The organism is Paenibacillus sp. MY03 (genome assembly GCF_002165585.1).
Classification (GTDB): Bacteria; Bacillota; Bacilli; order Paenibacillales; family Paenibacillaceae; genus Pristimantibacillus; species Pristimantibacillus agaridevorans.
This window is the reverse complement of the sequence record NZ_MXQD01000018.1, coordinates 115,344-173,014: the sequence shown is the minus strand read 5'-3', so window position 1 is coordinate 173,014 and position 57,671 is coordinate 115,344. Positions and strand designations below refer to the sequence as shown.

The following is a 57,671-nucleotide window of genomic DNA, read 5'->3' as shown; positions in this document are numbered from 1 at the left end:
TGATGCTTAAGATCGGCAAGGCAAGAAGAGGGGATGTCGTACATGTCCACTGGTTCCACCATGCCTATTGGCATAGGAATCCTGTCGTTTCCGCGCTAAAGTCGACCATCCTGATCCTTACCTTGACTTATATGCGCTTGCGGGGGATCAATCTCGTCTGGACGATCCATAATTTGTATCCCCATGACTCCGGACGCGGGGGGGCCGAGCGCTTGATGCGAAGGTTGATCTGCCGGTTCAGTACGGGCCTGATTGTAGCCTCGGAGTCGATTAAGCGTAAGGTCAAGGAGGAATTCGGCGTTCCGGAGCGCAAGCTCCATGTGGTAAAGCACGGTCATTATCTGGATGTCTACAAACCTCAAGGACTGCGAGTTCGAGAGCTGTACGGCATCGGCGACGACGACGACGTGTTCCTGTTTATGGGCGCCATTAAGCCTTATAAGGGCGTTGATGATTTGGTCGAAGCGTTCCGCATGGTCAGGACGGAACGAACGCATCTCATTATTGCCGGCAAAGCGGATGCGGAGCTGGAGCTTTATTTGCAGGGGCTTAGGCGGGAAGAGGGCGTTATTCTGATGCCCGGGTTCATCCCGAACGAAGAGGTAGCGGATTTGCTTAACGCCGCGGACGCCCTGGTTCTGCCATATAAAGAAATTACGACATCGGGTTCCGCGATTCTCGGTCTGACCTTTAAAAAGCTTGTCGTCATGCCGGATAACGAGTTTATCGATGATTATTTCCAGGAGCATATGGCTATTCGATACGATCCGAGCTTCGCAGGCGGTTTGGCAAGCGCTCTGGAAGAAGCAAGGATGCTGAAGAGGCAGCGCAAATCTCCCGATTACGAAGAAGCGCTTCGGGAGCTGGATTGGGATGTCATCGCACGCAAGACGGAGCTCGTGTACGCGGGGAGGGGATGAACGATGAAGGCAACGGTCGCGATCTGTACGCATAACAGATCCAAAGATACCAAGGAAGCGGTGGAGAGCGTCATGTCCAGCGGGACAGATCTTGACGATTATGAAGTGATCGTCGTGGACAATCGGTCGACCGACGATACGGCTGCTGTCATGAAAGCTCTGCAAGAACGATACGGCGAGAGGCTGAGGTATGTATTCGAAGGAGAGCTTGGACTATCGGTCGCGCGCAATCGGGCCATTCGGGAGGCTAAGGGAACATACATCCTCTTTCTGGATGACGACGCGTTGGCCATGCCGGGATGGATGGAGGCGATTGTGGACGTATTCGAGAGCGATGCCGCCATCGGCTGCGTCGGGGGGCGGATTGACCCCGTCTGGGAAAGCGCCGAACCCGATTGGATACCGGAGGAGCATCGTTCGGTATTCACCATTCTGGATTACGCTCCAACGATCACGGAGATGGAGGCTCCTTCGATTCCCTATGGCGCGAATGTCGCATTCCGGCGGGAGCTGTTTCTCGACATCGGCCATTTCCGGGAAGATCTCGGCAGAAGGGGCGGCAAGCTGTTATCCAGCGAGGAGAGCGAGCTTATTGGACGGCTGAGGCGGAGCCACAAAGTTTATTATACGCCGCATGGCGGCGTCCGGCATAAAATCTCGAAGGAACGCGCCACCAGGAAGTGGTTCCTTAAGCGCATGTTCTGGCAAGGCGTAAGCGATGCCGTCAGGCGAGAGGACAGGAGCGCATTCGCCGTTGCGAAACACATCGTCAGACTGCTGCAGGCCGTCGTTTCCATGCTGCCGGCCGTCTTCCGCCCCAAAGCGTTTATCAGGCAGCTGGTCCATATTTGTTACCGCAACGGATCGTTGATCGGCATCCTTCGCTACGGCGGCGGCAGGAGCTGACAATGACGATGTCGCAATTGGCCATTCGTAAAGTTTGGAAAGGAAGCGGGTTAGCCGGTACGATCTTTCGCACAAGCGCAACGAATCTTCTCGTGATGGCGCTTAGCACGCTGACATCAATCGCAACGGCTCGCATGTTCGGAGTCGTCGGCAAAGGAGAGTTTTCGGCCATCCTGTTATGGCCGACGCTGCTGGCGGGCATCGTGTCCTTCGGTCTCCCGACTTCGCTTATCTTCAACGTCAAGCGGCATCCCGGGAAGGAATCGCAGCTAATCCGAACGGGATTCCTGTTCCAGCTGCCCGTCGCGGCGGTGACGGGCGGCATCGCGTGGATCTTTATGCCGGCGTGGCTTGCCGGATATCCCGAGCCGGTGGTGGCTGCCGCCAGATGGTACGCCGCCGGCATGCTGCCCGTTCTGCTCGCCATCAACCTGCTTTCCGCGCTTGCCCAGAGCATGGGCCGTTTTCAAGTATATAACGGCGTGCGGTTATACGTGCCGCTCCTCAATCTCGCCGGACTTCTCGCTCTCTGGGCTGCGGGCAACCTGTCGTTGACCTCCGCGGCCGTCGTATTCCTAGTTACGACGGTAGCCGTTGCAGCGGCGGCAGCTTACAAGATCCGCGAAAATCTTGTGGTTGGCTGGCTGAGGGGACTGCGGGACCGAATGGCGGCCAAAGCGTTGCTGGGTTACGGCAGCAAGGTGTTTGGGGTGGAGCTGCTGGGAACCGTGTACGCCCAATTCGACAAGCTGGTTATTCTGTCGATGCTGTCGGCCAGAGAGCTTGGGCTCTACACTGTCGTTTACGCGTTGTCCCGCGTGTTCAACGTTGTGCAGACCGCAATTACAAGCGTCGTGTTCCCAAAGGTTACGGGGCAGGACAACGGGGTCATTATTTCAACCGTCGGACGCGCTTTCAGGCTGACCATGCTGCTGATGACGCTTGTTGCCGTGCCCTGCATGCTAATCGGCCGATCGCTGATGGGTATGTTGTTCGGAGAACCGTTTCTGGATGCAAGCACGGCCTTCTATATTTTATCCGCGGAGTGCATCGTTGGCGGCGGAGCATGGATATTGGCGTCCGCCTTTAATGCGATGGGCAGGCCGGGACTTGTGCTCATCCGGCAAATGATCGCGCTGGCCGTGACGGTCGGACTGTTTTTCGCGCTAGTCCCGACATTTGGGCTTAACGGGATTGCAGCCGCCTTGCTGATCGGCGCCTGGGTCAGGCTTGCGGTCACGCTCCTGTCGATGCGGCTCGTTTTTCGCGTCAAGCTTGGAGCTTTACTCTTCCAGCGGGAAGATTTCCGTTTTCTCACGGAAGCCATTACGGCAAAAATGAAACGCAAGGAGTGAATGAAGATCATGTTGACGGTTCATGCCACCCATCCCATGGACGAGCTCAAACGTCGGCTCAGACCGATCCTGAAAGTCATACCGCCGGGTTCTACGGTTCAATACGTGGATTACCCGGTCTACAACAACGGCGGCGATCTGCTCATCATGAAAGGGACGGAGGCTTTCTTTCGGGACTACGGCATTCGTGTTTACGCCCGATACAGCGTCCTGGATTTCCCTGATCGGCTGAGCATGCCGCCGGAACATATTATCGTTCTTCAAGGCGGCGGCAATTTCGGGGATTTGTACCCCGTCCATCAGCAGCTCCGCGAGAGGATCGTATCGGAGTATACAGGCAATCGAGTGGTGATCCTGCCTCAGACGGTTTACTACCGGAACGAGTCCGAGTTCGACCGTACGGCGGATATCTTTAATCGGCATCCCGATTTGCATCTCTTCGTCCGCGACCCGCAGTCCCATGATGCTGCGTCGAAGAAGTTCGTGCGCTGCTCCGTTCAGTTGGCGCCGGATATGGCGCATCAGCTATGGCCGATTGCCTCCAAGGCAGCACCAGCCAAGGAGCTTCTCCGGTTTCTGCGCACGGACATCGAGAAGGCGAGCGGGCAGGAGCAGCTGGAGTCCGCGCGCGATGGTGATTATCTGGACTGGAATTCGCTCTACAACCGCGTCGAACGGAAGTCGATCAGCATGATCGGAAGCGCGATGAGGCGGCGGAGCGGTATCCTGCCGATGGGCACGATATGGAACAAATACAGCGATTACCTGGTAGACAAGGCCATACGCAGGTTTAGCGAATACCGTTCCATCCAGACCTCCCGGCTTCACGGCCATATATTATCGTGCCTGATGGACAAGCCCAACACGCTGCTGGACAATTCTTACGGCAAAAATTCGGGTTATTTTCACACATGGACAAGCGCCGTGCAGACGGCTCGACTGCATGGACAAGCATGATCGAAATCAGCATAAGGGAGCGTGGCCAGAATGAAAATTTTATTATTGTCCGGAGGTTCCGGCAAACGGCTTTGGCCTTTGTCTAATGATTCCAGATCCAAACAATTTCTAAAGGTACTCCCAGGCGCTGACGGTATGTTGGAATCCATGGTGAAGCGGGTATGGGGGCAGATCGAACGCGCAGGCATGCGGGAACATGCTTATATCGCAACCAGCAAATCCCAGGTGGAGATGATTCAGAGTCAATTGGGCAGCGAGATCGAGCTGATTGTCGAACCCGAGCGAAGAGATACTTTCCCCGCCATCGCGCTAGCCGCAACGTATCTCTATTCGGTGCAAGGAGTCAGTATGGACGAGACGATCGTGGTCATGCCGGTCGATCCGTATGTGGAGGAGTCTTTCTTCGAAGTAAGCAAGGAGCTTGAGAAAGTGTTGAACGACTCCGGAGCCAATCTGGCGTTGATGGGCGTCAAACCAACCTATCCTTCCGAAAAATACGGCTATATCGTACCAGCCGGGCCTGGCCGAGAACCGGACGCCGGAGGCTATATCCATGTCGGCAGCTTCAAAGAAAAACCGACGGAATCGGAAGCGGCCGAGCTAATCGGCAGAGATGCGCTTTGGAACTGCGGAGTGTTCGCATTTAAGCTGGATTATCTCATTAATGTGCTCATTGCGTGCGGCTACCCCATCCAATACGACGAGATGCAGAAGCAATACGGCAAGCTGCCCAAGATCAGCTTCGATTACGAGATTGTGGAGCGTTCGAATCATATCGTCGCGCTCCCGTTCGACGGCGAGTGGAAGGATCTCGGCACATGGAACACGCTTACGGAGGAGATGAATGCTTCTATCATCGGAAAAGGCATTATTGCGGGCAATTCCAGCGGCACTCATGTCATTAACGAGTTGGACATTCCCATTACGCTGCTGGGTTTGTCCAACGTCGTGGTGGCCGCGAGCCCGGACGGCATTCTCGTATCGGATAAACCTTCAAGCCCGATGATCAAAGAGATTATGAAACATTCTACTCAACGGCCCATGTACGAAGAACGGAGATGGGGGCGCTACAGAGTGCTCGATTATTTAAAATATCCGGATGGCAGCGAGGTGCTGACCAAACGGCTCTGCATATCGCCGGACCATAATTTAAGCTACCAATATCATGAGCTTCGCAGCGAGGTGTGGACAGTTATCGCAGGCGAAGGCGATATGGCGATGAACGGGCAAGTATTTCAGGTACGCTCGGGCGATGTGCTGACGATCAAGCAGGGCTGCAGACACAGTCTTCGCGCGCGGACGGAAATGGAGATCATCGAAGTCCAGACGGGCAGCGAGCTGGTGGAGGAAGACATTGTCAGATTGGCGTATGACTGGGAAGAGATCGTTACCATTTGCGGAGCTCGCACTCCTCACTGAAAGGGGATATACGAATGAGAATCACGGTAGTCGGTACCGGATATGTAGGTCTCGTATCGGGCGTATGCTACGCGAAGCTGGGACATGACGTGATGTGCGTCGACAAGGATCCTGGCAAGATCCGGATTCTTAACGAGGGGGGCGTCCCCATTTACGAGCCTGGACTGAGGGAGCTGATAGCCGAGGTGCGTCAGGCGGGATCATTATCGTTCGGCACGGATTTGCCGAATGCCGTCCGTCGGTCGGAGTTGATTATTTTGGCCGTGGGCACGCCGCCTTTGCCAAACGGCGAAGCCAACCTGGCTTATATCGATCATGCGGCGTTGGAAGTAGCGGAGGCAATGAACGACCGCAAAATCATAGCGGTCAAAAGCACCGTACCCGTCGGCACGAATGAACGGCTGGCAGGTTTGATGCGATCCCGGTCGGCAGTTGCTTTCGACAGCATTTCCTTGCCCGAATTTCTGCGCGAAGGGTCCGCGATCCACGATACGCTTCATCCGGATCGTATCATCATTGGTGCGGATTCCGAGGAGGCGGCGAGCAAGATGCTCGAGTTGCACAAGCCGCTTACAGATCGAATCATCGTGACGGACATACGAAGCGCGGAGATGATCAAATATGCCTCCAATGCCTTTCTGGCAACTAAAATTTCGTTTATTAACGAAATTGCTAATATTTGCGAGAAGGTTGGAGCAGATGTTTCCCAGGTGGCGGAGGGGATGGGCTGCGACAGAAGGATCGGCCCCTCATTTCTGCAAGCGGGCATCGGCTACGGAGGTTCCTGCTTTCCGAAGGATACGAACGCTCTCATACAAATTGCCGGGCATGTGAATTACGAATTCAAGCTGCTTCGATCCGTCGTCGAGGTGAACCAGGATCAGCGATTCAGCGTCATTCGCAAGCTTAACGCGATCTTCGGCGGAGAGCTTGAAGGGTTGAACGTTGCGGTATGGGGTCTTGCGTTTAAGCCCAATACCGATGACGTAAGAGATACGCCGGCTCTAGAGATCATTGGGCGTCTTCTGGATGCGGGCGCGAAGGTGCGGGCCTATGATCCCGTCGCCTTGGACAACTTCCGAACGCTGCTGGGCAGAGAAGGCGTAACCTGGTGCGGAGACGCCATGGAAGCTGCGCAGGGGACGGACGCGTTATGTCTGCTTACCGATTGGCCCGAATTTGCCGGAGTCGACTTAAGCCGTCTTCAAGCCGCAATGGCCCGGCCCGTCCTAATTGATGGCCGCAACGTGTTTCAGGAGAAGGAATTGCTCGGCACCGGGTTCGTTTATTATTCGGTCGGCCGTCCGAGCTTAAACAAGGGCGTGAAGCAGCCTATGCCCGCGCTGCAATTTTAAATAATCATACACATGGAGAGGAGAACGGATGATGAGAATGAAAAAAAGTTTGACGGCTTCCATGCTTGCGGCAGCCTTGTTGGGTACGTCGTTAACCGGATTGCCGTCTGGCATGGGAGGGCTGTCTGGCGGCCCCGAGTACGCGAGCGCCGCAGGCGATTCGGGGGCAAAGCTCCCATCGCGAGTGTTTCTGGAGAGAATGAACGAGCTTCATAAGGCGCTCGCCGAAGGAGATCCCGTCGATGTGCAGGATGTCAGAAATCTGCGTGACGAGATAGCCGCTCTGGATGTGGATGCCAATCTCAAGCTGCTGGATCCCGTTTGGAACAAAATATCGACGAAGCTTCCGGATCACGTTGACGAACCGGAGCTAAAACGTACGCTGTTTCGCATTGTAAAATCTGTCGGTTCCTTCCGATACGACCCGGAAGCGTCTGATTTGGAGGAAATCCGCACGAATCCGGAATACCGGGCGGCCTTAAAGACGATTGCGGCGGCCGGAGGAAATCCTGATATTGTGATGGACGACTTCCTGGTCTTCCTGTTCGGTGACGGAGCGGGACGAAAGGGCGTAGAAGGAACGATCGCATCGGAGCTTGCGGTGATGTCATCCCTGGAGTTGCTCGGTTTGCTCGGAAGCAACGAAGGGATTACGAATGTACTGTTGCAAGCAACGGATAAGCTGCTTGCCAAGAAGGGTGACTATGCGTTTGTCGACATACTGAGTGGACTCGGCGTTACGGCAAAGGATATTAGATCGCTTGTGCTGAACTTCCAGGTCAAGCTTCAGAAAGACGTTCCGGCCATTCGCGCGATGACGGTTGCTTACCTCCGTACGGCTTCCGAGGCTGTAGCGGCAGTGAGCGAAGACGGGCGGGAGCATCGTTATTCGCTGCGTGTCGCAGGTGTAGCCGTACCGCAAATTGCGCTGGTATGGTCGAAAGTGTCCGGCGACTCCATTGTCACCGTCAGCTCTAAAGGCGTGGTGTCGATTCCGTCCAGTGCCCAAAAAGCTTCGGCTGTCATTCGGGCAAGTCTTCAGAATCCGTATGGCGGATCCCCGAAAGTGATATTCGAACAAGAGGTCACCTTGAAGGCAGTCGGCGATGGCGAGGAAGGCGAAGTGTTCCCGGTCGAAGCTTTCCTCGAGCGGATGAACAAGCTCAGGGATGCCCTGCTTGCGGGCGATCCCGCTGACGTAGACGCGGTTCGCAGCTTTAGGGATGAATGGACAAAGCTTTCTTTCTCAAAGGACGGCAAGCTGCTGGATCCGCTATGGAAACGGGTAAAACCGAATTTGCCGAAAACGGTTGACGAGGCGAAGCTGAAAAGGGATCTGTTCGATATTCTCGTGGCCGTCGGTTCGTTCCGTTACGATCCCAAAGCTTCCGATCTGGAGGAAATCCGCAGCAATCCAGAATTCCGCGCAGCCTTAAAGACTCTCGCGGCGGCGGGAGGCGTTTCGAACGTAACGATGGACGACTTCCTTATTCTGCTGTTCGGCGATGGGAAAGAACGCGGAGGTTTGGAGGGCGAAATGCTGGAGAGTGTGTCCAAAATGAAACCATCCGAGCTTGCCCTTCTGCTGCGCAATAAGAATAAGCTGAGCGCGCTTGTCGCGGACTCGCTTGCAGGAATAATGGAGGAAGAAGAGGAGTATCCGCTGGCCAAGGCTCTTGCCGATCTTGGCGTCCGACCTATCGATATGCGGCAAACGGCCAAGAGCTTCCAATCCAAATTCAAGCATGACGAGGAAGCGGCGCTGGCCATGGCGATTGCGTATATCCGCTCGGAGGCCGAGGTCGCCGTCAAGGTGACGGATTACGGCAGACAGCATCAGTATTCGTTGTCTTTCCAAGGCATCGAGCTTCCGGATCATGCATTGCAGTGGAGCAAGGTGTCGGGTGACAAAGAGGTGTCGGTGAGCTCAAACGGCAGAGTGACGATTCCGAAGGGGACGGCATCTGCGACGGCGCTCATTCAAGCCGCTGTTTCGAATCCGAGCGGCAAAGGAGGCAAGGTCGTATTCCAGCAGGAAGTGACGCTGGTCAATGAACAAGAGGAGGACCAGACGGCTCAGAAAATCGCAGCATTGCTTCAAGCGTTGGATGGAAAGCTGGCCAAGATCGAGGTAAGGCTTGCTTCTTCCAAGACCGATATTCAGAAAGTGAGCTTGTTGCTGGATACGGCACGCGAAGGCAATCATGCCGCAAGAGAACTTCTTAAACTGAACGCGGGTGCGCAGCAGAAGGAAGAAGCATTGGCTCAAATCAAGACCAAGGTCAATGCTACGATAACAAAAATCATAAAGTCGCTTCTAGAATTTTAGAAGCTGGATGACCGGCGAGCCGCTGCAAGCGGCTTCGCCGGAACGTCATTCTTTATGGATTTACGAAGGCGGTGAATGCATTCGATGTTAAAGAGGAACAGGTTCGGAAAAAGAATAAGACGAATACGTAAGCCCAATATTGCCGTTATGGCGCTTGCCACGCTGACGGTCATTTTATTGCTCGCTTGGGGCGCACTGTATTGGCAGGATCAATCGGGCGGCACGGCAGTCGCGCAAGGGAACAATGAAAATGATCTGCCCGTTATCATGTTGGACTTGGACGCAGGACAGGAGCTGCCGCAAGGAGGAGAACAAGGCGCAGTGCCGGAGGATCAGGAAGGAAAAGGAGGGAGCGGAGAGGCTGGAGGTCTGCTAGAGGAATTGAAGAATTCCCCGGGAGGACTTCTTGGCTTGGAGGAAGGCTGGCCGAACCTCCCAAGTTCCGAGCAAGAGGCAGAAGGCAACGATGACGATGTTACGCTGCCGACTACGGGAGCGGATCCGACCGCGAATGGCAGCGACGACGATGCGAAGCAAAATTCCGGCGGTACAACGGCGAAGCCGGCTGTAACACCCACTCCTGCTCCGCCAACCAAGCCGTCACAAAAACCTGGACTCGGACCGATTGTTACGGACAAGCCGAGTTCGACTCCCGCGTCTACGGAGAAACCGGCCGCCTCGCCAGTGCCGTCTCCTTCCACTGCACCTACGCCCGAAGAATCCGATAACGGGCTGGAACACCAATATGAGCTGGAATTGCTAGGTCTTCAGGCAGGCTGCATTATGGATGTGAAGTCGGTGCTTAAAGAGACGGAGACTCAAGTAGGGAACGTGGAAGCGACAGATCTAGTGGCGCTTCAGCGCATTGGAGCCGAAGCCGCCGCTAGTCTGGAAGCGGCAAGCGTTGTTTGCGAAACGCAATTTAACGAGGTTGCGGCAAGGGCTGGCCAAGACGGGGTGTCTGCCGAAAAAATAGGCGAGTGGGGGAAAACATACAATGAAGTTATGGAACAACTGCGGGCAGAAGCAGAGTTGAAGCTGCAGCAGATGCTCGGCATGTAAGTCAATCTTCCTCGGGGAGGGACCGATCGCGAAGAACCCGCTCCATCAAGCTGCGGATCAGCTCCAGATCGCCCTTCTCCAAGGGAACCCCGTCCCAATGGAGCTTGCCAATATTCAAATATTCCTTGGCATTGTGATTAATCTCGGCGGGTAGCTCCGCATAATCCGTAAGGCCTAACAAATAGTCGGCCGATGTGCGCAGTTTCCGGGATATCGTTTGGATGGACTCAATTGTGGGTTGTCTATAACCGGACTCGTATCCCGCATAGGTGCTTTTGGCGACACCTACATAATCCGCGACTTCCTGCATGGTCAATTTCCTTTTTTTCCTCAGCTGCTTCAGTCGTTGACCAAACATGGCATCTCCCCCTCAAGACTCATCTTTGATATCTTGTCCTTCTATTATGGTAGTATTCTCCTAGACAATGCAAACATAATTATAACATGATTTCCAATTGCATGTACAAGTAAACCCAATTATAATCCATAGCGGCGAATATTCCATGTAATGACCGGCTCAAGCTTATTGGCAAGCGCGAATAGAGGACCTTACGTTACTTTCGTTTCATGCCCAGGAAAGACAGCTCCCCGGTGTCATTGCGTTTGAAGATACATTCCCACTGGATCCAGTTATGATGAAACCGCTCCTCGGATATCGGGTATATGCGGTGAATTTCTCTGTCGTTCCATTGAAAGAACATACCGTCCTCATCCCGACTAACAACCGCTTTGCAGCCGAAACCCTCATAGACGCCGATATAAGCTGAGAATTGTTCCTGCGTCAGCGCGTAAGGCGCGGGGAATTCGGGAACGATTGTTTCCTTGCCGAAAACAAGCGAGGACAAGGCATCTGCAAGCTTCGTCGCCGGTACATAATCGTAATTCGTGAGCACGATAACGGTCGTTTCGTCATCCGGAAAGCGGTGCAGCTCGGAGCGGAAGCCGCGGTAAGCCCCTCCGTGGTAAATTCGTTTCCGGTCATGTTTTTCGTCAATAAACCAGCCGAGCCCGTAACCTGCGCCTTCCCTATAAAAGGCTTGTTCCAGTGTAGAACGCTTCACGAGTTTCGCAGAGTCGAAGGATTGCGCCCATGCGTACAAGTCGTCAATCGTAGAATACATGCCGCCCGCAGAGAAGACCGTCCCCATCTCAACGAATTCCGCGGGTATGGGACCATTGCCGGAAGCATGGTAAGCGGAGGAAAGACCTGGTATGAGGCTTCTGCCATCATTTACTCCGGTATTCCCGAGTCCAAGCGGCTGCAAGATACGGGTTGAGATAAATTGGCCGAACGTGATTCCGCTAGCGGCTTCGATAACGAGCCCAAGTAAATAGTAGCCCGAATTGTTGTAAGCAAACCGCTCCCCGGGCGCAAATTCCATAGGTTGGCTCAGCAACAGGCGCAGTGTCTCCTCCCTGGAAACGGGTCTTTTGTTAAGCCCTTCGTTGTATGCCGGAATACTTGTGAAATTGGGAAGTCCGGAGACGTGGTTTATAGCTTGACGAATCGTAATCGGAGGAGCGGCATGCATCTCCGGAACAAATCGACTCAGCAAGTCATCGAAATGTAGCCGTCCTTCTTCGGCTAGCATAGCCGTTGCGAGCGCGGTGAAAGATTTCGTTACGGACCATACGCCGAACTTCGTATCCGTCCGATTAGGTACGTCGTGCTCCAGGCTAGCGTGTCCATAGGCCTCGCGAAACAATATTTCACCTTTCCGCGCCACGAGGATCGTGCCGCTGAACGGCCATTTGGCCATGTAATGATCCATGTATTGTCGCAAAGCTTGTCCGGTTGCGGTTGTCATGTTTAAAATCCTCCTTCAAGAATACTTTTTCTTATCATACACGTTCTGGCATTCATTTGCTCGGACATGCTATACTGGTCTCGAATCAGGACAAAAAAGGAGAGACGACGATGCCGATTAATGTTTATTTGAACTTCAATGGCAACACGCGCGAAGCCATCGAATTTTACGCAGAGGTCTTTGGACAAGAAGTTCCCAAAATCATGACCTTCGGCGAAGTGCCGGCCGACCCGAACCATCCGCTTCCAGAAGAAGCGAAAAACATGGTCATGCATTCCCGGTTAGAAATACTGGGGAGTATTGTCATGTTTTCGGATGTATTTCCAGGCATGCCGTTTACGATGGGCAACAACTTCTCGCTTTCTGTCGTTACGGAGGATCGGGATGTGCTTCAATCCGCGTTCAATCGGCTGCAAGAAGGCGGCAACGTCATAATGGAGCTGCAAGAAACGTTTTGGGCTCCGCTTTATGGCAGCCTTACGGACAAGTTCGGCGTACAATGGCAGTTTAATCTCGGCATGAACGAATTTTAAAGTAAAAATAACTTTAAATGTTGAATCAGCAATAGAGCCGGACAAGTTTTCTTGTCCGGCTCTATTGTAATTGCAACGATTTATTTTTGGATTTCTTCCAAACGCTCGCCCAAACGATCCCAAGTTTCCTTGATGCCTTGCTCCATGCCCATGTCCAGAACAGCCTTCAGCGATTCCGCCGTATTATAAATATTAATATTAATCAGTTTCGTTTTGCCTTCATAACTTTCGAATAGAAGCGTCGCATCCGTAGCCGGCATCTCTTCGGATAGATTGCCGTCTTTGTCGGAGAAGTAATCGGTGTACACAATCTTCTCATTTTCCACGATTTCTTTATAAAGGCTTTTTCCCCACGATTCCATACCGTAGAAATCTCCTTGCTCCTTGTCCTGGCAAGTCATGCAATAATGCCAAGAGCCGCCTGGACGGAAATCGACCGTGCAATGAGTAATGGCCCAGCCGCGCGGGCCCCACCAGTGCTTCAGATGCTCGGCTTGCGAAAATGCCTGGAAAACCAGGGAGGGAGGGGCGTTGAATACGCGCTCCAAAGTTAATACGTTGCCTTCTGCTTTTACCATCATAGCTTGTGTCATTGATAATTCCTCCTAATCGTTAATGGTCCAACAAAGGACGGCGTAGCCGTTTCAACTCACTCTTGCAACTTCTTTAAGTATTCGTCTAGGTTGTCATAACGCTCGCTCCACAACTTGCGGTAGCGGCCCAGCCAATGATCCATCTGCTGGAGCGGGTCGAATCGCAGCCTGTAGTGGCGGCGGTTCGCATCGGGCTGAACTTCGACGAGTCCGGCCTCGAGCAATACGCGAAGATGTTTGGAAACCTGCGGTTGGCGAATCCGGAGCCGCTCCGCGATCTCTCCCACGGTCAGAGGCCCATAAGCAAGCAGCTCTACGATGCGCAACCGGTTCGGCTCAGCGAGCGCGCTTAAGGTTGCGATATCCATATGCCGCCATCCTTTCCGCTTGTCAGTGACCTGCCGTTGTTACAATTTGAATATACCAGATCGAGAATATTCTCGTCAAGGAATATTTAAAACGTTTTGACGATTTTCAATTCGTAGAGTATGATTTATGACATGTACAGTAAATTAGTAAATTACTAAAATAAAACCATTCGGTAAAGGAGAATACCATGATGCAGATTCCAACAACGTTAAAACATAAACCCGTCATTGTTTCGGAAAATTACGATCAGGTGGATGGCCGGTATGCCAGCAACTCGGACGCCAAAGGTTTGTCGTTAGGGCTGGCGCAATGGAATGACAGGGGAAAGGTCGATATATCCGCTAAAGTGTGGAGACATACGGGAGGAAAGTGGTCCAGACAATCCGAGGAGCTTCCTCTGCACCGCGTGCTTGATCTGGCCATTCTTGTTTGCACCGGCATGGTTCACTTCCGCGAAGCGTACCGGTACAAGGAGCTATACGATACGGATAACCCGGTAATCGATCGTGTGGGGTTGCAGGGAGATGCCATGACGGTCTCCGTTTGTACGGACAACGAGAGAATTAATGAGGATATCAAGCTGTTTAGCCAGGCGCTGAGCGACGATGGCGAATTGTATGGCGAGCGGCTGCGCGCGTTGTCCCGAATTTTAAAAGAGATGGGTTACTAAAAGCTGATCCGACACCATCGGGCAAGCAAAGTCGGAAGTCGATTCTCCTGGTCTGTTAATCTAAATGTGCGGGAGGGATGAGGATGAACGGATTGGGTCCTTGGAATGATGCGATCCAGTACTTGGAAGAGAGGCTCACGGATGAGATCGATATGAAGGAAGCGGCTAAACGGGCCAGGTGCTCCGAATACCACTTTATGCGTATGTTTTCTTTCTTGTCGGGAACGACGCTCGCGGAATATATCCGTCGGAGACGTCTAACGCTGGCTGCACAGGAGCTAAGCGCCGGGGCGACGCGAATTATCGATGTTGCCGTCAAGTACGGGTATCAATCTCCGGATGCGTTTACCAGAGCGTTCCAGCAGCTTCATGGCTTAAATCCTTCGGATGTAAGAGCCGGGAGCCCAACGCTTAAAGCGTTCCCGCGAATGTCGTTTCAACTGACCATTCAAGGAGGAGATGCCATGCAATACCGTTTGGTGGAGAAAGAAGCATTTCGTATCGCAGGGTTGCGCAAGCGAGTGCCAATTGTATTTAACGGGGTCAATCCGGAAATTGCCGAGATGTGGAAGCAGCTGACGCCGGAGTTGATCGGAACGATCAAAGGATTGTCGAATATGGAGCCGCGAGGCATCATCAGCGCTTCCGTCAACTTTGACGAAGGTCGCATGCAAGAACGGGGGGAGCTGGACCATTATATCGGAGCGGCAACAAAGGAGCCGGTGACGGGAGAGCTTGCCGTTCTAGAGGTTGGACCATCCCATTGGGCCGTATTCGAATCCGTGGGTCCTTTCCCGGAGACGTTGCAGAAAATCTGGGGACGAATTTATTCGGAATGGTTTCCGTCATCGGATTATGAGATCGCGCCAGGTCCCGAGTTGCTGTGGAATGAAGGGAAGGATACGTCGTCCGAGACTTACAGAAGCGAAATTTGGATACCCGTGAAGAAGAAGCAGCAGGACAGGCAGTTTCCAAGCGATTAAGTGAAACAGGTAAGGGCAGAACCCGCATTTCATGCCGGTTCTGCCCTTGTCATTGTATTTATTTAAATTATTATTTCGATTGCAGGATTTTCGTCCAGAGCTCGGCGTCTTCATAGCCGAGTCTCCAAGCGGCTACGCCGGCCAAATCGTATTTTTTGGCGATCGCGATGCGCTTTAAAACGGTATCATGCGTCTCCGCCCAAAATACATGCGTGTAGCCGTCTTTTGTGTACGTATATTTGTTTTGCCCGGACTTGGCATCGAAGACGCCGGTCGCTTTTGTCTCGGCAATCAGCTTCGGCAGCTCCTTCATAAAGATGGCGCGATTATCGACGAGCTTGCCGGTTCCGTCAACCCGCCATTCGCGAACGTAGAACGGAATGCCTAACATCAGCTTGCTTCTCGGCACGCCGTAATCGAGGAACTGCTTGACGCCATCTTCCACCCACTTGAGTCCTGCGACGGAGCCCGGCTCCGTGCTGCCCTTCCAGTGTTCGTCGTAGGCCATGATCATAATCATGTCGACGATGCCGGCAAGCGCGGCATGATCGTATGCCGTCAAGTGATTCCAGCTCGCGTCTCCGCGCGGGAGATCGATCGATACCTTCAAACTTTTGGCATGGGCGGCATCGGTCAGCTTTTTGACGAATGCCGTGTACAACGCGCGGTCGGCGCCTGCCACCTCTTCGAAATCGAGATTAACGCCGTATACGCCAAGCGCGGACAACCGATTGACGAGCGAAGCGATGAATTTGGATTGGGCCTCGCTGTTTTTTAGAAACTCGGATGTCAGCTTGCGGTTAAAGCCGTTGTGTACGAGAGGCGTCACCTTGATGCCGCGATCCTTGAGCGTCTTCACGACGGAAGCATCGGAAGCATCCGACATCGTTCCGTCCGCCGAGGCAAGCTCGAACCAGGTCGGAGAATCGTAGTCCAATCCTTGCGTGTTCGAAACATGGCTCATAATCGTCGAGACGGCGCTGCTGCCGTTCCAGCCGAGTACTTGAAGATTTTTGACGTTGCTCCACAGGACGCGTCCATCCAATGTCCGGATGGAGCTGTTCGCGTAATGTTTGGCGTAATAAATCGCCGAGCTCAGCTTATGGTAAGCGTTAATCTTCTTGTCTCCTTGATAGACCTCGAGATAAGGTTTGCTGGACCATAAAACGGAGCCGTCTCGGATCACTTCGGCGTTTGCCAGCCATGTACCGGCTTTGACAGCATCTCGGAGTCCCAAGTACGTCTTTACGAGTCGTCCGCTTTGCCTGAGCTCGTATGTAAGTTCGTTTGATTGGACGGTTTTGCCGGTAGCGGTATTTACGACCTTGCTGCCTGGATGTTTCTCTGCCGCAATGATTGCGTTCTTAAGGAAAGAATAACGTTTCTCCCCTGTTACTGCCTGATCGTCAACGACGATGTCGTAGGATGCAGGAGCAGCGCTCTGAGCTTCGACTTGCGCCGCAGTCAAGTTATCCCAAACCCACTTGCCGCTTTCAAGATCGATAATATGGGCGTTTCCCCATTTGGCGGCTTCTTTTTTGGCGTCCTCCAGTGTGCGGAAGTTCCAAGTCGGCAAAGTGTTATCTCCTTGATACAACCGATAGTTTGGATAGGAGTCGTACATCCAGCCTACGTTCTCCAGATCGCGTATGCTTGCGTTGCTCAGCGTCTTGGCATAGGCAAGCGCTTCGTTGTACGTCTGGAATTCCATCTTGGACGTGGAATTGCCGTTTTGGTACACCTTATAATGCGGGAAGTTGTCCCAGATCCATTTGCGATCCGAGATTTTCTCAACGTGACTGTAGCTGTAATGCTTCGCATAATAAAGCGCTTGCGCTTCCGTCGCGAATTCCTTGAGCGCCTTGTCATTCTGATAGACGCGGTACATGGTTGTCTTGCTTGCCGTCGCTGCATCGGCTGTCGGCACTGCGGGTGACAGGAATGTCGAGGCAGCCATCAGCGTTACTGCGAGCAGACTAAGTTTCTTCCACAGATTCTATCACTCTCCTCATTGCAATCTACTAGATTAGACGCAAGGGGGGAAGAGGAGTTGCACGGCAAATGGATTGAAAATTGTGGAAGAGCGAAATGCTCACATCGTGAAAGAGGAGGATCGTGACAGGAAGACGAGAAAAAACGGCCTCCGAGGAGGCCGTTTCCGGTTGCGACAGCTTATATGATTACGGATTAGCTGGCTATATCCGCGAAAAATTCGCCAGCCTCTTCGTCCAGTCCAAGCTGGATGTCGGAGCGGAATGCGCGAATATTGTATTGCGAATATACATATTGTTCAATAGCTTCAAGCAGGTTGGCTTCAATCAAATATTGGCTGCGGCCTTGTACCCACATCTCTGCCGTATAACCGTATTCCTCATCCCACGACAACTGCACTTCTACGTCGGTAGGCTGCAAGCCGCGACGCTGAGCAGTATGATAACAAACCGCGTTAATAATCTCGTTTGTCAAGATTCTCACGATTAGTAAGGTCTCCGCGGATCCGGGTCATTCTTTTTCTTGCTCTTAAGATAGACAAATGCGACGCGGATCAACATGATGATCGCGAAGATCGCGAGCAGATTGATCAACAATCCGAAGATTTCGCCGAAAGCACCCATGCTTCCGAACATTCCGCCGAACAGCATGCCGGCCAAACCGCCGATCATCAAACCTTTCATCAAGCCGCTGCCGCCGAACAATCCGCCCTTAGCGGCTGTGCCGGCCGTACCTGCAGCCGCACCGGTTTTTGCTCCCGGATTCGACTGCGTGGCGCTGTCTTTCTTGGGCTGTGTGATGCTTTGCTTAGGAGATTTGAATCCGCCTCCTCGTTTCGCATCGGCAACTTGTCCGAAACCGAACGCGAAGATCAAGGTTAAAGCAACCATAACGATAAATCCCTTTTTCATTTGTCTTTCTTTCCTTTCTGCATCGCATAGATTGATATCATCATGGAATACGGTTACGATGAACGAGGGTTTCAATTTTTTTTAATATTTTTGTACATTTCGAAGGGAGGTTCGCGAACGTGCGTCCTTATCCTGTATCTTATATTGCCTACTTGGTCCATTTTCATGCAACAAGGGATTATTTCGAATGCCATGAGCTGCTGGAAGAGTATTGGAAGGAACATCCGGGAGATGGCCTAGCCGACTTGTGGGTAGGACTTATCCAATTGGCAGTCGGCCAATATCACGAACGAAGAGGCAACTTCCGCGGAGCGGGCAGCTTGTACAGAAAGTCGCTTAGCAAGCTGGAGCGCGTCGATGTGGAAGCTGCCGGACTGGCACGGGCGGACTTGCTCCGTAAGCTTGAGGAACGTGCCGATGCTGCGGGAGCGGAGAACGCAGAGGGTTACCGCGATATCAACCTGGTTGTCCAAGATGAAAAATTGAAATCGTTATGCCTAGAGGAATGCGCGAGACTCGGCGTAATCTGGGGCACGGACAGTACCATGGTGGATGAAAGCATTATCCATAGGCATAAGCTTCGGGACCGAAGCGGCGTCATAGCCGCAAGGCGCGAAGCTCTTCGTGCACGGAAAGAGTGAGACTATGCGTCGCCGGCTTTGGCCACGAGCTCCAGCTCGCCCGTATCGGGATCGATAATGAGCCCGTGTACGAGAATGTCGGCAGGGAGCAACGGATGATTGCGGATAATGTTTACGCTGTTCACAACGCTGTCCCGCACATTATCGAAGCCTGTCAGCCAGCGCATCAGATTGACGCCGGAATTTTTCAGTATTTCGATCGTTGCTTCCGGTACGCCCCGTTCTATCATATGTTCGACGATGAGTTCCGGATTAAGGCCCGTCATCCCGCAGTTATGATGACCGACGACGAAAACCTCGTCCGCTTGAAGCTCGTATAACGCAACGAGTACGCTTCGCATGATGCTGCCGAAAGGCTGCGTGATGATTCCGCCGGCCGTCTTGATGATTTTGGCGTCGCCGTTTTTCAAGTTCATGGATTTGGGCAGCAGCTCCGTCAGCCGTGTATCCATGCAAGTCAAAATGACCATCCGCTTGTCGGGAAATTTGCTGGTCGCGTACTGCTCGTATTGCTTCGTCGTTACAAAGGCGGAATTAAAGTCCATAATATCGTCGATTCTGCTCAAAAATAATGCCCCCCAAAAATGGAATTAAGACTACATGACCCGGTCGATAAACCGGAGATGCGATGTATAGATTTGACTGTCGCCGCGAAGGCTGAAGCTGCCTTCGGTTTCATTGTAATCGACTCTGAGATTGTCCTCGTAAAACACCTCTTGCCACGGCTCGTAATAGAACGTGAAAGGGTCTCCCGAAGCTTGACGATCGTTGCCGGTCGGCTCGCCAATCAGGCGCAAGGTGGGAACGCCGCTCATTCCGCAGCCGCGGTCCGTATCGTGCAGCAGCTTTAGCTTGGCGGAACCGTCCGCAAGATAGGGCTCCAGCTTTCTAGCAGCGGAAGCCGAGAATGTAATAAACATAATGATATTGCTCCTTCCGTCGGTTCTGGATGTTGCGGTCACCGGTCTTGCAGGTTTAAGATGATTATAAGGAGATCAAACTCCAATGACAAGACTAAGGAAGGCGGTTATCTGCGATGAGCGATCAACAAAAGGATACACTTGGCAAGTTCAGAGAAACCCTACATAAGATTTCCAGCTACAACGAAGCGCTTGGCGTACTCTACTGGGATCTGCGCACAGGCGCGCCGCGCAAAGGAATGGATACCCGGTCCGAGGCCATCGGCGCACTGTCCGGCGACATGTTTAAACTGTCGACATCGCCCGAGCTCGGCGAATGGTTGTCCCGGCTGGAGGAAGACGACGTATACGGGTCGTTGTCCGAAATTGACCGCAAGCTCGTCGATGAGACGCGCAAGGAATACGATCGCAGCGTCAAGATTCCGCCCAAGCTCTACGAGGAGTACGTCGTGTTGGCTTCGCAGTCGGAGTCGAAGTGGGAGGAAGCGAAGGCAGAAAATGATTATGCCGGCTTCCAGCCTTATTTGGAGAAAGTTATTCAATATACGAATCAATTCATCGATTTATGGGGGGCCAAGGAGACCCGCTATGATACATTGCTCGATCAATACGAGCCGGGGATGACGGTCAAAGAGCTGGATGGCGTATTCGGCGGCTTGCGTTCCGAGCTGGTCTCTTTATCGGCAAAAATAGCGGCGTCGCCCCATCAGCCGGATACATCGTTCCTTAGGCAGAAGTACGATAAGGCGGCGCAGAAGGATTTCAGTCTCTACATTCTGAAGCAAATGGGCTACGACTTCGACGCAGGCCGACTGGATGAAAGCGCACATCCCTTTGCTACCGGCCTAAACCCCGGAGATGTTCGCATAACGACCCGTTATCTGGAGGATGACGTCACTAGCGCTCTGTTCGGGACGATCCACGAGGGCGGACATGCGCTCTACGAGCAGAACATTAGCCGTTCTCTCGTCGGAACGCCCTTGTGCACAGGTACATCTATGGGCATCCACGAGTCGCAATCCCGCTTCTGGGAAAATGTCATCGGTCGGAGCCGCCCGTTTTGGAATCGGTACTTCGGCGAGCTCCAGGCAAGATTTCCCGGTCAGCTCGACGTATCCGTCGATGGATTTTACCGGGGCAACAATACCGTAGCTCCATCCCTGATCCGGATTGAGGCCGATGAGCTGACTTACAATCTTCATATCATCATTCGTTACGAGATGGAGAAGCTGATTTTTAATGATGGCGCGAAGGCGGCGGAACTGCCGGAGCTCTGGAACGCGAAGTACAAGGAATATCTCGGCGTAGAGCCTGCCTCTTACGCGGATGGAGTCATGCAGGACGTCCATTGGTCCGGCGGCGCGTTCGGATACTTTCCTTCTTATTCGCTTGGCAACATGTATGCGGCCCAATTCGCGGTTGCGATGGAGCGCGAGATGCCGGAAATGTGGACCAAAGTTGGGGCTGGAGAGTTGCATCCCATCAAAGACTGGCTTACGGAGAGAATCTATCAATACGGCAAGCTTCGCACGCCATCGGAGCTGATTAAAAACGTGACCGGCGAACCGCTAAATCCGCAATATCTCGTCCAATACTTGACGAAAAAATATACCGATATTTACAAGCTGTAAAGCTTGGCGTCCGAAGAACTAAAAAGGCCGACTCACAAACAGGTGAAAAAACATCGTCAAAAAAACGAAATGGCAGCGCCAGGAGTTTACTCTCGGAGCCGCCATTTTTTTTGGTCAAATGCACGGTTTTAGGCAGCGAGCCTAGAGCCTTTTCTTGCGTTAATCACCGTCTGGGCGGGAAACGCATAGGCTGGTGTACATCACATTATGCCTATAGGCGGGAGGAATGTAGCATGAAGAAAGGAAGGCTCGCATCCGTGTTTCTCGTTGCGGTGCTCGTGGCGGCAACGGCGCTGGCGGGCTGCGGGAAGGAATCGGAGGGCAAGAAGCTGGTCCGCATCGGAGAAGTTACGCGCTCATTGTTTTATGCGCCGCAATATGTGGCAATCGAAAAAGGTTTTTTTGCCGAAGAAGGGCTTGAGATCGAATTGACCACGACGCCGGGCGGCGACAAAACGATGACTGCCCTGCTTTCGGGCGTCATTGATGTCGCGCTGGTGGGATCGGAAACCTCAATCTACGTCTATCAGCAAGGCGCAGATGATCCCGTTATTAACTTCGCTCAGCTCACACAGACGGACGGTACGTTTCTCGTAGGCCGGGAAAAAGTTGAAAACTTTGATTGGAGCGTACTAAAGGGCACAACTTTCCTTGGGCAAAGAAAAGGCGGGATGCCTCAGATGGCCGGCGAATTCGCAATGAAAAAGCATGGCATCGATCCCCATGCGGACATGGAGATGATCCAGAACGTCGATTTTGCAAACATCGCGCCTGCCTTCGCCTCGGGAACGGGTGACTATGTCCAGCTGTTCGAACCTACCGCATCGATCTTTGAGAAGGAGGGACAGGGTTACGTCGTTGCTTCCTTCGGCACGGAGAGCGGCGAATTGCCTTATACGGTCTTTATGGCGAAAAACAGCTTTATCGACAAAAACAAAGCCCATGTGCAGGCTTTCACCAACGCTGTCTATAAGGCGCAGCAGTGGGTACAGGACAACGACGCGGCAACAATTGCCGAGACGGTGAAACCGTACTTCGAGAACGTAGAGCTGGATATTTTGACCAGTTCGATCGAACGTTACAAGGTACAGGGCTCCTTCTCCGTCGATCCCATTGTGGATGAAGCGGAGTGGAACAACTTGCTGGACGTAATTACGTCGGCCGGGGAGCTGCAGCAACGAACGGAGCATGGGACGCTAGTCAATACCAGCTTTGCCGAAACTGCTGTTGCCGGAGGAAAGTAAGGGATCTGTCCGGATTCTAAAGCGAAGGAGGCGAAGACCATGAACGAGCCTGTTATGTCGCTGAAAGATGTGTCACATGTGTATGTCAACGATAAAGGCGCTTCGCTCGCATTGGAAAATATCCATCTGGACATCGCCCCGGGTGAATTTGTCAGTCTTGTCGGTCCTAGCGGCTGCGGGAAAACGACGCTGCTGAGCCTGTTGGCGGGATTGTTCCCGCCTACTCTCGGCAGCGTAACGGTAGGCGGAAGGTCCGTCCAAGGACCGTCCCCCGCTGTGGGTTACATGCTTCAACAAGATTTCCTGTTCCCATGGCGGACGATACGGGATAATGCGGCAATCGGACTCGAGATCGCCGGAAGGCGAAACGAAAAGACGATGGCAGCCGTGGACCACTGGCTGGGCGAGCTTGGACTGGAAGGCAACGGAGGGCGGTATCCCCATGAACTGTCCGGCGGCATGCGCCAACGGGTTGCTCTTGCCCGCACGCTGGTTACCGAGCCCGACGTGCTTCTGCTTGACGAACCGTTTTCGGCTCTTGATCTCCATATCAAGCTGCAGCTCGAAGACCTTGTGCAGCATACGCTGGCCAGGCTGGGCAAGACGGCCGTATTGGTGACGCATGACTTGGCGGAGGCTGCGGCGATGAGCGATCGCGTCATCGTGCTCGGCAAGGGGCCCGGCCATATCCGGAGGGAAGTGAGCATCTCGGAACCGATACGGCAGGCTCCGCCGACAGAAGCACGCAGAATGGCGCAGTTCCAAAGCGTCTTCGATCAATTATGGGCGGAGTTCAATGACGGGGACGGCAAGGGAGGCGATCAGCATGGATAATCGCAGCCCGGGTGCGGAGAAAGGGTCGCAATCTGACAGCGTAATAAGCGAGAGCTATCCCTCTCGTGACACCGAATCGCGTGAAGTAGCTGCATTATCGGGCGTGCAGGAAGAGCGGCAAGCTCTGATGGACGGTCTGTACGGCCGCTATAAGGCGAAGACGCGGCAAATAAGGGGTCTGGCTGCATTGACGCAGCTTGCCATCTTGGTGTTGTCTCTTGGTTTGTGGGAGATAGCGGGCCGGAGCAAGTGGATCGATCCCCTGTTATTTAGCTATCCGTCCAAAATTATGGAGCTGATCTACTCGCTGGCGAGCGACGGCAGTCTCTGGCCCCATGTCGGAGCGACAGTAGGAGAGTCGATTGCAGGTTTCCTGCTCGGAACACTGTTCGGAACGGCGTTAGCCGCTTTGCTCTGGTGGTTCCCGTTTGTATCCCGCGTACTGGATCCTTATCTTGTCGTCCTGAACAGTATGCCTAAGGTCGCCTTGGGTCCGATCTTTATCGTTGCATTAGGTCCAGGTCTCCTGTCAATAGTCGCTATTACATTAATGGTGACGGTCATCATAACGACGATTAACATCTATAACCGGTTCCGTGAGATAGACAGCGGATATATTAAAGTAGTCCGATTGTTCGGCGCATCGCGGGCTCAGCTGTTCCGCATGGTTATTTTGCCGGGATCCTTCCCGGTTATGATCGCAACGTTGAAGGTAAACGTGGGGCTTGCATGGATTGGCGTTATTGTCGGCGAATTTCTTGTGGCCAAGATCGGACTAGGCTATCAGATTATTTACGGATTCCAGGTGTTTAACTTTACGCTCGTTTTATCGAGCCTGGTTGTCATCGGCTTAGTCGCGACGATCATGTACCAGTTGGTGGCCGCGCTCGAGCGGAGGTTGACTGAGGGCTGGCGGGAACGGTAGGATGGTGATGGAGCATGACCATACTTACCGGATTCGAGGGACCTCACATGGGCATACGCGTTGTCAAAACTGCCGTCGCGGCAATCGCGGCTATCTATACAGCTTATTATTTGGGATTGCAGCCTCCATTGTCGGCTGGCATTCTCGCCATACTCGGCGTCGAAGTGACGCGGAAGAAAGGGCTGCGGAGCGCTTTCAACCGTTTTCTGGCTTCGGTGCTGGGTCTTTTTTTCGCTTCGCTCATCTTCACGGTGCTGGGCTTCCATTACTGGGTGCTCGCGATTTTTATCTTGACGACATTTCCCGTGCTTGCGCGCGTACAATTGAAGGAAGGCGTGCTGACAAGCTCTGTTATCGTATTTCACCTCTTTGATCACAAAGGGGTCGACGTCCATATTATCGGCAATGAAATTATGCTGCTGCTTGCAGGTCTGGGCTGGGCGACGTTTATTAATCTCATCTATATGCCCAAAGAAGAAGAAGAGCTGTACGCGAAGCGCGCCGAGGTAGAAGGGAACTTTAGCGCCATTTTTCGGGAAATGTCGCTCACCTTAAGAAACCCATCCCATATATGGGATGGCAGTCAACTGTTGACTGCACAGCGCGCCATCGAAGCTGGCGAAGCGTTGGCGGTGCGCCATCGGGAGAATCGTCTGATGATTGCCAACGCGCCGTATTGGTCGACTTACTTCGAGATGCGCAGGCAGCAGCTCGATACGATACAGCAGATGCTGGTGGAGCTGGCGCTAATCTATGAGAAGTGGCCTCAGGGAGAGCAGATTGCAGAGCTTCTGGAAGGACTCAGCGAGTATGTAAAGGCGGAGGTGTACCTCGGCAAGTCGGAGCAGCGCGTATTCGAATTAACGGTCTCGTTCCGTCAGATGGAGCTCCCGCGAACGCGCGAGGAGTTCGAGATCCGCGCCGCTCTGCTGAAGCTGCTGCATGAGGTGGATCGTTACTTGATTATCGCGAAGCGGCTGAAGAAAAAAAAGGCGGAGGCGGAAGAGTCGAAGCTGGAGACGGTATAAGCTGCGCGGTGCGGTGTGCGGCGCTGCGCGGTTTTGCGTGGCGCAGAGTGAGAGAAGTACAAAAGCCGAGACGTTGAAGTTCGGCCTGGATACAGTTGGCTGCGGGCCGCTTAAAGGCCAGGCGGCTTATTTTGTTATGGCACCGACGTGCTATTTTAGTATAGAGGGCTGGGTTGGCAGGGGTCTATGCGAGTGATTGAAACATAACAGTACGGTTCAATGCTGCTTCTTAGGCTTGCCGCATTATCGGCTCTTAAGCTGCTGATTCTTAAATCTTTGATTATCAATCTATGTACGTGTGATTATATAAGTCCATGCATGCGAGCGCCGGCCGTTCAAATGACTTTGTCAAAGCAGCCAAGCATAATTGCATGGCTCCCGGAATATATTTGAACCAAACAAAAGGTTGAAGGTCGGCTAATCTCGTTTCCTGCGGGGATTGGCGCCTGGCGGGAGACAGACAAAATAAATTCGTCTGTTAAGACTCGTTTAATCAACAAACGCCTATGAACTGCATACACTTTAATTGAATGATTGTATGGAGGAGGTTAATTGAATGACTATTGCAGATAAACAGCTTCAGTGCAGAGAAATCATTACAAAAGCTGTCTGCGGCAAAGGTCGTAAGTTTTCCACTGTAACCCATACCGTTACACCGCCTCACCATCCGACCAGCATTCTGGGAGCATGGATCATAAACCATCAGTATGAAGCGGTTCGTTCGGGCGACGGTATTGAGGTCATCGGTACTTACGATATCAACATTTGGTATTCGTATAACAAAAACTCGCAAACTGACGTAGCCAAGGAATCCGTACAATTCGTCGAAAACGTGCCTCTTTCTTATGTAGACCCTAAACACAGGGTCGCGACGGAGGAAGTATCGGCGGAGGTGCTGCAAGAGCCTAATTGCATCGAAGCGAATATTTCGTCTAACGGCTCCAGCGTTACCGTTCGCGTGGAACGCGAATTCGCGGTGGAGATGATTGCCGAGACGAAAGTATGCGTAGCGGTTGTACCTGGCGGCTGCAGCGACGATGACGACAAGGATCTGGACTTTAGCCTCGGAGACGATGATGGCGACTTCGAGGATCTGGATCCCGATTTACTGGACGACGAGCTTTAAGGTTTAATCCGCTTCCGACGCGGATAAGGCATTATATGCCGGATATTCGGCAAATTCGAGGGCGAGAGCCCTCGTATTTTTTTTGGGCGGGTCTGGAATGAGGCGGAGTCGGGCAAGGAAGGGCAGTTTGAAAAGGGCGGTGCGAGAATGGCGGATACTTGGATATGGGAAGAAGGGGATGCATTCCCGCGCTTGCACGATCCTGTCAAGCGTTCAATCCATCAGAATAAATGGTTGCCAGCAATGGAGAAGTCGGCAGAAGGGTTGGAGGCTGGTAAAAAGAAAACGACAAAAGGACAGGCTGCTTCGAACACGGGCCCTCGGCCAGGAGACGCCGTAATCTTGATGTCAAGGGGATTATCAGACGAACAATCGGAAGTCGGAGGAGCCTGGCTGCTGAACGACGGAGCGGGATCAATGAAACGGCTGGACGATGAAGAACGGAATCGGCGGCTAAGCCGTGCGGGCTTAAGCGTGGCGTTTGCGTTGCCGGACGAACGAATCTATCGCGTTGAGCTGTTTCATTTGACGGCGATTGGCATCGTTCGGCTGAACGCCCGCGGCGAGGAACAAGCTGGCAGCAGGCTTAAGCCGCCGGAAGACGACGGGCTGCTTGCTCCGTTACGCTGGCCCGCAGAGTCGCCGCTGCGCGCGGTCGTTCGCGCTGCGACGCGTGCGCTGTATGCACTACGCCTCGACATAGGCGAGGCGGAAATCGCTCTTGGCTCGAACGGCAGGCTTGCCGTTCGAGCGGTGTATCCGCTGCTGCGCGACAAGCGCCGGCAAGCGGAAGCTTTGACGCGGTTCGCCGCATGGCACGCGGCGAACGCGAGCACTCCGGATCGGCGCATCCTGCTTGGCGCCGATCCGGAGTATGTGCTGTTGATGCCGAGCGGCAAGGTTGCGCAGGCATCGCGGTATTTTGGCTTCGGCGCCGGGGGCGCAGCAGGCGCCGACGCCATGCTCGTGGGGCGACGGCTGCTGTACCCCGTCGCCGAACTGCGGCCCGCGCCGGCTGAGAGCCCGGCCGCGCTTGCCGCGAATGTGCGGCGCCTGCTCGCGCGCGCCGCTGTCAAGGTCGGCGACCCCGGGCTGCGCTGGGTCGCGGGGGCCATGCCCGTGCCGGGGCTCGCGCTCGGCGGGCACATCCATATTAGCGGAGCGGCGTTGACCAGCCGCTTGCTCCGCTTGCTCGACAGCTGCGCGGCGTACCCGCTCGCGCTGGTGGAGGACCCTGCCGGGCGCGGCCGGCGTCCCCGATACGGCGTACTCGGGGACTTCCGGTTGCAGCCGCATGGCGGGTTCGAATATCGCACGCTGCCGAGCTGGCTCGTATCGCCGGCAGCGGCCAAAGCCGCCTTCGCGCTTGCGCTGTTATGCGCTCGCGAGGCGTTGGCGTTGCCCCGCGTGCCCGCATCCGGCGAGCGCTACGCGGAGGCGTATTACGCCGGCGACCGCAGCGAACTGGCGGTTTGCCTCGACGAGGTCGCGAACATAATCGCCGCGACGGACAGTTACGCCGGACTGGCTCGTTTTATCGAGCCGTTGTTCGACGCTGCGCGCCGCGGCCGGACATGGGACGAAAGCACCGATATCCGCGAGAAGTGGCGCGTCCCGTTGCATTAAGTGACATTCACCTCCGTAACTGTACCGTCCCGTAAACTCCGAATGTATCTGCAGGGCATCTCAAAGTCTCTACATTTATATTTGTTCCAATGGAATTCACCCCCAGATCACCGTACCACTAACCTAATGTGTATGAAAAAGCGATTACAATGGTTCGCAGCCCCCAAACACCGCCGACTAATTCCTCGGGTTATAGCACTCCACAGCTCACATTGGTATAATAGAGTTCTGGTGTTTAACCATTGGTAAGAAAATGAGCCGCAGAAACGCGGCGCGTTTATCTCATACATAGCAGGGGGCGAAGACGGTGTCCGGTTATACGCCGATGATACAGCAATATTTGTCGGTCAAGGAGGAAGCGAAGGACGCGTTCCTTTTTTTCCGTCTGGGCGATTTCTACGAGATGTTTTTCGACGACGCCATCAATGCATCGCGGGAGCTCGAGATTACATTAACAGGCCGGGAGGGCGGAGGCGCGGCGAAAATTCCCATGTGCGGCGTGCCCTACCATTCCGCGGATAACTATATTAACCGGCTTATCGAAAAAGGGTATAAAGTGGCCATCTGCGAACAAGTGGAAGACCCGGCGGCCGCCAAAGGCGTCGTGCGCCGCGAGATCGTCAGGATCGTGACGCCCGGCACGGTAATGGAGTCCAAACAGCTCGACGGCTCCACCAACAACTTCATAGCCGCGGTTGCGAATGCTGGAGGGGTAATTGGCCTTGCGGCGTGCGACTTGTCTACGGGCGAGCTTTACGTCACATCCTTCCCGGCCAATCTGGAAGCGCTCGTGGACGAGCTTAACGTGTACGTTCCGGCAGAGGTCGTAGGAGACGGCAACCTTCTCAAACAATTGGACGGCTCTCCAGCCTGGAGCAGAAAAGTGCCGCTTACCGATCGGGATCCCATCGGCGTGGATCGGCTAAACGAGCAATTCGGCGAAGCAGAGGTCGCTGCTTTGTCGAGCTCAACGGCTCGAATGGCGGCGCTTGGCATAATGACGGGGTATTTGGGCGAGACGCAGAAGCGTTCTTTATCCCACGTCAGACATATCCGCTCTTACGAGCCGAATCAATATATGATTTTGGACCATTTTACCCGCCGCAATCTGGAGCTGACAGAGACGGTGCGCGACCGAAGCAAACGAGGCTCGTTGCTCTGGCTGCTCGACCGTACCGGCACGTCGATGGGAGCCCGATTGCTTCGCAGGTGGATCGACAAGCCGCTGCTGAGCAGCTCGGCGATCGGAAAGCGGCTCGACGCGGTGGAGACGCTGTATCGCAATCTCATTTTGCGAGAGGACATCCGCTCCGAGCTGCAGCCGATCTACGACCTTGAACGGCTTGTAGGCCGGGTCGCTTACGGCAATGCAGGCGGACGCGATCTTATCGCGCTTAAGTCTTCCCTGCGCCGAATACCGAATTTGACTTCGCTCTGCCTGGCTTCCGGTTCGCCGGTGCTGGAGGAGCTAGTCGCGGGAGCGGATGATTGCGCGGATCTCGCCGATATGATCGAGACGGTGCTGGTGGACGAGCCGCCCGTATCCATTCGCGAAGGCGGACTTATTCGGGCGGGTTACGATGATTATTTGGACAGCTTGCGCGAAGCGAGCACAAATGGCAAACGTTGGCTGGCCGAGCTGGAGCGTCAAGAACGCGAGGCAACAGGCATCAAGTCGCTCAAGATTGGCTACAACAAGGTGTTCGGCTACTACTTGGAAGTATCCAAAGCCAATCTGACTTCGCTGCCGGAAGGCCGCTACGAGCGCAAGCAGACGCTTGCGAATGCCGAACGGTTTGTGACGCCGGAGCTAAAGGAGAAGGAACGTCTGATCCTCGAGGCCGAGGATAAAATGGTCGATCTCGAATATGCTCGCTTTATCGAGCTCAGGGATCATCTGGCGCTTCATCTGCATCGGCTTCAACGGGCTGCCGAGATGATTGCCGAGCTGGATGTGTACCAGTCCCTGGCGACAGTAAGCGCGGAGCGTAGATACACTCGTCCGATCGTATCGGAAGGTTACGATCTGGACATCGTGGACGGTCGCCATCCCGTAGTGGAGGCGATGATGGATGGCACTCCGTTCATCAGCAATGATACGCATTTGCGCTGTGACGAGGATTGGATCATGCTGATTACGGGACCCAACATGGCGGGCAAAAGCACCTACATGCGCCAGGCTGCCCTTATTTGCATTATGGCGCAGATCGGCTGCTTCGTCCCCGCCAAAGCTGCCGGAATTCCGCTGATCGACCGCATCTTTACGCGGATCGGCGCCGCGGACGACCTGATCGGCGGCCAGAGCACCTTTATGGTAGAGATGAAAGATATTCAAGTCATGACGGAAAAAGCTACTGCGAGCAGTCTGGTCATTATCGACGAGTTGGGCCGCGGTACTTCTACGGCAGAGGGAATGGCAATCGCTCAAGCCGTTATCGAATACGTTCATCATCATATCGGCAGCAAGGCGCTTGTATCTACGCACTTCCACGAGCTGGCTCATCTGGAGGAGTCTTTGCCCTCGCTTGGCAATGCGCGGATGGCCGTCGAGGAGAGCGGCGACGATGTTACCTTCCTTCGCAAACTCATTGCAGGAGCGGCAAGCACGAGTTATGGCATTTATTGCGCCCAACTGGCGGGACTGCCCCAGTCTATTATCGGACGAGCCTATGAATTGCTCGCCGATACGGATGATAGTTCCGAACGTACAACAGGTGGAGGAACATCGGCTGCCAGAGCGGGATCCGACATCGGCCAAACGAGGCAATCGCGATCCGCGCATCCGGCCCCAAACACGGCAATGGATAACGTGCGATCGGATGTGCGCGGGCAGGCTGCACACGGATACCGGGAGTCGGCTGCCGCAGTGGAATCCTCGTTGCTGCATGAGTCGGGTACGGGAGTCATGACCGAAAGCGCCTCAAAGGTTGAAGCGATCTCTCATGCAGAGAAGGCGCAAGGCTCTGTCATCCAGTTGTCTATGTTCGAAGAAGCGACGCCTGCGCTTGATACCGGCAAACGCAAAGCTTCTCCGAAGGCGGAGCAGCTTGCCGACGAGCTGCGCAAGCTGGATCTGTTTAATATGACGCCGATGCAGGCGATGCAATGGCTTAACGATATGAAGGGCAAGCTGAGAGATTAACGGACAAGCTAAGTTTGGAAGACGAGTAGAAGAGGGGAGGGATTGAGCATGGCCAGAATCAAAGTGCTTGACGAGCAGCTGGCGAACCAGATAGCGGCAGGGGAAGTGGTAGAGCGTCCTTCTTCCGTCGTCAAAGAGTTGGTTGAAAACGCGGTAGATGCCGGGGCAACGGTCATCGATGTTACGATTGAAGAAGGCGGCTTGTCGCTGGTTCGAGTGAGCGACAACGGAAGCGGCATTGAAGGAGATGATTTGCCTGCCGCTTTCCAGCGCCATGCTACGAGCAAAATATATACGGGAAGCGACCTGTTCCGCATTGCCAGTCTCGGATTCCGCGGAGAAGCGCTGCCCAGTATCGCGGCCGTCTCCAGGATGACTTGCGTCTCCGCGACAGATGGATCGGGACTGGCAAGGCGCCTTGTTATCGAAGGCGGAACGACGACGGCATTCGAGGCCGCAAATGCGCCTCAAGGCACCGATATGTCGGTCCGGGATTTATTTTACAATACGCCTGCCAGGCTGAAATATATGAAGTCGATCCAGACGGAGCTGGGACATATCTCCGATTATGTAAACCGCATCGCGTTGGGACATCCTGGCATCGCCATAACGCTCAAGCATAACGGCAGCGTGTTGCTGCGCACGCTCGGAACCGGCGACCGGCTGCAGGTGATCGCCGCTGTTTACGGAACCAGCACGGCCAAGGCGATGCTCCCGGTGACAGCGTCGGATGCCGATTATGAGCTGAGCGGCTACATCTCCAAGCCAGAGTTGACGCGCGCCAACCGCGGAAGCATCACAGTGATCGTTAACGGGAGATATATTCGAAGCCATGCGGTCAATCAATCGTTGATCCAGGCTTATCATACGCTGCTGCCGATTAACAGATTCCCGCTCGTCGTTGTCGAGCTTGGCATGCATCCCGGTCTGCTGGATGTCAACGTTCACCCTTCGAAGATGGAGGTTCGCTTCAGCAAGGAAGCCGAGCTGCGCTCGTTAATCGAACGCTCCGTCAAGACTGTACTGGACGGTCTGCGGCATATTCCCGGACCTGACTCTATAAGCAAACGCGAACGTACGGGTCCGCTATATGTTCAGGATACGATCTCCTTCCATATTGGAGACCGGTTGGAGGAGGGCGATCCTGCTAAAGCTCCGCTGCCAGAGCCTCCTGCCGAAAGGCCTGCCCGCAATAGCGGGAATTTGTCCGCGGAAGATGTCAGCAACAAGCTATCGGGAACTTCTCAGATGCTGTCATCGACTGAATCTCAAGACGGGCAACAATCGACATCATCTTTAACTGGTATTGATTCGCCGTCGAATGGCTCCCAAGAGGACCGACCATCGACATCATCTACGTTAACTGTTAATGAATCGCCTTCAATGGGCCGTTCGGAAGAGAAATCCGGCAGTTCAAAGGGGCGGAGCGAATGGTCACCCGAGCAGAGAACCTGGGGCGGCTCCGGCCGCTCTGCCTATTCGCAAGCAGGTTCTGACGGTCGAGGTCAGAAGGAGCGCAGTTGGAACGATCGCGAGTCGGCGTATGTGCCCAGAGACGCTGCGGAGAGGCTCTACGCGAGGCCGGATAGTGCCATGGAGACTTTCGCTGTACGCGAAGGGCGACATGGCGGCGCCACTGCCCAAAAGTCAGCCGATGTTGAGGAGGAAATCGATGCGGAGGCGTCCGTATCAAGCGAAATGCAAGCATCAACGGCAACGGTAAGCTCGCTTCTTTCAGCAGCAAAAGAATCGTTAACAGAAGCTTCCTCTCTGAGAGAAGCTGCTGCAGCTGTCGAATCCCCTTCCGAAAGGGAGTCCGGGTCGACAGAGACATCAAACGATGATAACCGCCGATCCCAAGGCGCGCTGAATTTCCCGGAGCTGCACTGGATCGGGCAGCATCATGGCACGTATATTGTGGCGCAGGCGGATGACGGATTGTATCTCATCGATCAGCATGCCGCCCATGAACGTATAAACTATGAATATTATCTTCATAAATTTGGGAATCCTGTAGCTGCAAGCCAAGGTCTTATCGTGCCGCTAACGCTGGAATTCACGGCTGGCGAAGCGACTCAACTTAGGGAATGTATCGGCTTGTTCGCCGACGCTGGCGTGGAGATCGAGCCGTTCGGCTCCCAGACATTTCTTGTCCGCGCGTATCCGGAATGGTTCCCGGCCGGCGAAGAGCAGTCGCTGCTTGAAGAAATGGCGGATCTTCTGATCGAGGAACGTAAGTCGATCAACATTACGAAGCTGCGCGAGAAGGCGGCCATTATGTGCTCTTGCAAGGCGTCCATCAAAGCGAACGATCGGTTATCTCGCGAAGAAGGCGATGCCCTGCTGGCGAGACTGTCGCGATGCGAGCAGCCCTATACTTGTCCCCATGGCAGGCCCATTATCGTTCATCTCTCCACCTATCAGCTTGAGAAAATGTTCAAGAGGGTGATGTCATGATCGTCACAACAGCGCCGATGCCGTCCGAACGGGTGTTGGCGCAGGCGAGACGACTCGCGGACGAGCTCTCTGCCGCATACGTGCAGCGGCGCAGCTCCTCCGTGCGCAAACTGCTGGAGCGCAGCGGAGATGGCCGCGCAATCGTCGTCACGGATCGAGAGATCCGATTTTATGACGGCGATGAGGCGCCGCCCCTGTTTTTCCATCCCAGCATGGCCTTCATCCGGGTGAAGCGACTGCGCAAGGGAGAAAGCGACCCGCTGCTCGACCTTTCCGGATGTCGCCCCGGAGACACCGTTATTGACTGCACCGCGGGCATGGCGGCCGATTCGCTGGTGTTCTCCTACGCGGTCGGGACTGCCGGCACTGTCGTCGCGATGGAGAGCGAGCCGATTCTGTGCGCGTTGGTGCGAGAAGGATTGTCTGCGTACGAGTCCGGACTGGAAGACGTCAATGATGCCATGAGACGAATCAAGATGATATGCCGGGAGCATGGCCAATATTTGGCGGAACAGCCCGACAACAGCGCGGATATCGTCTACTTCGATCCCATGTTCAGGCAGCCTATCCTGGAATCGTCCGCGATCGGGGCTTTCCGTTCAATCGCCAACATGGACGCGCTGACGACCGAAGTTGTCGAGCAAGCGAAACGCGTGGCCCGGCGCACGGTTATTATGAAGGAGCATCAAGGCAGCGGCGAATACGAGCGTCTCGGATTCGAGAAGAGGCATATCAATACATCGAAAATCGCATATGGAGTGATTCACGTTGACTGAAAAGCAAGAGAACGCGACGGATCGCAAACGTCAGCCGCTGCTCGTGCTGATCGGTCCCACGGCGGTTGGCAAGACGGCGCTTAGCCTAACGCTGGTGCAGCAATGGAACGCGGAAATTATATCCGGCGATTCCATGCAGGTCTATAGAGGGATGGATATCGGGACTGCCAAGCTCCCGCTGGCTGAGCGAGGGGGTATCCCGCATCATTTGATCGATATTTGCGATCCGGAGGAACCTTATTCGGCAGCCGATTTTCAAGCTGGCGCTCGAGCTGCCATCGAACACATCTCGTCACGGGGAAAGCTGCCTTTTATCGTCGGAGGAACAGGACTATATATAGAGTCGTTATGCTACAATTACCAATTCGCGGATAACGGCTCCGACGAAGCGTTCCGCGCGGAGCAAGAAGCTTATGCGACGGAATATGGTTTCGACGCCCTGCACGCCAAGCTTAAGGAGATCGATCCCGAAGCTGCGGAACGACTCCATCCCAACGACTTGAGGCGCGTGATACGGGCGCTGGAGGTCCATCATTTGACGGGACAGACGTTCTCGGAGCAGCAAGCGGGACAGAAAAAAGAGTCCCCCTACGAACTTTGTATTATAGGGCTGTCGATGGATCGTGCGACGCTCTACCGGCGGATCGAAGCTCGGATCGACGAAATGCTGGAACAGGGTCTCGTGGATGAAGTTAAGGACATCCTCGGCAGAGAGCTGCCTCCCCACGCGGTGCCGATGCAAGCGCTTGGCTACAAGGAAATCGCCGATTATTTGCAGGGCAATTGCTCCTATGAAGCGGCAGTTGAACGGCTGAAACGCGATACGCGAAGGTTCGCGAAACGGCAATTATCGTGGTTCCGGCATATGAAGGATATTCACTGGTTTGACGCAGGGGAAAATTTTCACAACAATTTGAGTGCAATTCATGCTATAATAGCAGGAAAGTTTCAAGATCATCTTGAATATCATACTAATCAATCTTTTTAGACGGGGGTAACGTCCAATGAACAAATCGATCAATATTCAAGATACGTTCCTGAACCAGTTGCGCAAAGACAATATTCCGGTTACGGTATTCCTGATGAATGGATTCCAAATTCGCGGCGTGATCAAAGCATTTGATAACTTTACCATTATTATCGACAGCGAGGGAAGGCAGCAAATGGTGTACAAGCATGCCATTTCGACGTTCGTTCCGCAACGTAACGTATCGCTCATGCAGCAGGACAACTCCCAGTCCGAGGTCTAGTTCACAGGATCGCATGAAACTTTCTTATAGAAGCGCACGTTAAACTAGATAGCGGCAAGCAAGGGCAACCCGCTCGCATGGGTTGCCCTTGGCGTTTCAAATAGGCCGCAACGTGTCCATTTTATTAATGCGAGTTCAGAGAAAAAGGGAGTGCAGGAGGGAATCATCATGGCTGAACCTAGGAAAACGAAAAGAAAAAGCGGGTCTAATGGAAAAAAACGCAAGGGCATTTCGGGACGGGCTTGGTTCTACGGTCTGTTCTTCACGGTTGTCATCGGCATAGTTTGCGGAGTTATCGGTTATCTGTTAATCATTCTAAATGGCGAACGGCTGCTGGAGGAACACGGCAGCAAGCTGGAGTTCGGCGAGGCGTCGATCATCTACGATGCCAAGGGCGAAGAGATTTCCAGACTGTACGACGTCATGGACCACCGGGAAGTCGCGGAGTTCGCGGAAATTCCGGAGTATATGCTTCACGCGATCGTCGCAACGGAGGACCAGCGGTTCTACGAGCACGCCGGACTGGACTTCTGGGCGATCGGCCGCGCGGTCGTCAAGGACGTAATTGCCAGAAGCGCGGTCGAAGGCGGCAGTACGATTACGCAGCAGCTCGCGAAAAACGTGTTTCTGTCGGCTGACAAGACGTTTTTCCGAAAAGCAACGGAAGCATCGATTGCTGTTGCGCTGGAGCAACAGATGACGAAGGATGAAATTCTCACCATGTACCTGAACCGAATTTATTTCGGCAAAGGGATTCACGGCATTAAGGCTGCGGCCGATTATTATTTTGATGTGGAGCTGAAGGATCTGCAGTTGTGGCAGGCGGCTACGCTAGCGGCTATGCCGAAGGCGCCTAACCGTTACAACCCTATCAATAATCCTGAGGATTCCAAAAATCGCCGCGCAGTCGTGCTGCAATTGATGTACGAACAGGATTATATCACCAAGGAAGAGATGGATGCGGCCAAGGCAGTCGAATACGAGGCGCCTGCGAGCCAGGAGCAATTCAAGTCCGGCAACTATCATGCTTTCGTCGATTTCGTCATCGAAGAAGCGATTGAGCTGACGAAGATGACCGAGGAGGAACTGCGAGTCAGCGGCCTGAAAATTTATACGACGTTGAATCAGCAAGCCCAACAATCGTTGGATACGCAAATTGCGAATGATGAGAACTTCGAGAAGAGCGTCGACGATCAGATCGTTCAAGCGTCCGTCATCATCATGGACCATCGCAACGGGGAAATCCAGGCGTTGTCCGGCGGACGCGACTATGTTAAGAAAGGCTGGAACCGGGTGACCAAGTACAGGCAGCCGGGTTCTGCGATCAAGCCGATCGTGTCGTACGGACCGGCCTTGGAGACCGGGAAGTACTTCCCATGGACGGAGCTTGCCAATGACAAGAAGTGTTTCTCCAACTATTGCCCGACCGACCGCTGGGGCGCGACCAAGGTGTCGATGAAGCAGGCGGTGAAGGATTCCCGGAACCTTGCAGCCGTTTGGATGCTTAATGAGATTGGCGTGAAACGCGGCGCGGAGTTCGCCAAGAAGCTGGGGCTCGAGCTGGAGCCGGACGACATGAACCTCGCGCTTGCGCTCGGCGGCCTGACGAAGGGCGCTTCGCCCCTTCAGATGGCAACGGCCTACAGCGTTATGGCGAACGGCGGCAAATCCGTCGATCCGCATACGATAACAAGCATCGAAGGGAAAAATTACAGCTTTGCATACAAAGCTCCAGAATCCAAGCAACTGATGTCGCCCGAAACGGCCTGGTATTTGACCGATATGATGCTCTCCGTCGTGCAGAAAGGCGGCACGGGCAGCAAAGCGGCGATCGACAGGCCCGTAGCGGGCAAGACGGGCACGACGCAGCACGGCATCAAAGGCTTCTCCGGCGACGGCATCAAGGACGCCTGGTTCGTCGGCTACACGCCGGAGTGGACAGCGGCGGTATGGATGGGATACGATAAAACAGACTTGCAACATTACCTGAAGACGGGCGGCTCCCAATCCGCGGCGTTGTTCGCCAAGATCATGAAGCCGGCCATGCAGGGCGTCAAGCAAGGAAGTTTCCGGCAGCCCGAGGAAACGCAGGAAGACAAAGCGCCGGAGAAGGTGGCCAACTTCAAGGCCGTCTACAATCCGGACGAGGTCCGAGTCGATCTGAGCTGGGATGCCAGCGCGGAGCCGGATATTATCTATGAGATTTACCGCAAGGAATTAAACGAAAGTGATTTTTCGGTTTTTGATTCCCGCGAGACGACAAGCGTGACCGACATGAGCATTTTCCCGGGGATGACTTACGATTATTATGTCGTCGCCCACGATACGAAGAGCAAGCTGTCTAGTAGTCCGAGTCAGAGGATTACGATCCAGGTGCCCGAGGTGGATCTCGGATTGCCGGAGGTGCCGATGGATCCTGAACCGACCGCGACGCCGGATCCCGGCGCAACTACGCCGCCGCCGGACGGCGGGGATAACGGCGGCAACGATGGCGGGGGCAGCACGACGGAACCGACTGCTCCGATCGGTACGGAGCAGCCTGGAGACGGAGGCGAGCCGACACCAACTCCGACTCCGATTACGACGGGTAACAATGAAGGCGGAGAGGCAGCAGGACAGCCAACTTCGGAGGGAGCGTAAGTTCCCCTCCGCCACGGAATAGGTGGTAGATGAATCATGCAATTCGCGGGTCTGGGCAGAGCGATGTTGCTGTGGCTATTCCTATTGCTCCTGTTAGCGGGATGCGGATCAAACAACGCTTCGCAGCTGTCCGCGCAGGGACAGGATGGAAATGCCAAAGTTATGAGCTGGAGCAAGATGCCGGAGATGTCGATTGATCTGGACTACGATTACAAGGCGCTTATCGAGACATCAGAGGGGAGCTTCGAAATTCTTCTGTATGCGGACAAAGCGCCTGTAACGGTGAACAACTTCGTCTTTTTAGCGAACGAAGGGTTCTATGAAGGTTTGAAATTTCATTCCATTATCGAATCGTTTATGATTCAGACGGGCGATCCCCTTGGCAACGGCACCGGTACCGCTGGATATCTCATTCCGGATGAGCTGGATATTCAATCCACTTATAAGGAAGGCGTTGTCGCCATGTTCAATTCCGGCACTCCGAATTCCGGCAGCAGCCAGTTCTTTATTTGTACGGGACCTGACGCCTCGAATCTTAACAGGCAGCCGAATTATACGATCTTCGGAGAAGTATCGTCGGGGATGGATGTCGTACAAGCCATCTCGAGAACGCCTGTGAAAAACGGTCAACCGGTAGAGGATGTAACGATCGTACGCATTACCATACAAGAGAGCTGAAGGACAAGCAGTTTCGACGGAATTATTTCGTTGAAGCTGCTTTTCTGCTAACAGAGCTTGGTTTATTTTCCCCATGCGCTGGAGATGGACGTTAAGTTATGGTAATCTTTTTTTATAGGAGTGTTCCTTGTGAACACGTGGGCCGTCCCATTGGAGCGGCGGACGTCATTCCTAAATGAACGGAAAGGTACGTTCCGTATGAAGAGAAAATTTTCCGATCGCGCGAACTGGCGCCGCATATTGCGAAGAAGTTATTCTTGCCTGGCGCTTGATGGAGACGAGTTTAGAGGGCTCGTAACCTTCTACCGGATCCATGAGCTTAGGGAGCCTCTCTGGAAAGAATATGACGGACGAAGGCTCTGCCTGGCAGACCGTGGTTATTTATGGATGCAGCACTTTCCCAAGGGCGAGCACTTTGTCGTAACGACAATGTTTGATGACAAGGGCCGAGTCGTGCAATGGTATATCGACGTGTGCAAGACGCAAGGTTTGACTGATCAGCAAGTGCCGTGGTTCGACGATCTGTATCTGGATGTTGTCGTGCTGCCAAGCGGCGAAGTGTATTTGATGGACGAAGACGAACTGGAGGACGCCCTCAGGCAAGGCGCCGTCTCCAACAAGGATGCCGCGCTTGCGCGCAAGACGGCAGGAAGGCTGCTGTCAAGCATTCGCAATGGCAGATTCCGTTATTTCACGCTTAGTCTCAAGCATCGCAAGAGCCTCATGGAACGAACAGGGGAGCTCAGCGAGTCATGAAGAGCAGTGTCAAGCATCGGAGGAGCAGCACGCGCCGCCGCCGTAAGTCTTCCAGGCGGCCGTGGCTGCTTTTCTTTCGTCTATTCGTATTTGTATTGTTCGCGGGCATTGCCTGGTGCTTATACGCGGCATGGTATCTTAATCATACGATTCCCGAGCTAGAAGAGGGGACGCGCGCTGATGCGGGCATCGTGCTTGGCGCAGCCCTGTGGAATGATGTTCCCAGTCCGGCGCTCAAAGAACGGCTGGATTATGCCTACCAGCTGTACGAAGATGGAGTTGTTGAGGTATTGATTCTGTCCGGCGGTTATGGCGGCGTATCCTCGAAGCTGTCAGAGGCGGAGGGCATGCGCAACTACTTGACGTCGAAGGGAATGGCGGAGGACAAGCTGATCTTAGAGATGGAGGCTGGCAATACCTACGAGAATCTCGTATTCGGCAAGCGAATCGGCGAGGAAGCGGGCTATAGCGATTTTGTCGTCATTACGCATGACTATCATGCGCCTAGAGCGAAGGAAATGGCAGAGTTTGCCGGCTTCGAGCCGGCGCTTGTAACAGGCGTCAAATCTCGCGTTCTGAACCAGTTCTATAATGATTCCCGAGAGGTGCTCGCCTATACGAAATGGAAGCTGGATTCCTTGCTGATGCGCATCGGTTTCTTGTCCCGATAACTCGTTGCTGCGAATCTGCTAATATGCTGTCCTGAGAGAGAATAAGATTGTAATGCGGCAGGTTACTGTTACGCTACAGCTTCTGTACAAAGGACAGGTGATGCGTCAGATGAACGGACACGTCATATCGGGACCAGGCAGCGGATCCTCCAGACCTTCCCGTCAAATCAACGTGGTGCTCAGAAGCCATGAGGCAGCGGGAGCGGCTTCTGCGCATGCGCTGGAACCCGAACCGCTTCCAAGCGTCAAACCGTTGCCGGCAGTCGATCACTTCGCGGAAATTCAGAAAGAACTTGAACCTATGATCGGCATGGAAAACGTAAAAAATCTGGTATACGAAATTTATGCGTTGTTATACATTAGCCGGATGCGCACGGAAGCGGGATTGTTCGGCGGTTCGCAAGTATATCATATGATCTTTAAAGGCAATCCCGGGACGGGCAAAACAACGATTGCCCGGATTATCGCCAAGCTGTTCCAGAAGATGGGCGTGCTTGCGAAAGGACATCTCATCGAGGTAGAGAGAGCCGATCTTGTCGGCGAGTATATCGGACACACCGCGCAAAAAACAAGGGATCTAGTTCGCAAGGCGCTTGGCGGCGTATTGTTTATCGACGAGGCTTACAGTCTCGCCCGAGGCGGGGAGAAGGACTTCGGCAAAGAAGCGATCGATACGCTTGTAAAAGCGATGGAAGATCATCGAAGCGGGTTCATTCTCATTCTGGCCGGTTACCCGCTTGAGACGGAGCAATTCCTGATGACGAATCCGGGTCTGCCTTCCAGGTTCCCGATCCAGATCGAATTCCCGGACTATTCTGTGGATCAGTTGCTGCAGATTGGCGAGCTGATGGTAAAGGAGCGCGATTACGTCATGTTGCCTCAAACCGTATTCAAGCTCCGACAGCATTTGATGCAAGAGAAGCAAAACGATCTATTCTCCTTCAGCAATGCCCGGTTCGTGCGCAATGCCATCGAGAAGGCGATCCGGCATCAGGCTGTCCGCCTGATCGGACAATACTCCAATTCCATCCCGGCGAAGGGCGAATTAATGACCATTCGTCCAGAGGATCTAAAGCTTTGATTTAAGCAATACTGCACGACGAAAGGGAGACAAACAGAGTGATGAACGAGCAACTAGAGAGAGAACTGATTTGGGAACAACTGATTGCGCTGGCTGATCGTGCAGAGGACGAAGCGGCAGAAGCATTCCGGCGTACGGCACGGATAGCGGAGCGCAATCAGTGGAAGGTTATTGAAGCGTTCAAGCGACAAGGAGTCAGCGATTTCCACTTTGCAGGCTCGACTGGCTATGGCTACAACGACCGTGGGCGAGAGGTGCTTGATCTCGTCTACGCCGATGTTATGGGGGCTGAAGCCGCGCTTGTTCGTCCCCACTTCGCATCCGGCACCCATACGATCAGCTGCGCGTTGTTCGGTGTGCTTCGTCCCGGCGACGGGCTTCTGTATGTAACGGGGAAGCCTTACGATACGCTTCACAAAGTAATCGGCAAAGCCGGCGACGGTACGGGCTCGCTTGCAGATTTCGGTATCGGTTACGGTGAGGTTGCGCTGCTGGAGGATGGCAGCCTGGATTGGGATGGCATCGAAGCGTCGATTACAGAGCGGACGAAGGTCATTGGCGTGCAGCGATCCAGAGGTTACGCTTGGCGTGCCTCCTTTACGGTTGCGGAGATTGGAGAAATCGTGACGAGGGTAAAGGCCATTAGAGAGGATCTTATTGTCTTCGTGGATAATTGCTACGGCGAATTCACGGAACTGCAAGAACCAACGGAGGCAGGCGCCGATCTCATCGCAGGTTCCCTGATCAAAAATCCGGGAGGCGGCATTGCGGAAACAGGGGGATATATTGCCGGCAAACGAGAACTCGTGGAAGCAGCCTCATACCGGCTGACCGCTCCAGGAATCGGGGGAGACGTAGGAGCCATGTTAGGGACGCTGCGCTCCTTGTTCCAAGGACTGTTTCTCTCCCCTCATATGGTGGGACAAGCCGTTCAAGGCAGTATCCTGGCCGCTGCGTTGTTCGAAAAGTTGGGGTTCGAGACGAAGCCGGCCTGGAACGAAGTTAGAACGGATCTCATTCAGGCTGTCCGGTTCGGAAGCGCCGAGCCGCTTATCGCTTTCGTCCAGGGCATTCAGCAAGCGGCGGCAGTAGACGCTCATGTTGTGCCGGAGCCGTGGGACATGCCTGGTTATGACAATCCCGTCATTATGGCTGCAGGTACCTTTATGCAAGGGGGCAGTCTGGAACTGTCGGCGGATGCGCCTATTCGAGAGCCTTATATTGCCTATATGCAAGGCGGGCTGACTTATGGACATGCCAAATACGGCGTTCTGACCGCGCTGGAGAAGCTGGTTAAAAGCGGATTGATTGTGATCAAACCTTACATAACTTGACACATTTGTGGCTCGACGATACAATGAAGCTATAAATGAGCGACTGGAAGGTTGATGCGAATTGGCAGATGAATTACGCAGAAACATGGCCCTATTCCCGATCGGCATCGTCATGAAGCTGACCGATTTGACGGCGCGACAAATCCGTTATTACGAACAGCACGAATTGATCGTGCCTGCCAGGACCGCTGGCAATCAACGGTTGTTCTCGTTTAATGACGTCGAACGACTGCTAGAGATCAAATCTTTGATAGAGAAAGGCGTAAACATCGCTGGCATCAAACAGGTTATGAATCCTGTATCCAAGGAGTCGGACGATGCTACCTTGGTAAGCGAACAATCCGAAGTGAAGCGCAGGGAGCTGTCCGATCAGCAGCTACACCGACTGCTTAAGCAGCAGCTGTTGGAAAAGAGACCGGGCAGAACGTCCATGATCGAAGGACAATTATCCCGTTTCCTTAATAAACGGTAATTTGGAGAACGACACAAAGGAGATGATTCTGTGAGTTTTACAAAAGAGGACATCAAACGTATTGCCCAGGAGCAAAACGTTCGTTTTATTCGTTTGCAATTTACCGATCTGCTAGGCACGATTAAAAACGTCGAAATTCCGGTCAGCCAGCTGGATAAGGCGCTTGATAACAAAATGATGTTTGACGGTTCTTCCATCGAAGGTTACGTTCGGATAGAAGAATCCGACATGTACTTATATCCTGATCTCGATACATGGGTCGTATTCCCTTGGGTAACGCAGGATCGCGTAGCGAGACTGATCTGCGATATCTATATGCCTGACGGCACTCCTTTCGCAGGCGATCCGCGCGGCATCCTCAAGCGCGCGCTCAAGGAAGCCGAAGTGCTCGGTTATACGGCTATGAATGTTGGTCCGGAGCCGGAGTTCTTCCTGTTCAAGACGGATGAGCGCGGCGAACCGACGACGGAGCTTAACGACCACGGCGGTTATTTCGACTTGGCCCCTATGGATCTCGGCGAGAACTGCCGCCGCGAGATCGTACTTACGCTGGAGGAGATGGGCTTCGAGATCGAGGCTTCCCATCACGAAGTCGCTCCGGGACAACATGAAATCGACTTCAAATATGCAGACGCCATTAAGGCGGCGGACCAGATCCAAACGTTCAAGCTTGTCGTTAAGACGATTGCACGGGTACATGGTTTGCATGCATCCTTTATGCCTAAGCCTTTGTTCGGCGTTAACGGATCCGGTATGCACTGTCACATGTCCCTGTTCCAGGGCAATACGAACATGTTCTATAATGAGAAGGACAAACTTGGTCTCAGCGACACGGCACGTTATTACATGGCGGGAATACTCAAGCACGCTCGCGCTATGGCTGCCATCACGAATCCGACGGTCAACTCTTACAAACGTCTGGTGCCTGGTTATGAAGCTCCTTGCTACGTTGCGTGGTCGGCCAGCAACCGCTCGCCGATGATCCGAATCCCGGCTTCCCGTGGCTTGTCTACGCGCGTAGAGGTTCGTAATCCGGATCCTGCCGCTAACCCGTATTTGGCACTTGCCGTAATGCTTAAGGCTGGGCTCGACGGTATTCAAAACCAATTGCCGTTGCCGGCTCCGACGGACCGCAATATCTATATCATGACAGAAGAAGAGCGCATTGATTCCGGAATTCCAAGCCTTCCATCGAATCTTAAGGAAGCGCTCGAAGAGATGCTTAGAAGCGGCGTCATCACCGAAGCGCTCGGCGACCACGCTCTCGCTCACTTCTACGAGTTAAAGGAAATCGAATGGGATATGTATCGCACCCAAGTGCATCAATGGGAACGCGATCAATATCTGACGTTGTACTAAGCTAAAGAATGGCGTAGTGGTGCGGGTTTTCGGGTATTATGATTCGGGGGCATTTGCATATGACAAAGGTTTAGTCGGGCGTTGCCCCCGAAACACCCCCCGACTTTGAAAAGCCGCCCCCAAAAACGTTAGCTGTATAAAAACAATAGCTTAAAGAGAATTTCGGAAGCATATCAGGGTGATGCTGATTTTGCAAACTATAGTTCTGTGGTGCATCAATCAATTGCTTCAATAACTGGACAAACTACACGCGGAAACGTGTTTAGTTTTCTGTATGATGTGAATGACTATATGTCAAATTAATTAGATTTTAATAAGATGTAACACCGCGAGCTCTCGATATATTCGGGAGCTTATTTTTTTTTTTTTTTTTCGAGAGAAAACAAAAAGAACAGCCTTTGAATTAGCATTGGTCTGTTCTTTTTGTATTTTTGATATTTCTTATTATAAATCGACCCTTGAGGATGCGACAGTGTTTCATCGCATGGCACGTGTAGTGCCTTCTTAGGGAAGCAATGGATCACGCTTCACTTCGAACCTCTGGGCCGAATAAAGTAATTAGTTTTCAGCCCGGAACAGGATCAGTATGATGACCCAGCGACCAATTTTGATCGACATCCGGTTCCCTCCTCTCGGGCGGTATTGGACAATGATACGATATGAGTGTCAATTCAACAAGAGTCCGAAAGAGCGAAAATCATATGTCCATAATTGTAGTATTCTGGTAGAATAGTCCCATAATGTAGTAATGGGGGGCTGACATTGGAAAGTGCTTTTAGTGATAGTACAGGTATGTTTTCTGCTGGTGCTGGAATAATCGTAAAGATGTTGTTCTTGTACATAATTTTACCCGAGATTGTCGTCATTATTGTAATAGGAGGCATCCTGAGAATTCGAGGGAAGTTGTTCGGATTTCTATGTACGGGCGAGGCTTATTGGGATTCTATTTATTTGCGACGTATGGTCTTCCACAAATGACTGAGGAAGTCACACAATTAGTAAAATAGGTGATCTGAAAGAAGTTGAAAAGGATATTAGTAGCATATAGCGTAAATATAATCTATCGGGGGAAATTTCTTGAGACATCAATCCAGTATTAAAATCACTATACTCATTGGACTCGTTATATTGTTGAGCGCTTGCTCCTTAAGATATGAATATACTAGAGTTAGTGCAACCATTATTCATAAGGAGTTCGAAGATGGTTATTACGAAACTGTAAACACAACAGACTACCAAGGTAATCCTACGACTAAGCAAGAATATGTTCCCGCTGAGTGGGATATCACAGTTGATTACAATGGTATTCAAGCGGAATTCGAGTTTACTGATATAGAATATTGGAATAATCATCAGATTGGTCAGACTATGAAAGTCTATCTGCGCTCAGGCTATGATGAAGACGACAAGTTAGTAACTCAATCATTGGAACTATTTAAAGATTAAAAATCCATGAAAAGAGTATTTGATAACGAGATAAAGTTTTATATTATACATTTATCAGTAGTAAACCAACAGTTTAATAAGAATACAATAATATCATAAAGAGCTCTCGGGATTCTGAGGGCTTATTTTATTGGGAAGGGAGTTGAAAATTTGGCGGAAATCAAAAAGAAACTTTAGAAATTGGCCGACCTCGATAATCCGGTTGAAGAGATCAAGGAATGCGTCATTGCCATTTCCATTATGCATGGGGAACGGCAGATCGACATTCTCAAAGCGGTTGAGTTATGGCTAGGAGAAACCATAACCAATTACGAAAAACAGCAGGAGCAGCCACAACAAGAAACAGAACCAAAAATTGAGCTGGCAGTGTAACAAGGTTCCGAGTCAGGAATCTTGTTTTTTATTTGCTCAGGAAAATTTTTCTTAGCTAGGCGGGGCCTATTTTAATGGGGAGGTAATCGATTGATGGATACACTTATCAAGCCAGGAGTCGCTATTGGCGGTGCAATCGCATCATTTATGTTTAGGGGATTGGCACTCTCGCCATTGTGGCCGTCGCGCATATGCTTGATACGATTATTGGAGACGCTCATCTTATCAGGGATGCAGCGATCTATTTTTATCTGGCAGGGGAGCTTTTGAGTCTGGTTGAAAACGCTGGACGTCTTGGTATCCCAATCCCTCCGGCTATAAGTAAAGCGGTCGAGGTGCTACGTGGCAGATCTGGAGGTGTCAGCAATGATCGCTCATAAGCGTATACGTATCGTGAACAATAAGCTGGAGGAGGGTCCGCTGACATATACACTCAGCGGCGCCCACAGCAAGGGACAAGGCTGGACAGATATTCGGGTGGCTGATGTGCCGGAGGCGGCCATCCTGCGCACGGAGCTTGTTACAGGCACTGGCAAAACCGTGAATCAGATCCTCGCCGAACTGGTCAAACAGCACGGAGGCAACTGGATCTGCTTTAACGCTTCATATTTCAATCCCTCTTCCGGTGCTCTGCTCGGCTTAACACACCGCAATGGTAAGACATCTATCCGCCACGCACCGCCGAGGTAACACCTTCTGACGTGACCGGGACTAACCCGCGCATGATTGCCGGGATCAAGGCAGACGGAACACGTGGGCTTATCCTTGTCGACGGGCGCGGTACCTACGACAAAGGATTGACGAGCAAAGAGGCGGGCATCATGGCCCTGCATTATGGCTATCCGGCGTCCGTCAACTTGGACGGCGGATGGTCGGCGACGCGGGGCAACTAACAACAGGCAACTGCTCGATGCGCTGGAGATCGACAAGATAGTAAAAAAACGGCAGTACCACGTTGCGGATATGTCCCAGGACTACAACGAGCGCGTAGTGCATCACGCCATTTCTATTCAATTTGACCCGGACAAGCTGCTGCCGACGTACATTGTTGATCATATTCCGACCAGCACACCTAATAACCGCCGACCCGGCCACAAGCTTGCGCCGACCACAATCACGATCCACAACACGGCCAACCCGACCAGTACGGCACGGAATGAGCGATCCTGGCTGACGAATCCCGCCAATACTGCGACGGCGTCGTACCATATCGTACTGGACGACAAAGAGACGGTGGAGACCCTGCCACATAACGAGTCGGCATGGCATGCTGGAGACGGCAGGGGGCTGCAAGCGGGAACAGGACGTCGATCGGGATCGAGATTTGTGAGAGTGGCAACTTCGCCCGAAAACTTGAACGCGCCGTTGAGCTAATGGCTAGGATGCTTAAAGAGCGAGGTTGGGGCGTCGAGCGTCTGCGCCGTCATTATGACTGGAGCGGCAAGATTTGTCCGCGCCTTATGTATGACAGCGGCAGTTGGGCGGGATGGATTGACCTTAAGGCACGAGTCGCGGCGGTGCTTAATCCACCTGCATCAGCTCCTGTAAGCGATCAGGTGGATATCCGCGTAAATGGCAAGATACTGGAGCAAAAGGGGACGCTGAAAAACGGAGTGACGACGGTGCCGGTGCGCGCGATCGCGGAGGTATTCGGAGCGGTAGTCACTTGGGACGGGGAGTCTCGGACTTTTCATATGCAGAATAAATAAGAACGACAATTCACCATCCGGAATTTGCAGGTGCTCTTAAAGAACTCAAAAAGATATTGAAATCTATTGAAACTGATGTGAAAATAATTGAACAACAATTACTCCAAACTGAGGCAATGATGACACTTGCTAAGAAGCTTGGGGACAATGAAACAGTATTGCGCGCTGCAATTAACTCACCAGAGAGCCAAGAACAATTTAAAAGAATTGATGCTTTGGCCCAATAATATTACGAGCAATACTAATTGACTGGAATTTTGCCAGAAACTGATTTCCCTGAATTAGTAACATTTGCAACGACAGAAGAAAGAGAGTATGGTAATGATTATATTTATAGTGTAAACACCGGTGATGCTGTAATCGCTCTATCAACAGTAGGAATAGTTGAAACTGAGGCTAGATTAGCTACAAGACTGGTTACACTCGGAGCGCTTTCTACTGTTGATGGTCCATTACCAGTTGCAGATTTAGTTTGTCTGGTTATAGGTATTTCTCTACTTTGGCATCATACTGCTACTAAACTAAGTATGACCACTACCGCGGTATTAAACCAAATAGGTCCCTATTATGGCGCTACAGCAAAAGCAAATGCCCAAAATGTGCAAATTGGCGCAGCTGTAGTTACAGCCAAAATAAGACAAGGATTCAATCATTTTGAGGCTTTTAGAAATAATGTGAAGCCAGGCGGGATATTATTAGGAGTAGAATTGACTTTTGCTTTAGCATCAGAGCGTCTTAAAAAGAATGGTGATGTTTGGTCTATCCAAAAATCTTCAGCTAAAGCAATATCCGCCAATATTTCTTTTGGATCAAGTCCTGATGAAGACCCAGCGCACATCTCAAATGGCTTTTTTATGAATCGCCCACATTTTCATGCTAGAGTCTTAGGCGTTCGAACAGGTGGTCATTCCTTCTGGTAAACGAAAAATAAAAACATTTAACCCCAGTGCTTTTTTTGCACTGGGGTGACTAATCGGAGGTGTAATAATGTGCTATTTTTTGTATTTAGTAACAGTTGATGAAATTGCGGTTAATATAATTAGTGATTTTCAGAACAATCATGATATTCATTTTAATAAGGTGAATGAGTACCTAAAAGAAAAAGCTTCTAAAAACTATTATTTGATACATAGGCAATGCTCTTGTGACTTTATTAGAAATGTAGATAATAATTATAATGAAATTTCATCTATTTTGATTCAACTCAAAAAACCATTTGAGGTTATATTATTGGATAAAACTAAACAACCGCATATTGAAATAGATGATGTAATTTCAAATGTGTTAGCAACAGAAAAGATATCGTTGGAAGATTTTTTGCTAATATACCCGACAAAGTTTATTAGTTCAAAGAAATATATAGTATCATGACTCTTGCAATAAAAAGCTAAATTGCCCATAAAACAGGCAAACTGACATTTGCTCACCACGAAAACTTCGAACTACATCGGGCTCCCCACTCATCCCAAAGTTCCTCATAGGCATGCTTATAATTGGAATGAATTAATGGTCAAACGAAGCAACAGATTTTCGCCACTGGCATCATAACTGACGTTTCCGTATATTAACAGTTTAAAGCCCGCTATCCATTAGGACAGCGGGCTTTCTTCTTTATGGAACCAAATGTATACATTATATGCTGGGAGTATTTGATGGGGATGATTTAAGTAGAATTATCGCAGCAGATTTAAGACTAATGGCGAAGGTTTATTGTTAGTTTATAACATTGAAGTTGGAAAAACATATTATGTAATGCTCGTAACCACAGGTGATCCAACTAATTGAATGAAATCAAAGTTGTTTCTTTATCCTGATATTTTTGAAGTATATCAAAAAGTTCATTTGATGTACTCTTCATTTGATTTATGTAATCTAAGTAATATGAATCATTATAATGTAAATCATGTGCATGAACAATTCTGCTACTCCACCTATAAACAATTAAAATAATATCAGCTAATTCAGAAGAGATAACGCTTTTATCTGCTAACTTGGAGACCGCTCTACCTATAGGGTATTTTTCATTAAAATCACCTAGACTGTGTCTTGATATACTTTGAATAAGAAACTCCAGTATGAATCTTTGTTTAAACACCTCAATAATATGTTGATCATTCATTTGTATTAGTTTATAAATAGTTACTTCGTCGGTTGAATCGTTTTCATCATCTAGACCTGAATCACTTTTATCTATATTGCTGTTGTTACGAGGTAGTGACTTTTCACTAGTGGGTCTGTACAATGATTGCTGTTGTTTAGAACTATCAATGAGTAACAATAATAGCTTGATTAATCTTGCAGAAAACATCGAAGTAACAACTACAGAAATAGCTAGAGTTAATGTAAAAAGAATCTGATTTTCTTCAAATGAAATGAGTTTGTTTACGATAAATGGGCTAATGAACCCAAGTACCAATACAACAATGTATATAATAAGGTCTTTTATAGATCGAGGCGTAACATCATTTTTAGCAATATAACTTTCATAATTCTGAATAGCATCGTGAAGATAAAGTTCTATTTCTTTTAATAAACCTTTCCTTACTTCATCACTAATATGCTCATTCTCGTATACTCTTGCGTATACCATTTTAACTATTTCTTGAAGGGTATATTTATATTCAGCATTTTTTATAAGGACTAATCCCTCAAGCATATAAGAAAGATCAATATCTGACAGACTTACTTTTTTGTTTACACAATTCCTAATAATTAAATTAACGAATTCTTCCGTTAATCTAAAAGTTTCTTTATTAGCCTGCTTTTTTGATTTGTTCTCTTGATACCAAAAGAATATGACCAAGTATCAGGGAGAAAATCGACACACTTATACTAAACTCATCTGATAATAAAAATTTACTCATAATTAACGCCTCCTGTATGGATTTTACATATGAAAGCAAAATCTTACAAGAAGTTTTTGACATTACCACAACGGCGCTGGTAGCTACTACGATAAAGGAGGTACCTTCTGATTAAGCGAAAAGGAAAGCGCGGAGAGTTTTATGGGGGCTCAAACTTCCCGAATCCAGACATACTTTGTCTACATAGCTCTAAACTGAGATAAAGAAAATGTTCAAATGGTTGCATTATACTCATTGCTAAACATCATGAAATAGGGTGAAGAGGATGGGGAAGGGTGTAGCACGGCCATTACGAGAACGACATCACATAGTAGAGGAATACAAGGAGTACGACATTAGGGTGCTTGGACATTTTAAGACGGAACAAGAAGATAACAGTTTGTACGTCCGTATCGCCAATGCGCTTAGAAAGTCAGGAATTATCACACTGGGGCGAATGCTGGATTCGAACGAATATGACTTGATAAAGGTTCGCGGGCCGGGAGAGGAGTCACGAGTTACTTCATGAATTGCTTTCTAGGGCTGTTGGGGCGGATGAGATCCAAATGTTCGAACCAGTGGTTCCGAAAACTAAAGTAAAACCCGATCCAATTGCCAAACTAAAAGAACGCTATTTGAGAAGAACAATGAATATAAAAGACACTCATGATTAATGAAATCGGAGGCTTGGTGAAAAGATGAATTGCTTCTCCGCTGGATCCATCCGTATCTTTTACGTGAGGAATATTGTGGACGTGGAACAGGTAAACCGACATGCCTCCTGAACGTTCAATCCTATTGGTCGATGGGCAATCTTTTTACGCGTCTGTTGAAAAAGCTGCGTACCCTGAATATAAGGATAAGCCAGTAGCTGTAGCCGACCCGGAGCGCCGCAGCGGCATTATATTAGCGGCATGCCCAATTGCAAAAGCTCAGGGCGTGACAACGGTGAGCAGGGTGTTCGAGGCTCTAGCTCTATGCAAGGATCTCATCATCATAAAGCCACGCATGTAGCGTTACATCACCGCTTCCTTGTTGATCACTGAAATATTTGAATCATTTACACCACTGGTCGAGCCCTATTCAATTGATGAGCAATTTTTGGACGTAACTGGCTCCGTCGGCCTTTACGGAACGGCGGAAGAGATTGCTGGGTCAGATCCAGCAGCGCATCCAGCTATCGACTGGCGTATGGAGTAGGGGTGGGGATAGGGCCGACGAAGGTCCTAGCCAAAACTGCTACAGACAATTTCGCTATGCAACATCCTGACGGGATTTAACGCCTAGACTACTCCAACATCGAGTCCGACCTATGGCCGCTGCCTATCCATCAGATGTTTATGGTAGCGTCAAGGATGACCAGGCGCTTTACGATGTGGGGTATTGATACGATCGGACATGTTGCACGAATGGAACTGCCAGCTTTTAAAAAGCTAAATGCGTCGTATGATGGGTAAGCAAAGTGACATCCAAGCCGAGTATTATTGGCAGATATCCCGTGGCATATATCCGAGTCCGGTTGTCTCCTCAATCAGCGCGTCTCTTAAATCGGTAAGCCATGGAAAGACGTTACGAGCATCTCTGTATACTCGAAGGGAAGATTTCGAAGTCGTCCTGCTGGAGCTATGTATAGAGGTCTGCCGTCGTGCTAGGAGGCTGGGCGTACAGGGGCGAGTCGTATCCCTTGATATGGGAGAGACGGACGGAAAAAGAGCTAATACGTTTAATCGCCAATTGACCTTAATCAATCCCACATCACTCACACATGAGCTCTCAGAGGCTGTAATGCGGCTCTTTAATGAGTACTGGCAGGGATTGCCCGCATCACATCTTATGATTGCTCTGAATCAGCTCTCGAGCGACCGAGTGCAGCAGCTGGATCTTTTTGATAACCGCCACAAAATATTCGAGCTGGAGAAAACGACGGACGCAATCAAAGATCGATTTGGCGACATGGCTATTATAAGAGCATCTTCAATGTTCGATGCCGGAGTAGCCCGAGAACGAGCAGGACAGATCGGAGGTCACTATAAATGAGCAAGCTGGATGGTAATGAACGCTGGAAATCGAAGATACTGCTAACGGAGCACAAGGGCCAATATGAAATGCGGGATCAGCCCAAGCTTTCCGGACGACCAACTTCGGAAGAATTAATTATGATTCGGGATTTTATTTTGTATCCACATATGCTGAAGAGGATACAAAAAAGCAACGATGACATGGGATTTGCTCATATAGCCCTTAAGGGAGTAATCATTCGTTGTTTGGAATACATTTTGTTTAGCATTACAGAGGACTTTTATGCACTTAAGCAAGGGCTGAAAAACCTCAATATCAAAGTAGTGGAGGAAGAAATAAATGACGATATCATTTATTACCGTTATTATTGTAGGGGATACGAAGAACGGTTTGGTATCGTAAGAGAAGTGTTACGTACGGATATCAGGACAAAATTCACTGATTACACCTTGCAATTAGGCAAGCAATTAAAAAATGATAGAGGGTGAGCAAACATGGCAAGAGATAAAGGGCCGAAAAGGCCGACAAGAGATGAATATGTATTAGAGGAATTAGGAGAACGCTTGGTAGAGGCTCATGATGAAAAGACGGTGGTGCAGTTGGAGGTTTGGTATCAGAAATCCGTTGTCGGCCGGATCGTAAAGATGGACTCTCGAACGAAGTTGATACACATCGAGCAGAAGAATGGCGAAACGGATAGAGTGCCGTTTATGGATATTATGAAGGTGAGCAATTCGAGTCATTGACGGATTAATAGTGGATGGATTAACATGCAAAAGAGCCGCAGGGATGTTCTCCCATACGGCTCTTTTTTAATCATTATTTTCAGCAATATCGATGCCCCCGAAAATGCCCCCGAAAATGCCCCCCGAATGCCCCCGAAAGTTGATTTTTGATGCGTTTTATTGCGGTTTTTAAATTTTCACTTCTATATAATAGACGGCATTGCCATCCGTTACCTCCTATAATACGTCAAAGTATCTAAACCGGACCCAAGTGCAACAATGGGAACGCGATCAATATCGGACGTTGTACTAAGACAATTAAGCCCGCTGACCGTTATGGTTAGCGGGCTTTTTGGTGCGAAGAAAGAAATGCTGCAGGAAAATAACGGGAACTGTCCCGGACCAACTTTTTAAGCGAATTTGTTTACCATTTCGAACATGAACTTTTAATTCGCTCATCTTGCATACCGGATATTTACAAGATTTACAATTGTGAATGAAATGGAAGCCCGCTGACCTTAATGGTGAGCGGGCTGGTTTTTGTATTGTGTTGGGTGACTTGAATGGGAACATTTTATACAATTAAATTAACGTATTAAACCCGAATGTCCAAAGATTTGCCCAGGTTAGGGTCAAGGCTTTGGCTCATCATTTGAACCAGATTCTGTCCTTGAAGCTCCGCATTTCCCTTAGCCATGTTTAACACTTGAATGTTGACGGCCTGGGATAGGGAAGACTGGCTCATAGCCATCGAGACAGCTGCGATATCCACCTCTATACACCTCTTATGGTTTATCGGCATAACGGTTATCGCCCATTAGTAGCAAAGGAGTATGTTTACAAAGTCTTGAAAGGGGATGCAGGATGTCATATTGCTTGATCTGAACGAAAAAAAGCCGATATGGATTTGTCCATACCGGCGTTGCCGCGTTGCTGCTTAATGGATATCTCTGAAAAGTCCGATGACCTTGCCGAGAATAGTGACGTTCTGCAAAAGAATCGGCTCCATCGTCTCGTTTTCAGGCTGGAGACGGATATGATTTTTCTCTTTGTAGAACGTTTTGACGGTCGCTTCGTCGTCTTCTGTCATGGCGACGACAATCTCTCCGTTATTGGCCGTCTGCTGTTGGCGTACGATGACGTAGTCGCCATTATGTATGCCGGCTTCGATCATACTCTCGCCAATAACGTTAAGAATGAACACGTTGTTGTTGTCGCCAACATAGTGGGCAGGAAGAGGGAAGTAGTCTTCTATGTTCTCCGTAGCAGTGATCGGTACGCCGGCAGTTACCTTACCCACGATAGGAACTTGTGTAACGGGCATCTGGATGACGTTGTCATTATCGTCCTGGCTCAAAATCTCGATCGCCCGAGGTTTCGTAGGGTCGCGTCTGATAAATCCCTTTTTTTCCAGGCGGTCCAGATGGCCATGTACCGTCGAGCTCGACAGCAGGCCGACCGCCTCGGCAATTTCGCGTACGGAAGGGGGATAACCTTTTTCTTTAACTTCTTGCTTTATAAAGTCAAGGATCGAATTTTGCCGTTTGGAAATCTTCGACACGTTCATCATCTCCATTCATCTTATTGTGTCAAATTATAGCATAGAACCGCCGTTCGTACAAACATAAGTTCTTAAGCTCAAACGTTCGCATTTTATCGTTGACGGAAACGTTTGTTCGTGTTAAATTAAAAACAGAACAAACGTTTGGGGTGCTGACAATGATGATAATGAATCCAAGTACAAGCTCATACCGTTCCATATACCGTGGTAATATCCGCGAAACCAAGGAGCTTGCTCAGCCTCATTGGCTGATCAGGCATATGGCAAAGCTGATGATTAGTTTGATCGTGTTTACGCTTGTTTTCAGCAGCTTTCTTATAATCGGTACAAATGCTTCCAGCACGGTCGTTGAGGGGCCAAGCGAATCGGAGCAAGTCGTGACGGTAGGCAGCGGAGACACGTTGTGGTCCATTGCCAGTTCGTTTAAGAACGGCAGTGATATAGGTTATCTTGTTTTCTCGATCAAGAATCGCAATAATTTGGACAACGTGACGATACATCCTGGTCAGAAGTTAATTATTCCTGATATTTGATGGAGTTGTAATAGCGATATATTTAATAATGAGTGCTTAGAGATTTCCCATTCTTTAGGGAGATCTCTTTTTATGTATTATAGAAACTAGTTGCGTTTGGGGGCTTCGCCTTGACAATGCCTTATTGAAAATGTCAAAGTAGGAGTAATGTGTTCGCAACATGAGAGAGGGGTAATGAAATTGGATTTTGATAGTCTGATTGCCAGAATCAACGAGCTTTCCCGCAAAAACAAAACCGTCGGCTTAACGGATGAAGAGCTGAAGGAACGAGATGTGCTTCGCCAGAAATATCTGAACAACTTCAAAGCCAACTTCAAGCAACAGCTTGATACAATCAAGTTTGTCGAGGATGAAGAGAACGAAGGCAACGGCGGCGTCAAACATTAAGAGCTCCTTTCCGGAGCTTGCTATTATATGAAGGAGGAATCCATCTGTCACGGTCCTGGGAGCGCAAGGTGCGCAAAAACATGTCTACTATTAATAAGCAACGCAAGAAGCACGGTGAAGGCCAGTTAGTGATGAATGCAGAGAAGGCGGATCGATTTACCGGCCGCAATTTTTTGCTGCCGATTTTATTGATTTTGTTTATCTGCGCGTACATCGCGATTATGTCGGCAGATCCCAAATTCGTTATGACGACGATGAGCTGGGTAACGATCGGTATGTATTTTTTGCTCGCAGCCCTCTTTTTTTTCCGCAAGCCCTATCTTAAGATCGGCAAGGATTATGTGCAGTCTCGCCGGATGACAGGCGACAAGCGGCTTATTGCGGCGGATATCGGTTCCATTCGGGTACAAGACGGTTATGTGACGATTTTGCCTAAAAAGGGCGGCGGCTGGACGTTCTCGCGTCTCCTTAATCGTTTCAATACGGCGGCGATGACCGACAAAATGAAGTCGTTTGCTCAAGTACACGGCATTACATTCGAGGAGAAATAACACAGGGGAGAGATACAGGACATGGCAGCAAAGCAAGCGGTATTATTTGACCTGGACGATACATTATTGTGGGATGACCGCAGTGTAAGAGAGGCTTTCCGTGCTACCTGCGAAGCAGGCGCGGCGGCTACTGGCTTAAATCCGGACGAGTTGGAGGAGGCGGTACGCAAGGAAGCAAGAGCCTTGTACGAATCTTACGAAACCTTCCCGTTTACGAAGATGATCGGCATTAATCCTTTTGAAGGCCTTTGGGCGAATTTCACGGCAGGCGAGCAAGTTGAGTTCCGCAAGCTGCAACAACTGGCTCCGGGATACAGGAAGGCTGCATGGACACAAGGCCTTAAAGCGCTGGGCGTCGACAACGAAGAGCTTGGCGCAACGCTTGCGGAGCTGTTCCCGGCAGAACGACGCTCGCGGCCGCTTGTTTACGATGAGACATTCCGCGTATTGGATGCGCTCAAAGGGAAATACAAGCTGCTTCTGCTTACCAACGGCTCACCCGATCTCCAAAAGGAGAAGCTTGACGGAGTGCCCGAACTTATTCCTTACTTTGATCATATTATTATTTCGGGTGAATTCGGACAAGGGAAACCGGCTGCGCCTATCTTTAAGCATGCGCTGGAACGTCTCGGCATCGAACCGGAGCATGGCATCATGGTCGGCGACAAGCTGACGACGGATATACTTGGCGCCAATACGATCGGAATGACATCGGTATGGATTAATCGTCATGGCGCGACTCGCACGGACGAGATCGTACCGTCTTACGAGA

Annotated in this window: 61 protein-coding genes and 1 pseudogene (2 of these 62 cut by a window edge); 50 read left to right on the top strand and 12 right to left on the bottom strand. The window is 51.4% G+C overall.

The window, feature by feature from the left end:
• The 8 genes from B1748_RS18150 to B1748_RS18115 all read left to right on the top strand — a co-directional run.
• Positions 1 to 920 carry the 3' portion of a glycosyltransferase family 4 protein gene (locus tag B1748_RS18150; protein ID WP_256975750.1) on the top strand. Its footprint begins 154 nt before the window's first position, so only the last 920 of its 1,074 coding nucleotides appear in the window; its start codon lies beyond the left edge, outside the window; it ends in the stop codon at positions 918 to 920.
• Between the two features lie 3 nt (positions 921 to 923).
• Positions 924 to 1,826 carry a glycosyltransferase gene (locus B1748_RS18145; RefSeq protein ID WP_087569336.1) on the top strand — a complete coding sequence of 301 codons (903 nt, stop codon included), beginning with the start codon at positions 924 to 926 and terminating at the stop codon, positions 1,824 to 1,826.
• A 2-nt stretch (positions 1,827 to 1,828) separates the two neighbouring features.
• The gene (locus tag B1748_RS18140) at positions 1,829 to 3,181 is read left to right on the top strand and encodes an oligosaccharide flippase family protein (protein WP_256975749.1); all 1,353 of its coding nucleotides are present in this window, start codon (positions 1,829 to 1,831) and stop codon (positions 3,179 to 3,181) included.
• 9 nt (positions 3,182 to 3,190) lie between these two features.
• The gene (locus B1748_RS18135) at positions 3,191 to 4,138 is read left to right on the top strand and encodes a polysaccharide pyruvyl transferase family protein (protein ID WP_087569373.1); all 948 of its coding nucleotides are present in this window, start codon (positions 3,191 to 3,193) and stop codon (positions 4,136 to 4,138) included.
• Between the two features lie 30 nt (positions 4,139 to 4,168).
• Positions 4,169 to 5,557, top strand: coding sequence for a sugar phosphate nucleotidyltransferase (locus tag B1748_RS18130; RefSeq protein WP_087569335.1), 1,389 nt, complete (start codon positions 4,169 to 4,171; stop codon positions 5,555 to 5,557).
• A 14-nt stretch (positions 5,558 to 5,571) separates the two neighbouring features.
• Complete coding sequence (locus tag B1748_RS18125; protein ID WP_087569334.1) at positions 5,572 to 6,912, top strand: UDP-glucose dehydrogenase family protein; 1,341 nt, start codon at positions 5,572 to 5,574, stop codon at positions 6,910 to 6,912.
• Between the two features lie 28 nt (positions 6,913 to 6,940).
• Complete coding sequence (locus B1748_RS18120) at positions 6,941 to 9,241, top strand: hypothetical protein (RefSeq protein ID WP_179215660.1); 2,301 nt, start codon at positions 6,941 to 6,943, stop codon at positions 9,239 to 9,241.
• An 84-nt stretch (positions 9,242 to 9,325) separates the two neighbouring features.
• The gene (locus B1748_RS18115) at positions 9,326 to 10,303 is read left to right on the top strand and encodes a hypothetical protein (RefSeq protein ID WP_143810327.1); all 978 of its coding nucleotides are present in this window, start codon (positions 9,326 to 9,328) and stop codon (positions 10,301 to 10,303) included.
• A gap of 1 nt (position 10,304) precedes the next feature.
• On the opposite strand, the gene B1748_RS18110 is transcribed toward B1748_RS18115, so the two are convergent.
• Positions 10,305 to 10,661 carry a helix-turn-helix domain-containing protein gene (locus B1748_RS18110; RefSeq protein ID WP_087569331.1) on the bottom strand — a complete coding sequence of 119 codons (357 nt, stop codon included), beginning with the start codon at positions 10,659 to 10,661 and terminating at the stop codon, positions 10,305 to 10,307.
• Between the two features lie 196 nt (positions 10,662 to 10,857).
• Entirely contained in the window at positions 10,858 to 12,111 is a 1,254-nt protein-coding gene (locus B1748_RS18105; protein ID WP_087569330.1) for a serine hydrolase domain-containing protein, read from the bottom strand.
• Between the two features lie 110 nt (positions 12,112 to 12,221).
• Between B1748_RS18105 and B1748_RS18100 the strand changes: the two genes are divergently transcribed.
• Positions 12,222 to 12,644, top strand: coding sequence for a VOC family protein (locus B1748_RS18100; RefSeq protein WP_087569329.1), 423 nt, complete (start codon positions 12,222 to 12,224; stop codon positions 12,642 to 12,644).
• 80 nt (positions 12,645 to 12,724) lie between these two features.
• Here the strand turns inward: B1748_RS18100 and B1748_RS18095 are convergent, their stop codons facing one another.
• On the bottom strand, positions 12,725 to 13,237 hold the full coding sequence (locus tag B1748_RS18095; protein WP_087569328.1) for an SRPBCC domain-containing protein: 513 nt from the start codon (positions 13,235 to 13,237) through the stop codon (positions 12,725 to 12,727).
• Between the two features lie 56 nt (positions 13,238 to 13,293).
• Positions 13,294 to 13,605, bottom strand: coding sequence for an ArsR/SmtB family transcription factor (locus B1748_RS18090; protein ID WP_087569327.1), 312 nt, complete (start codon positions 13,603 to 13,605; stop codon positions 13,294 to 13,296).
• A 191-nt stretch (positions 13,606 to 13,796) separates the two neighbouring features.
• On the opposite strand from B1748_RS18090, the gene B1748_RS18085 reads away from it, so the two are divergent.
• Entirely contained in the window at positions 13,797 to 14,276 is a 480-nt protein-coding gene (locus B1748_RS18085; RefSeq protein ID WP_087569326.1) for a DUF6530 family protein, read from the top strand.
• Between the two features lie 83 nt (positions 14,277 to 14,359).
• Complete coding sequence (locus B1748_RS18080) at positions 14,360 to 15,259, top strand: AraC family transcriptional regulator (RefSeq protein WP_087569325.1); 900 nt, start codon at positions 14,360 to 14,362, stop codon at positions 15,257 to 15,259.
• Positions 15,260 to 15,329: 70 nt separating this feature from the next.
• Here B1748_RS18080 and B1748_RS18075 read toward each other — a convergent pair whose 3' ends face one another.
• The 3 genes from B1748_RS18075 to B1748_RS18065 form a co-directional block, all read right to left on the bottom strand.
• Entirely contained in the window at positions 15,330 to 17,216 is a 1,887-nt protein-coding gene (locus tag B1748_RS18075) for a glycosyl hydrolase family 18 protein (RefSeq protein WP_087569324.1), read from the bottom strand.
• Positions 17,217 to 17,446: 230 nt separating this feature from the next.
• Complete coding sequence (locus tag B1748_RS18070) at positions 17,447 to 17,734, bottom strand: YxcD family protein (RefSeq protein WP_087569323.1); 288 nt, start codon at positions 17,732 to 17,734, stop codon at positions 17,447 to 17,449.
• A gap of 2 nt (positions 17,735 to 17,736) precedes the next feature.
• Positions 17,737 to 18,162, bottom strand: a complete 426-nt coding sequence (locus B1748_RS18065) for a hypothetical protein (protein WP_087569322.1) — start codon at positions 18,160 to 18,162, stop codon at positions 17,737 to 17,739.
• A gap of 119 nt (positions 18,163 to 18,281) precedes the next feature.
• Between B1748_RS18065 and B1748_RS18060 the strand changes: the two genes are divergently transcribed.
• Positions 18,282 to 18,803 (top strand): DUF309 domain-containing protein, encoded by a 522-nt coding sequence (locus B1748_RS18060; RefSeq protein ID WP_087569321.1) that lies wholly within the window; start codon positions 18,282 to 18,284, stop codon positions 18,801 to 18,803.
• 2 nt (positions 18,804 to 18,805) lie between these two features.
• Here B1748_RS18060 and B1748_RS18055 read toward each other — a convergent pair whose 3' ends face one another.
• On the bottom strand, positions 18,806 to 19,369 hold the full coding sequence (locus B1748_RS18055) for a beta-class carbonic anhydrase (RefSeq protein WP_087569320.1): 564 nt from the start codon (positions 19,367 to 19,369) through the stop codon (positions 18,806 to 18,808).
• A gap of 30 nt (positions 19,370 to 19,399) precedes the next feature.
• Positions 19,400 to 19,723 (bottom strand): iron-sulfur cluster biosynthesis family protein, encoded by a 324-nt coding sequence (locus tag B1748_RS18050; RefSeq protein ID WP_087569319.1) that lies wholly within the window; start codon positions 19,721 to 19,723, stop codon positions 19,400 to 19,402.
• Between the two features lie 116 nt (positions 19,724 to 19,839).
• Here B1748_RS18050 and B1748_RS18045 point away from each other — a divergent pair, with 116 nt between their 5' ends.
• The 30 genes from B1748_RS18045 (at position 19,840) to B1748_RS17910 (ending at position 49,651) form a co-directional block, all read left to right on the top strand.
• Positions 19,840 to 21,354, top strand: coding sequence for a carboxypeptidase M32 (locus B1748_RS18045; RefSeq protein WP_087569318.1), 1,515 nt, complete (start codon positions 19,840 to 19,842; stop codon positions 21,352 to 21,354).
• Between the two features lie 233 nt (positions 21,355 to 21,587).
• Positions 21,588 to 22,598 (top strand): ABC transporter substrate-binding protein, encoded by a 1,011-nt coding sequence (locus tag B1748_RS18040; protein WP_087569317.1) that lies wholly within the window; start codon positions 21,588 to 21,590, stop codon positions 22,596 to 22,598.
• Between the two features lie 39 nt (positions 22,599 to 22,637).
• The gene (locus B1748_RS18035; RefSeq protein ID WP_087569316.1) at positions 22,638 to 23,432 is read left to right on the top strand and encodes an ABC transporter ATP-binding protein; all 795 of its coding nucleotides are present in this window, start codon (positions 22,638 to 22,640) and stop codon (positions 23,430 to 23,432) included.
• Between the two features lie 127 nt (positions 23,433 to 23,559).
• Positions 23,560 to 24,357: an ABC transporter permease gene (locus B1748_RS18030; RefSeq protein ID WP_087569372.1), complete on the top strand. Its 798-nt coding sequence runs from the start codon at positions 23,560 to 23,562 to the stop codon at positions 24,355 to 24,357.
• Positions 24,358 to 24,371: 14 nt separating this feature from the next.
• The gene (locus B1748_RS18025; protein ID WP_256975747.1) at positions 24,372 to 25,385 is read left to right on the top strand and encodes an aromatic acid exporter family protein; all 1,014 of its coding nucleotides are present in this window, start codon (positions 24,372 to 24,374) and stop codon (positions 25,383 to 25,385) included.
• 556 nt (positions 25,386 to 25,941) lie between these two features.
• Entirely contained in the window at positions 25,942 to 26,511 is a 570-nt protein-coding gene (locus tag B1748_RS18020; RefSeq protein WP_087569315.1) for an outer spore coat protein CotE, read from the top strand.
• A 147-nt stretch (positions 26,512 to 26,658) separates the two neighbouring features.
• Complete coding sequence (locus B1748_RS18015; RefSeq protein WP_087569314.1) at positions 26,659 to 28,137, top strand: putative amidoligase domain-containing protein; 1,479 nt, start codon at positions 26,659 to 26,661, stop codon at positions 28,135 to 28,137.
• Between the two features lie 307 nt (positions 28,138 to 28,444).
• Positions 28,445 to 31,279 carry a DNA mismatch repair protein MutS gene (mutS, locus tag B1748_RS18010; RefSeq protein WP_087569313.1) on the top strand — a complete coding sequence of 945 codons (2,835 nt, stop codon included), beginning with the start codon at positions 28,445 to 28,447 and terminating at the stop codon, positions 31,277 to 31,279.
• Positions 31,280 to 31,327: 48 nt separating this feature from the next.
• Entirely contained in the window at positions 31,328 to 33,736 is a 2,409-nt protein-coding gene (gene mutL / locus B1748_RS18005; protein WP_087569312.1) for a DNA mismatch repair endonuclease MutL, read from the top strand.
• A complete protein-coding gene (locus B1748_RS18000; protein WP_087569311.1) occupies positions 33,733 to 34,512 on the top strand; it encodes a class I SAM-dependent methyltransferase in 780 nt (259 codons plus the stop codon). The genes mutL and B1748_RS18000 overlap by 4 nt, the downstream gene beginning before the upstream one ends.
• The gene (miaA, locus tag B1748_RS17995) at positions 34,505 to 35,500 is read left to right on the top strand and encodes a tRNA (adenosine(37)-N6)-dimethylallyltransferase MiaA (RefSeq protein ID WP_179215659.1); all 996 of its coding nucleotides are present in this window, start codon (positions 34,505 to 34,507) and stop codon (positions 35,498 to 35,500) included. The genes B1748_RS18000 and miaA overlap by 8 nt, the downstream gene beginning before the upstream one ends.
• Before the next feature lie 16 nt (positions 35,501 to 35,516).
• Positions 35,517 to 35,762: an RNA chaperone Hfq gene (hfq, locus tag B1748_RS17990; protein ID WP_087569310.1), complete on the top strand. Its 246-nt coding sequence runs from the start codon at positions 35,517 to 35,519 to the stop codon at positions 35,760 to 35,762.
• Positions 35,763 to 35,930: 168 nt separating this feature from the next.
• A complete protein-coding gene (locus B1748_RS17985) occupies positions 35,931 to 38,402 on the top strand; it encodes a transglycosylase domain-containing protein (RefSeq protein ID WP_087569309.1) in 2,472 nt (823 codons plus the stop codon).
• Between the two features lie 36 nt (positions 38,403 to 38,438).
• Positions 38,439 to 39,080, top strand: coding sequence for a peptidylprolyl isomerase (locus B1748_RS17980; protein WP_087569308.1), 642 nt, complete (start codon positions 38,439 to 38,441; stop codon positions 39,078 to 39,080).
• Between the two features lie 198 nt (positions 39,081 to 39,278).
• Entirely contained in the window at positions 39,279 to 39,836 is a 558-nt protein-coding gene (locus B1748_RS17975; protein WP_087569307.1) for a ribonuclease FAU-1 family protein, read from the top strand.
• A complete protein-coding gene (locus B1748_RS17970; RefSeq protein WP_087569306.1) occupies positions 39,833 to 40,507 on the top strand; it encodes a YdcF family protein in 675 nt (224 codons plus the stop codon). Before B1748_RS17975 ends, B1748_RS17970 begins: the two co-directional genes overlap by 4 nt.
• Before the next feature lie 109 nt (positions 40,508 to 40,616).
• A complete protein-coding gene (locus B1748_RS17965) occupies positions 40,617 to 41,588 on the top strand; it encodes an AAA family ATPase (RefSeq protein ID WP_087569369.1) in 972 nt (323 codons plus the stop codon).
• A gap of 41 nt (positions 41,589 to 41,629) precedes the next feature.
• Positions 41,630 to 42,922, top strand: coding sequence for a methionine gamma-lyase family protein (locus tag B1748_RS17960; RefSeq protein ID WP_087569305.1), 1,293 nt, complete (start codon positions 41,630 to 41,632; stop codon positions 42,920 to 42,922).
• Positions 42,923 to 42,983: 61 nt separating this feature from the next.
• Entirely contained in the window at positions 42,984 to 43,394 is a 411-nt protein-coding gene (locus B1748_RS17955; RefSeq protein WP_087569304.1) for a MerR family transcriptional regulator, read from the top strand.
• Between the two features lie 30 nt (positions 43,395 to 43,424).
• Positions 43,425 to 44,753, top strand: a complete 1,329-nt coding sequence (gene glnA, locus B1748_RS17950) for a type I glutamate--ammonia ligase (protein WP_087569303.1) — start codon at positions 43,425 to 43,427, stop codon at positions 44,751 to 44,753.
• Positions 44,754 to 45,830: 1,077 nt separating this feature from the next.
• Positions 45,831 to 46,199 carry a hypothetical protein gene (locus tag B1748_RS17940; RefSeq protein WP_087569301.1) on the top strand — a complete coding sequence of 123 codons (369 nt, stop codon included), beginning with the start codon at positions 45,831 to 45,833 and terminating at the stop codon, positions 46,197 to 46,199.
• 180 nt (positions 46,200 to 46,379) lie between these two features.
• Complete coding sequence (locus tag B1748_RS17935; RefSeq protein ID WP_087569300.1) at positions 46,380 to 46,571, top strand: hypothetical protein; 192 nt, start codon at positions 46,380 to 46,382, stop codon at positions 46,569 to 46,571.
• 158 nt (positions 46,572 to 46,729) lie between these two features.
• Positions 46,730 to 46,951: a phage holin family protein gene (locus B1748_RS17930; protein ID WP_373271284.1), complete on the top strand. Its 222-nt coding sequence runs from the start codon at positions 46,730 to 46,732 to the stop codon at positions 46,949 to 46,951.
• Positions 46,938 to 47,261, top strand: a complete 324-nt coding sequence (locus B1748_RS17925; protein WP_087569298.1) for a hypothetical protein — start codon at positions 46,938 to 46,940, stop codon at positions 47,259 to 47,261. Before B1748_RS17930 ends, B1748_RS17925 begins: the two co-directional genes overlap by 14 nt.
• Positions 47,262 to 47,272: 11 nt before the next feature.
• Positions 47,273 to 47,464 (top strand): phosphodiester glycosidase family protein, encoded by a 192-nt coding sequence (locus tag B1748_RS17920; protein WP_143810326.1) that lies wholly within the window; start codon positions 47,273 to 47,275, stop codon positions 47,462 to 47,464.
• The gene (locus B1748_RS37580; protein ID WP_256975746.1) at positions 47,406 to 47,945 is read left to right on the top strand and encodes a peptidoglycan recognition protein family protein; all 540 of its coding nucleotides are present in this window, start codon (positions 47,406 to 47,408) and stop codon (positions 47,943 to 47,945) included. The genes B1748_RS17920 and B1748_RS37580 overlap by 59 nt, the downstream gene beginning before the upstream one ends.
• A gap of 8 nt (positions 47,946 to 47,953) precedes the next feature.
• Positions 47,954 to 48,280 (top strand): stalk domain-containing protein, encoded by a 327-nt coding sequence (locus B1748_RS37575; RefSeq protein ID WP_373271281.1) that lies wholly within the window; start codon positions 47,954 to 47,956, stop codon positions 48,278 to 48,280.
• Between the two features lie 56 nt (positions 48,281 to 48,336).
• Positions 48,337 to 48,507, top strand: coding sequence for a thioredoxin domain-containing protein (locus B1748_RS36880; RefSeq protein WP_179215658.1), 171 nt, complete (start codon positions 48,337 to 48,339; stop codon positions 48,505 to 48,507).
• A gap of 18 nt (positions 48,508 to 48,525) precedes the next feature.
• The gene (locus tag B1748_RS36475; RefSeq protein ID WP_143810325.1) at positions 48,526 to 49,200 is read left to right on the top strand and encodes a hypothetical protein; all 675 of its coding nucleotides are present in this window, start codon (positions 48,526 to 48,528) and stop codon (positions 49,198 to 49,200) included.
• Positions 49,201 to 49,267: 67 nt separating this feature from the next.
• Positions 49,268 to 49,651, top strand: a complete 384-nt coding sequence (locus B1748_RS17910; RefSeq protein WP_087569296.1) for a hypothetical protein — start codon at positions 49,268 to 49,270, stop codon at positions 49,649 to 49,651.
• Between the two features lie 406 nt (positions 49,652 to 50,057).
• Here the strand turns inward: B1748_RS17910 and B1748_RS17905 are convergent, their stop codons facing one another.
• Positions 50,058 to 50,936, bottom strand: a complete 879-nt coding sequence (locus B1748_RS17905) for a hypothetical protein (protein WP_143810324.1) — start codon at positions 50,934 to 50,936, stop codon at positions 50,058 to 50,060.
• A gap of 961 nt (positions 50,937 to 51,897) precedes the next feature.
• On the opposite strand from B1748_RS17905, the pseudogene B1748_RS37830 reads away from it, so the two are divergent.
• The 4 genes and pseudogenes from B1748_RS37830 (at position 51,898) to B1748_RS17885 (ending at position 53,888) form a co-directional block, all read left to right on the top strand.
• Positions 51,898 to 52,323 (top strand): annotated as a pseudogene (locus B1748_RS37830) (Y-family DNA polymerase).
• Positions 52,324 to 52,560: 237 nt separating this feature from the next.
• Positions 52,561 to 53,160 carry a DinB/UmuC family translesion DNA polymerase gene (locus B1748_RS37825; RefSeq protein WP_306299332.1) on the top strand — a complete coding sequence of 200 codons (600 nt, stop codon included), beginning with the start codon at positions 52,561 to 52,563 and terminating at the stop codon, positions 53,158 to 53,160.
• Entirely contained in the window at positions 53,157 to 53,630 is a 474-nt protein-coding gene (locus tag B1748_RS17890) for a YhjD family protein (protein ID WP_087569293.1), read from the top strand. The genes B1748_RS37825 and B1748_RS17890 overlap by 4 nt, the downstream gene beginning before the upstream one ends.
• A 6-nt stretch (positions 53,631 to 53,636) precedes the next feature.
• A complete protein-coding gene (locus B1748_RS17885) occupies positions 53,637 to 53,888 on the top strand; it encodes a YolD-like family protein (RefSeq protein ID WP_087569292.1) in 252 nt (83 codons plus the stop codon).
• 574 nt (positions 53,889 to 54,462) lie between these two features.
• Here B1748_RS17885 and B1748_RS17880 read toward each other — a convergent pair.
• Entirely contained in the window at positions 54,463 to 54,639 is a 177-nt protein-coding gene (locus B1748_RS17880; protein WP_087569291.1) for a YjfB family protein, read from the bottom strand.
• A gap of 165 nt (positions 54,640 to 54,804) precedes the next feature.
• Positions 54,805 to 55,428: a transcriptional repressor LexA gene (gene lexA / locus B1748_RS17875; RefSeq protein WP_087569368.1), complete on the bottom strand. Its 624-nt coding sequence runs from the start codon at positions 55,426 to 55,428 to the stop codon at positions 54,805 to 54,807.
• A gap of 158 nt (positions 55,429 to 55,586) precedes the next feature.
• Between lexA and B1748_RS17870 the strand changes: the two genes are divergently transcribed.
• From B1748_RS17870 to B1748_RS17855, 4 genes are all read left to right on the top strand, one after another.
• Positions 55,587 to 55,961, top strand: a complete 375-nt coding sequence (locus B1748_RS17870) for a LysM peptidoglycan-binding domain-containing protein (protein ID WP_087569290.1) — start codon at positions 55,587 to 55,589, stop codon at positions 55,959 to 55,961.
• A gap of 180 nt (positions 55,962 to 56,141) precedes the next feature.
• Entirely contained in the window at positions 56,142 to 56,348 is a 207-nt protein-coding gene (locus B1748_RS17865) for a DUF896 domain-containing protein (protein WP_087569367.1), read from the top strand.
• Between the two features lie 80 nt (positions 56,349 to 56,428).
• A complete protein-coding gene (locus B1748_RS17860) occupies positions 56,429 to 56,899 on the top strand; it encodes a hypothetical protein (protein WP_256975744.1) in 471 nt (156 codons plus the stop codon).
• Between the two features lie 21 nt (positions 56,900 to 56,920).
• Positions 56,921 to 57,671 carry the 5' portion of an HAD family hydrolase gene (locus B1748_RS17855; protein ID WP_087569289.1) on the top strand. The gene runs 41 nt beyond the window's last position, so the window shows 751 of its 792 coding nt (coding positions 1–751); it begins with the start codon at positions 56,921 to 56,923; its stop codon lies beyond the right edge, outside the window.

Coding starts and splice junctions, on each gene's coding strand:
- B1748_RS18145 (WP_087569336.1), top strand. CDS start 924: ATGAAGGCAACGGTCGCGATCTGTACGCATAACAGATCCAAAGATACC.
- B1748_RS18140 (WP_256975749.1), top strand. CDS start 1,829: ATGACGATGTCGCAATTGGCCATTCGTAAAGTTTGGAAAGGAAGCGGG.
- B1748_RS18135 (WP_087569373.1), top strand. CDS start 3,191: ATGTTGACGGTTCATGCCACCCATCCCATGGACGAGCTCAAACGTCGG.
- B1748_RS18130 (WP_087569335.1), top strand. CDS start 4,169: ATGAAAATTTTATTATTGTCCGGAGGTTCCGGCAAACGGCTTTGGCCT.
- B1748_RS18125 (WP_087569334.1), top strand. CDS start 5,572: ATGAGAATCACGGTAGTCGGTACCGGATATGTAGGTCTCGTATCGGGC.
- B1748_RS18120 (WP_179215660.1), top strand. CDS start 6,941: ATGATGAGAATGAAAAAAAGTTTGACGGCTTCCATGCTTGCGGCAGCC.
- B1748_RS18115 (WP_143810327.1), top strand. CDS start 9,326: ATGTTAAAGAGGAACAGGTTCGGAAAAAGAATAAGACGAATACGTAAG.
- B1748_RS18110 (WP_087569331.1), bottom strand. CDS start 10,661: ATGTTTGGTCAACGACTGAAGCAGCTGAGGAAAAAAAGGAAATTGACC.
- B1748_RS18105 (WP_087569330.1), bottom strand. CDS start 12,111: ATGACAACCGCAACCGGACAAGCTTTGCGACAATACATGGATCATTAC.
- B1748_RS18100 (WP_087569329.1), top strand. CDS start 12,222: ATGCCGATTAATGTTTATTTGAACTTCAATGGCAACACGCGCGAAGCC.
- B1748_RS18095 (WP_087569328.1), bottom strand. CDS start 13,237: ATGACACAAGCTATGATGGTAAAAGCAGAAGGCAACGTATTAACTTTG.
- B1748_RS18090 (WP_087569327.1), bottom strand. CDS start 13,605: ATGGATATCGCAACCTTAAGCGCGCTCGCTGAGCCGAACCGGTTGCGC.
- B1748_RS18085 (WP_087569326.1), top strand. CDS start 13,797: ATGCAGATTCCAACAACGTTAAAACATAAACCCGTCATTGTTTCGGAA.
- B1748_RS18080 (WP_087569325.1), top strand. CDS start 14,360: ATGAACGGATTGGGTCCTTGGAATGATGCGATCCAGTACTTGGAAGAG.
- B1748_RS18075 (WP_087569324.1), bottom strand. CDS start 17,216: ATGGCTGCCTCGACATTCCTGTCACCCGCAGTGCCGACAGCCGATGCA.
- B1748_RS18065 (WP_087569322.1), bottom strand. CDS start 18,162: ATGAAAAAGGGATTTATCGTTATGGTTGCTTTAACCTTGATCTTCGCG.
- B1748_RS18050 (WP_087569319.1), bottom strand. CDS start 19,723: ATGTTTATTACATTCTCGGCTTCCGCTGCTAGAAAGCTGGAGCCCTAT.
- B1748_RS18045 (WP_087569318.1), top strand. CDS start 19,840: ATGAGCGATCAACAAAAGGATACACTTGGCAAGTTCAGAGAAACCCTA.
- B1748_RS18040 (WP_087569317.1), top strand. CDS start 21,588: ATGAAGAAAGGAAGGCTCGCATCCGTGTTTCTCGTTGCGGTGCTCGTG.
- B1748_RS18035 (WP_087569316.1), top strand. CDS start 22,638: ATGAACGAGCCTGTTATGTCGCTGAAAGATGTGTCACATGTGTATGTC.
- B1748_RS18030 (WP_087569372.1), top strand. CDS start 23,560: ATGGACGGTCTGTACGGCCGCTATAAGGCGAAGACGCGGCAAATAAGG.
- B1748_RS18025 (WP_256975747.1), top strand. CDS start 24,372: ATGACCATACTTACCGGATTCGAGGGACCTCACATGGGCATACGCGTT.
- B1748_RS18020 (WP_087569315.1), top strand. CDS start 25,942: ATGACTATTGCAGATAAACAGCTTCAGTGCAGAGAAATCATTACAAAA.
- B1748_RS18015 (WP_087569314.1), top strand. CDS start 26,659: ATGGCGGATACTTGGATATGGGAAGAAGGGGATGCATTCCCGCGCTTG.
- mutL (WP_087569312.1), top strand. CDS start 31,328: ATGGCCAGAATCAAAGTGCTTGACGAGCAGCTGGCGAACCAGATAGCG.
- B1748_RS18000 (WP_087569311.1), top strand. CDS start 33,733: ATGATCGTCACAACAGCGCCGATGCCGTCCGAACGGGTGTTGGCGCAG.
- hfq (WP_087569310.1), top strand. CDS start 35,517: ATGAACAAATCGATCAATATTCAAGATACGTTCCTGAACCAGTTGCGC.
- B1748_RS17985 (WP_087569309.1), top strand. CDS start 35,931: ATGGCTGAACCTAGGAAAACGAAAAGAAAAAGCGGGTCTAATGGAAAA.
- B1748_RS17980 (WP_087569308.1), top strand. CDS start 38,439: ATGCAATTCGCGGGTCTGGGCAGAGCGATGTTGCTGTGGCTATTCCTA.
- B1748_RS17975 (WP_087569307.1), top strand. CDS start 39,279: ATGAAGAGAAAATTTTCCGATCGCGCGAACTGGCGCCGCATATTGCGA.
- B1748_RS17970 (WP_087569306.1), top strand. CDS start 39,833: ATGAAGAGCAGTGTCAAGCATCGGAGGAGCAGCACGCGCCGCCGCCGT.
- B1748_RS17965 (WP_087569369.1), top strand. CDS start 40,617: ATGAACGGACACGTCATATCGGGACCAGGCAGCGGATCCTCCAGACCT.
- B1748_RS17960 (WP_087569305.1), top strand. CDS start 41,630: ATGAACGAGCAACTAGAGAGAGAACTGATTTGGGAACAACTGATTGCG.
- B1748_RS17925 (WP_087569298.1), top strand. CDS start 46,938: ATGATCGCTCATAAGCGTATACGTATCGTGAACAATAAGCTGGAGGAG.
- B1748_RS37580 (WP_256975746.1), top strand. CDS start 47,406: ATGGCTATCCGGCGTCCGTCAACTTGGACGGCGGATGGTCGGCGACGC.
- B1748_RS37575 (WP_373271281.1), top strand. CDS start 47,954: ATGCTTAAAGAGCGAGGTTGGGGCGTCGAGCGTCTGCGCCGTCATTAT.
- B1748_RS17910 (WP_087569296.1), top strand. CDS start 49,268: ATGTGCTATTTTTTGTATTTAGTAACAGTTGATGAAATTGCGGTTAAT.
- B1748_RS17905 (WP_143810324.1), bottom strand. CDS start 50,936: ATGCTTGAGGGATTAGTCCTTATAAAAAATGCTGAATATAAATATACC.
- B1748_RS37825 (WP_306299332.1), top strand. CDS start 52,561: ATGCGTCGTATGATGGGTAAGCAAAGTGACATCCAAGCCGAGTATTAT.
- B1748_RS17890 (WP_087569293.1), top strand. CDS start 53,157: ATGAGCAAGCTGGATGGTAATGAACGCTGGAAATCGAAGATACTGCTA.
- B1748_RS17885 (WP_087569292.1), top strand. CDS start 53,637: ATGGCAAGAGATAAAGGGCCGAAAAGGCCGACAAGAGATGAATATGTA.
- B1748_RS17870 (WP_087569290.1), top strand. CDS start 55,587: ATGATGATAATGAATCCAAGTACAAGCTCATACCGTTCCATATACCGT.
- B1748_RS17860 (WP_256975744.1), top strand. CDS start 56,429: ATGTCTACTATTAATAAGCAACGCAAGAAGCACGGTGAAGGCCAGTTA.